Source organism: Haladaptatus salinisoli (assembly GCF_020614375.1).
In the GTDB taxonomy this organism is placed as follows: domain Archaea; phylum Halobacteriota; class Halobacteria; order Halobacteriales; family Haladaptataceae; genus Haladaptatus; species Haladaptatus salinisoli.
Genome location: NZ_CP085330.1, coordinates 54,178 through 109,779 on the forward strand (window position 1 = coordinate 54,178; position 55,602 = coordinate 109,779).

The following is a 55,602-nucleotide window of genomic DNA, read 5'->3' on the forward strand; positions in this document are numbered from 1 at the left end:
CGCCACGACTGGAAGTTGCTCGGAGCGACGGTGCTCTTCGTCGCCGTCAACCCCGTCCTCTTCCCGAAGCCCGACCCGGAGAGAGCGGGGGATAGCTGGATGTACAGGGGCGTCCTCGGCGAGCGACTCTGGATGGAACGCGGCGACAAGCGCGGTTATCCGAACGTCTTGAACGCGCTCAACGTTCCGATCTTCCTCTGCGGACTGTACGCGGCTTATCGCCGAAAACCCCGAGCGACCGCCCTCTGCACGCTCCTCTCCGCCGGGCTCAAATTCTGGTTCGTCGGCGAGATGGTGCGCTACTACGAGGCGCACCGCGAGGAATTCGACTCCCCGTCAGCGTCGGATTAGTCCAGTTTCGCCAACTCGTCGTCGGAGAGGTCGATGGTCGACGCTTCGACGTTCGAGCGGAGGTGGTCGACGCTCGACGTGCCGGGAATCGGAAGCACGACGGGCGAGCGGTGGAGGAGCCACGCGAGCGCGATCTGGCGGCGCGACGCGTCGTGCGCCTCCGCGACCTCGTCCAGCGCGTCGGCCTCGTCGTCGAGGTCGCCCGCGCCGATGGGATACCACGGGATGAATCCGATTCCCGCGTCCTCGCAGGCTTCGAGGACGTCCTCGTGCTCGCGGTCGGCGACGTTGTACCGGTTCTGGACGGTGGCGACGTCGACGATGTCGCGGGCGGCGTCGAGTTGTTCCACGTCCACGTTGCTCAGCCCGACGTGTTCTATCTTCCCCTCGTCTTTCAGCTCCGCCAGCGCGTGGACGGAGTCCTCGAACGGCACGTCGGGGTCGGGACGGTGGTGTTGGTAGAGGTCGATGCTGTCGGTGCGGAGGCGGTCGAGGCTCCCCATGATGGCGTTTCTTAGGTAGTTCGGGTCGCCGTTCGGAATCCAGTCCCCGTCGTCGTTTCGGAGCAGACCGCCCTTCGTCGCCACGACGAGTTTGTCGGGGTAGGGGTGGAGCGCCTCCCCGATGAGTCGCTCGCTGACGCAGGGTCCGTAGGAGTCCGCCGTGTCGATCAGATCCACGCCGAGCGAGACGGCCTCGTGGAGCACGCGGTGCGCCTCCGCCTCGTCGTCCGGTCGGCCGATGATATCCTCGCCGGTCAAGCGCATCGCTCCGAAGCCCAGTCGGTGAACGGTCGTCTCCCCGCCGATGTCGAAGGTGTCGCTCTCGTTCTCGAGCGCCATGGGGGACGATGGTGCGACAGCGAGTAACCTCTTTTGGCGCCTCGAACCCCGGCTACCGAGCGGTTCGCGTAGAATCGACGATTCGCGGCGTCAGCGCCGCTGGTCGTCTAGTTATCCGTTTTCGGGTCGGAACGACCCGATTTCGACGGATTCGATGAGCGAGTTTCCTCTCCCCTGACCCGACGCATTACGCGGTGGAAACGAACAAGCCAATCCGTTCTGCCATCGAACGTAATGCGCCAACCGTGGCTCGTTCGTCGTCTCGTCTCGTTACGTCACGGCCAGAGCCCGCGGGCCGTTTTCGCCTCCCCGACTCGGTTGAGGGCGACGATGTACGCCGCGTCGCGCCAACTCGTGTCGCCCGCTTCGACCTCCTGCCGGACGTCGTTCCACGCGGACAGCATCTCCGTCTCCAGTTCGTTATTGACCCGCTCCAACGACCACTGGCGGCGGTTGATATCCTGCAGCCACTCGAAGTACGAGACCGTCACCCCGCCCGCGTTGGCCAAGATATCCGGAATCACCGGGATTCCCCGCTCCTCGAAGATGGCGTCGGCGGCGAAGGTCGTCGGACCGTTGGCCCCTTCGACGATGATGTCAGCCCGAACGTCGTTCGCGTTCTCCTCGGTGAGGACGTTTCCGACCGCGGCCGGAATCACGACGTCGACGTCGAGTTCGAGCAACTCCTCGTTCGTGAGCGTGTTCGGAGCGCCGTGCCGCATCACCGCCTCCGGTTGCTCGTCGTGCGTCGCGATGGCGTGCGTATCGAGGCCGTTCGTATCGTAGACGGCTCCGTTGACGTCGCTGACGGCGACGACGGTCGCGCCCCAATCGTCCAGCAGGCGGGCGGCGTTCGCGCCGACGCTGCCGAATCCCTGGACGGCTATCGTCGTCTCTTCGATGTCCTTGTCGTAGTGTCGGATCGCCTCGCGGGCGATGATGGCGACGCTCCGTCCGGGCGCTTCTTCGCGTCCGTGGCTTCCGCCGATGACGGGGGGTTTGCCGGTGACGACGCCGGGGGTCGTCTCGCCTTCCTGCATCGAGTAGGCGTCCATGAACCACGCCATCGTCTGCGCGTCGGTGCCCATGTCCGGTGCGGGGATGTCGCGTTTCGGCCCGATGGTGTCGCGGATTTCCTCCGCGAATCGCCGCGTCAGTCGTTCCTTCTCGGCGGTGCTGAGGTCTTTCGGATTGACGACGATTCCCCCTTTCGCGCCGCCGAACGGGAGGTCCATCACCGCGCACTTCCACGTCATCCACATCGAGAGGCCGATGCACTCTTCCGCCGTGACGCCGGGGTGATACCGCAGTCCGCCCTTGTACGGACCGCGAACGTCGTCGTGTTGCGCGCGGATGCCGGTGAACACTTCGACGGTTCCGTCGTCGCGCTTGAGCGGAACCGCGACCTCGACGACCCGCGTCGGGTGTTTGAGCCGCTCGATGATACCGTCGTCCACGTTGATGTGCGCGGCGGCCTCGGTTAGCTGTCGCCGAGCCGTTTCGAGCGCCGATTCCGATTCGGTTCCTCCGTCGGAGTTCAGACCATCGAGCATGTTGATCGCCATAGATGTATACCGAGATTCTCGACCGAAGTCATTCGTAGGGCATTCGACGATTTCGCATCGACGTCCCGCAGTCCGGGCAGCTACCGGGGGCGCTGGTGGCACGAAGCGTTTTGCCACACTCGAGACACTCGTAGTCGGATTCGGAGCCCGCCTCGTAGTCCACGTCTTTCGGTGCCATATTCGACACCGGGTACTATGCCGTCCCCGGGCCATAGCAGAACGGGGTTAATAGTACACCCCGAAAGGGAGTGACAGGGTTTACTATTCAACCGTGCGCGACTGAACCGACCGTTCGACGAGCGAGGCGAACAGTTTCCGCTGTATCCGACGAACGTGGTCGTAGAACGCCGTGTGCGAGATGCCGAGCATCGACGCCACGTCGCGGCCGGTCACGTCGCGGGACGAGTCGAAGTACCCGCTGTGATACGCGACCGTTGCGACCTCCAACTGCCGCTCCGTTAACTCGCCGTCGAACGAGCCGGGCCTCTCCGTCCGGTCCGCGGCCTGCGAGTGCGTCCGTTGTGCCGTCAGTTCCGCCGAATCGTACGAGTTCGAAACGACCTCGTCGATCTCCCGCGTCGTGATGGAGTCGGGGACGTCCACCACCAGTCGGATGCCGTCCGGCGTCGCTCGCAGTTTTCGGAAGACCGCGCCGTGGTCGGTCAGCGCGGACGCGATGAAGTGACCGTTGACCTGCAGGTTCACCAGTCCGCCGTCCGCGGTTTCCCGAATCGCTTTGGCGCTCGTGATTCCGACGAACTCGTCCACCTTGTCGACGACGTCCCGCGGGGACGTCCCTTCGACGGTCGCGAAAACGAGGGTCGTTCCTTCGTCCTTCGCTACCTCCCCTTCGACCTCTATCGTGCAGCCCGCCGCCTCGGCGAGTCGGTACAGGACGGCGCTCGAATCCGTGATTCGATACTCGAGTTCGACGGCGGAGTCGCTTCGCAGCGCCTCCTTCCGTTGGACGGCGTTGATAGCCGACGCGACGGTTTCGCCGAGTTCGCGGAGAACCGACCGGACCATCTCGTCGAACGCGTCCGGATGGTCCGCGTACACGCTCAGCGTCCCCAGTTGCACGTCGTCGTAGACGAGCGGAATCGCCAACACCGACTGAAAATCGCGCGAGACAGCCTGTTTGCACCACGCGTCGGTGCGGAGGTGGTCCGCGACGTTCGAGACGCGCGTCGTTTTCCCTTCCCGCGCGGTTCGGATGGTCGGTTCGACGGCCGTCCCCTCCGCGTCGAGGTTCAGGCGAACGCCGTCCAGATAGCCCCGTTCGTTCCCCGCCCACGCTCGCGGGTGGAGCGTCCGGTTCAGCGCCCTGGTCTCGGCGATCCAAGCGAACGAGAACCGGTCGTTCGCGGTCAATCGCTCGCACACCGCCTGCTCGATGTCCGTGCGCGTGTCCGCCCGAACCAGGGCCTGGTCGATCTCGCGGATGATCTCGTTCACTTGATTGACCTGCGAGAGCTGCTGATTTCGACGCTGGAGTTCCTTGTCGCGTTCGTGAAGGTCGCCGTCTCGCTCGACGCGGTCGAACGCCGCCTCGGCGGTCGCCGCCAGCAACTCCGCGACCTCCTCGCTGACGGCGTCGAAGGCGGCGCTGTCCACGGCCGCGAGCAAGAAGATACCGTGCCCGCCGAGGGGTACGACGATGTAGTCCTCGACGCCGGACGACGACGCTCCCCAGAGCGGGGACCGCGCGTTCTCGTCTACCAACGTCTCGTCCTCGACGAACGACCGACTGATAACGCTACTCTGGTCGAGGCTGAGTTCCGGAAGGTCGCCGATAGCCCTCGTGAGTTCGTCGCCCGCGGCGGTCGGATACAGGACGTTTTGCTCGCGGTCGAACAGGTACACCGCCGAGGTCGCCGGCGGAAGCACCGAGGCGGTGTCCGTTACGACCTGCTCGGCGATTTCCGGTTTCGTTTCCGCGTAGAGGAGGCTCCGAGTCGTCTGGTGCAGTTGCGTCAGCGCCTCCTCGCGTTGTTTCCGCTTCGTGATGTCGCGGCAACTGTACAGCCTCGTTCCGCCCTGAATAGACACGTTCCGAACGTTGACGAGCAGCGTGTGTTCCGTCCCGGACTGGTCCACGGCGGTGCACTCGATGTTCGTGAGCACGTTCTTCGCTTCGAGTCGGTCGGGGTCGAAGAGGTCGTCGCCGAGAAGCGCGTCTATCGTCTCGAACTCGTAGATGTCCTCCGCGGTGTACCCGAAGATGAAGTGGACGTTGGGGCAGACGTACGTGAACTTCCCGTCGTCGTCGGTGATGAGAATCGTGTCGGTCATGTTGTTCAGCGTAACCCGATGGAGTTCCTCCGACCGCTCGAGTTCCTCCTCGAGTCGAGCGCGCTCTTCGACTTCGGTTCCCTCGACGACGAGTCGACCGACGTCGCCGCCGTCGTCGGTCACGGGGTGGACGGAGAACTCGATTCTCGTCTCGACGCTCGAATCCGCGAACTCCGCCTCGAACTCGGTGTGCTCCCCCCGTTTTCCCCGCCGCACCGCGCTCTGAACTTCCCGGCGGGCCGCCTCCCCTTCGAACAACGGAAGGGCCCACAATCGCCTCCCCGCGATATCGCGTTCGTCGAGATCCAATCGATGAAGCGCCGTCCGGTTCGGACGAACGACGGTTCCGTCGGCGTCGAGGACGAACGCGAGACGGCCCGGGTCGGAAAAGAGCGCGTCGAACTGCCTCGAACGAGTCCGCGCTCGGCGGTTTCGAACCGCTCGCCGGAGACACCGCTCGAGAGCCCCGCCCCGCTCGTCGGCGGACAGCGGTACGTACTCGGCGACGTCGGCCGAGACCGCGCGTCTCGCGAGCGACTCGCTGCCGTCTACGGGAGCCAGGACGAACGGGACGGAGCCGTCGCACGAGCGCACTTCGTCCGCCAGTTCCAACCCGTCGCAATCGGCGAGGCGGAACGCGCCGACGACGCAGTCCATCGAACCGGATTCCCGTACCAACGCGGTTCTCGCCCGTTCGCCGTTCGCGACGAACCGAGCCGATAGCGCGCCCGCCTCCTCGATCTCTTTTCGAACCAGTCGTTGCCACGACTCCGGCCCGACGAAGAGCGCGCGAATATCACGGGAGGTATCTTCGGACGACCGCGGCGTATTCATCGTCGAAGCGTTACGACTCGAGGGATAAAGCTTGATGCGACTCGTTTTTTTCGCCGCGAACGCCGGTCGGGGGTTCCGTCCTCGCCGGAAACGCCGAGATTTTCGCGCTTCGCACCGCAGTACATAAATCGTTCCCCCTCATTCGTGCTACTATGTCGCAGGAAGTCTCTCGGTTCGACGGTGAATCCGGTCTTCCGCCCGCCGTGTACCAAGCGCTGCAGACGTTCAAAGCGGGCGTGCTGAGCACCGGGCTGATGATGTTCATCCTCGTCGTCGCGGAGGCGGAGGCGCGCTTCGAACTCGGCGTTCCCGCCGCGGTCGCGGGGTTCGTCGGGATGCCCAACCGGTTGTACCTCGGATTCATCGCCTTCGTCCTCTTCGGTATCGTCGTCTGGCCGCTCCTGTTCGCGGCCGTCGAGGGGCGTATGACCTCGTTACCGGGGGGCGACGACATCGGCATCCGCGGAATCCTGTTCGCGTTGGTGCTCTGGGTCGCGTTCCTCGTTCTCGGGTCGGCGGGGCTCCACCTCGCCGGGCCGTTCCTCGTGCTCTACCTCGTCTTCTCCCTCATCGCCCACCTCGCGTACGGCTACTCGCTGGGCGTGTTGTACGGCCGATTCACGCGGTGATTACTCCATCCGCTCCTCCAACCACTGCCACTCGCGGGTGAAGAAGCCGTCCTCCTTCAGGTTCCACACGTCCGCGTCCGTGATGACCGGTCCCTTCCGGTAGGACTGGAGCATGTTCCACACCCAGGCGAGCGTCCCGAGCGCGATGAGAACCGCGCCGACGGTCGCGACCTGCTGGAGCGGTTCGAACCGCTCGGCGTACCTCGCGTACCGCCGCGGCAGGCCGAGCATCCCGAGCACGATGAGGGTGTTGAAGGCGACGTTCACGCCGATGAAGCTGAGCCAGAAGTGAACCTTCGCGAGCGTCTCGTTGAACATCCGCCCGGTGAAAAGCGGGTACCAGTAGTAGACGGCCGCGAACATGCCGAACGGAATCAGCCCCATGATGATGAGGTGGAAGTGGCCGACGACGTAGTAGGTGTCGTGGTAGATGAGGTCGACGGGAATCGACGCCAGAAAGACTCCCGTCACGCCGCCGATGATGAACGTCGCTATCCCGCCGACGCAGAACAGCATGGGAGCTTCGAGGCGAACTCGCCCGTTCCACATCGTCGATATCCAGTTGAACACCTTCACCGCGCTCGGCACCGCGATGGCGAGCGACACCGCCATGAAGCTCACTCGCAGGCGCGGGTCGAGGCCGGTCGTGAACATGTGGTGGGCCCAGACGCCGAACGAGAGGACGCCGATGGCGAGCGTCGAGTAGACGACGAACTTGAACCCGAACAGTTCCCTGCTCGCGAACTTGGGCAGGATGAGGCTGACGAGGCCCATCGGCGGGAGGACGAGGATGTACACCTCGGGGTGGCCGAAGAACCAGAAGAGGTGCTGCCACAGAATCGGCCCGCCGCCCTCCAACGCGAAGAACGAGGTGCCGAAGTTCCGGTCGAGCAGGAGCATGATGAGCGCGCTGCCCAGCAGCGGGAACGCGAACAGGATGAGACCGGCCTGCGTGAGGAGCGTCCACGAGAAGATGTCGAGGTCCGACCACTCGACGCCGTCTCCCCGTTGCGTGAACGTCGTGGCGATGATGTTGATCGCGCCGATGGTGGTGCTGACGCCCGAGAGGTGCAAGCCGAGGAGCATCAGATTGATGGTCGGATTCGGCTTTTCGGCCGAGAGAGGGGTGTATATCGTCCATCCCGTCTCCGGCGGTTTGAGCAGGAAGAACGGGCGGGCGGCCGCCTCGCCCAGGACCGGTTCGATGATGTGGCCGCCGATATCTGAGATGAGACCGAAGCGAACCAACAGGAACGCGGGAGGGAGGAGCCAGAAGCCGATGGCGTTCAGCCGCGGGAACGCCATGTCGTCGGCGTCGAGGAGCAGCGGGAGGAAGTAGTTGGCGAAGCCGAACAGCACGGGCGTGGCGAAGAAAAAGAGCATCGTGACGCCGTGCATCGTGAACAGGCCGTTGTACGTCTCCGCGTCCCAAACGTCGACGCTGGAGGTAAAGAGCTCCGTCCGTATCATCATCGCGTCCATCCCGCCCCAGAAGAACGCGACCGAGCCGAGGAGCAGGTAGAGCGCGCCGATGTCCTTGTGGTCGACCGTCGTGATCCATCTGACGAGTCCGGTCGGTTTGCCGTATCCGGTTTCGAAGCCGGTGACGTATCCTCCGTCGGCTTTGGCGTCGGGCGTGGTTTCCAAGTCTAACGAGCGAGCGATCCAGAGTGCGACCGCCACCAGCGCGAGTCCGAGCAGCGCACCGGCGGCGGCCTGACCGAAGCGGTTCATTGTGGCGTGTGGAACGAGTTATCGTCGAGTGCTGGCGATGGTTTAACGCGATACGGTTCGTACTGCCGAGTTGGAAGGGGCGTCCCTTAACCCTCGGGGCCATTCTCAGTATCTGAAAACGCGCTCGGGTTTCAGATGGACTTCTCGATGGGCACTCCGACCACCGGATGGCTCGTCTGCAGGAGCACCGACTGGGTGATGCTCCCGAACAACACCTTCTGGGCGGGGCTCCGCTTCTGGCTGAGGCCGATGACGATTTCGTCGGCGTCGAGGTCGTCCGCGAGCGTGAGCAGGTCGTGCGCCGGGTCGGTCGCGTCGGTGTTCTGCTCCGTCTCGACGGTGCACGTCTCGGCGAGTCGGTCCTCGAACACCCCGAGCGCCGCCCGCCCGTTCTCGACCTGCTCCTCGTCGTTCCCGCCGTGAAGCGAGTTCACCACGTACACGGTGTCGTCCTCGCCGAGTCGCGACCGAAGGTAGTCGCAGATTCGCTCGCTCGTCTCCGCGGCGTCGGTTCCGGCGACGATGTGGGCCATACGCGTGACAAGAACTGGCGGGGGTATAAACCGGACGGGAGAGGACGTGGCACATTCCTCGCTCGCTACAGGACTCGCGGGTGCCTCCGCGCGAGCGGTGCGTTCACCCTCGTTCGGCGGTCGCTCCTCGTTCCGTAGGATTACTACGTCTCCGACGCGCACCGTCTCGCATGGGCGCTGTCGCACGACTCGCGGAGTCCGTCCGCGAGGCCGACACGGTCGTCGCGCTGACCGGGGCCGGAACGAGCACCGCGTCGGGGGTCCCCGACTTCCGGAGCGATTCGGGCGTCTGGAACCGATTCGACCCCGAGGATTTCCACTACCGCCGATTCCGGACGGACCCGGCGGGATTCTGGGCCGACCGCGTCGAACTCCACGAGACGATGTTCGGCGGCGATATCGAACCGAACCCCGCCCACGACGCGCTCGCCGAACTCGCGGAGGCCGGCCACCTGCACGCGATTCTCACGCAGAACACCGACGGCCTGCACGACGGGACGACGCCGGCGGAACTGATCGAACTGCACGGCAACGCCCACCGGGTCGTCTGCGAGGACTGCGGTCGCCGGGTCGACGCCGCTTCCGTGCGGAAGCGCGTCGAATCGGGAGAGCGCCCGCCGCGCTGCGAGGACTGCGGCGGCGTCTTCAAGCCCGACGTGGTGTTGTTCGGCGAGCGACTGGACGAACGCGACATCCGACGCGCCCGCGAACTCGCGAAGCGAGCCGACGCGTTCCTCGCCGTCGGTTCGTCGCTCAGCGTCGAACCCGCGGCGTCGTTGCCGAGAATCGCCGCCCGCTCCGGCGCGGTGCTGGCGGTCGTCAACCTCGACGAGACGCCCGTGAGCCCGATGGCCGACTTCGACGTGCGCGGCGACGTGACCGAGGTGCTTCCGAAACTCGCGGAGCGCGTCGGAGACGCGTGAGCGTCTGCGCGGTTCGGCTCGTTTTCGGCTCCTACCGCTCGGTCCGCCGCTCGCGCTCTTCGTCGGCCCTCCGCTCGACGGTCACTTACCCAACATTTTTGGCAGATTACCGGATGAGGGGTAGTATGCCGGACGCGACGAAGCGACGAAAAGCCGTTCTCGACCGCTCTCCGGAGGAGCGAGAGCGTCGCGGACACTCGTCCGAGGACGTGCAGGCGGCGCTCCTCGACGTGATAGAACGCGGTAGCCGCGAGGAGAAGGTCTTCACCGACGTGGCGTTCCCCGAACTCGACCTCGACTACGCGGACATCGAGGGGGCGAACAAACATCCGGTCGTCTTCCGAAACTGCGCGTTCGAGGGGGTCCGCGCCGAGCACGCCGACGTGAAGGTGCCCGTCTCGTTCGAAGGCTGTACCGTCGACGGTCTCGACCTCGAAGGCGCACGATTCGAGTACGACGCGACGTTCGCGGGGACGACGTTCACGGACGAAGTGGCGACGTTCGAGGCGCGCTTCGACCGCGACGCGGATTTCACCGGCGCGACGTTTTCGGCCCCGGTTATCGCGGACGAGACGCGCTTCGAGGACGACGCGAGCTTCGCCGACGCGACGTTCGAATCGACGGCGTCGTTCCGCGGCGCGGAGTTCCACGGGAAGTCCAACGCGCTCGAGGACCACGCGTCGTTCGCCGGCGCGCGGTTCGAGGCGGAAGCGACGTTTCTCCAGTCCTCGTTCGAGTTCTCAACGTTCGCGGGCGCGAGATTCGCGGGTCCGGCGCGATTCCAGGAGGTCCGGTTCGACGGCGACGCAGACTTCTCGGAGGTCGCGTTCGAACGGGAAGCCGACTTCGACGAGGTGGACTTCGGACAGGACGCGACGTTCGAGGGAAGCGAGTTCCGCGGACTCGCCGTCTTCCGCGGCGCGGAGTTCGAAGGCGGCGCGCGCTCGCTGCAGGACGACGCCCGCTTCGTCGGCGTCGCGTTCCGCGACGACGCGGACTTCCGCGACACGCACTTCCGCGACGCGAACTTCGACGACGCGCGGTTCGACGGCACCGCCGTCTTCGAGGAGGCGTGGTTCGACGCGGACGTCGATTTCCGTCGGGTCGAGTTCGCCCGAGAGGCCGACTTCGACGAGGCGCGATTCGCCGGCGACGCCGACTTTTCGGAGTCGGAGTTCCGCGCGCCCGCCGTCTTCCGCGGCGCGGAGTTCGAGGGGGACGCGAACCACTTGGAGGACAACGCGACGTTCGCGGACGTCTGGTTCGCCGACGACGCGGACTTCGACAACGCGAAGTTCACGTCGGCGAACTTCCTGCGCACCCGGTTCGGCGGCGTCGTCGATTTCTTCGGCGCGACGTTCGACGACCGAATCGACTTCCTCGCGGAGGCCATCGACGACGATACCTACGTCGACTTCACCGACGCCAAAATCAAATCCGGCGTCGTCGAACAACCCGCGGACGAGTGGGTTCGCTACGATTTCACGCTCGCCAGCCTCGGCGACGTGACGCTCGACGCGGGCCACGACCGGGGCCACCGGAAACTGCTGGACTACTTCCGATTCTGCAAGACGGAGTTCAGCGAGTTCGACGGCTACGAGTTCGACTTCTCGGCGTACACCGAGTACCTCGACCGCAACGACTGGCGACTCCACACGTTCGACGAGAACGCCGCGGAGTACGAGTACGCCGCGGCGATGACGCCCGAAACCGTCGAAACGACGTATCTCAAGGCGAAGAACGCCGCGTCGGCGGGCGGTTACGTGAAGGCCGCCGGCGAGTTCCGCATCAAACGACAGCAGTACGCCCGCCGGAAACACGTCGCCATCGTGCGGGACGCGAGCGCCGACGTCGGGTCGCGGTTCCGCAATCTGAGTCGCGCCGCCGAGAACTACTTCCTCGACGTCTCGTGCGGGCACGGGATGCGGCTCACCCGAATCATGGTGGTGTTCTTCGTCGCGCCGCTCTTTCCCGCGCTTCTGTACGCGTTCGGCGGGTCGCCGTTCCTGACCGACGCCGGCCAACTCGATTCGCTCTCCCAACTGGCGACGCCCGAGGGCCAATCCATCGCGTACAAGAACCTCCACTTCAGCTACATCACCTACCTCACCATCGGCTACGGCGGCATCGGGCCGACCGGTGCGCTGGCGCGGCTGCTCGCCGGTCTCGAAGTGTACCTGAGCGTCATCCTCGGCGGGTTGTTCCTCTACGCGCTCGTGAAGCGCTCGGAGCTCTGACCGTCCGACGCTCGGACGAAGGTATAAATCCTCGTTTCTCGAACCGGTAGCCGGACGATGAAAAACGTTCTTTCGAGCATCGGAGTCGGGTCGGCGACGGTCGACACCGTCTTTCCCACCACGACCGTCGTCGCGGGCGAATCCATCGACGCGACCGTCGAAATCGAGGGCGGTTCCTCGGAGCAGCGGGTCGACGGCGTCTACTTCGCGCTGGTGACTCGCTACCGACAGAACGAGGGGAGTTCGAACGCCGTCGTCAGCGAGTTTCAGTTGACCGACGAGTTCACCGTCGAAGCCGGCGCGCACCGGACGATTCCGGTGACCGTCGAAATTCCGCCGGAGACCCCCGTCACGCTGGGCGACACCGACGTCTGGGTCGAAACGGGGCTGGACATCGACTGGGCGCTCGACCCGAGCGACGAGGACGAGTTGCGGGTCGAACCCGGGCCGCACCTCGCGGCGCTCCACGCGGCGCTGACCGACCTCGGTTTCGAGCGCCGTTCGGCCGAGACCATCACCGCCGAGTACACGCCGTTCGACCCGCCGCACGGGTTCGTTCAGCAGTTCGAGTACCGCCCGGTCGCCGGGGGGTACGCGGGACTGGACGAACTCGAACTCGTCTGTTCCCCGACCGACGGCCTGCAGGTGCTCGCGGAAGTCGACCGGCGAGGCGACCCGGTCACCGACTGGGCGCGGTCGGACGAGCGGTGCTCCCGGTTCGAAATCGAGACGACGGACGAAAACGCGATCGCCGAGACGGTAGACGACGTTATCGAACGGTTCGTCTGAGCCGGAATCGGTTCTCGAATCCCTCGTCGGACGAACGTTTATGCCGTTCGAAACGTAATTATAGAACGTTACATATGGCGTCGTCCGGTTACGTCGCGAGCGCCCTCGTGATGGGCTCCGTGCTGGTCGCGCTCGCGGTGGGGCTCATGCGCGGGCGAAACTGGAAGCGGTACCCGTTGGAGCGGCAAGAGCGCGATAGCGTCGCGGTTCTCCGAGGAGTCGCGTCGAACCCGACCGTCTGGGCGCTCGGGTTCGTCCTGTTCTCCCTCGTGGCCGGCGCGGGAGCCGTCCTCTTCGTCAGCGGCGCGTCGGTTCCGGCGTCGGTGCGACGGGCGGCGTGGCTTGCGGTCGTCGCCTCGGCGGTCGTGCTCGGCGGCGGCTACGTCCTCTGGGGGACGTACCAGTCGTCGCGCTATCGCGGACTGAACGGTGCGCAGGCGACCCTCGCGGCCCTCTGGGTCGGCGGCGCGCTGTTCGTTCTGGCCGTGATCTTCACGCTCGTGACGGCTTAGAGGATGGAGTAGGACGCCGCGAGCGTCAGCGCGAGCGCGGCGAGCAGCCCTCCGAGCACGACGAGCGCGACGGACCGCGGTTCGTACCTGAGGTGCTGGTAGTACCCCGCGACGAACAGCGCTTTCACGAACGACAGCGCGACGATGGCCGCGAAGCCGGTCCAGTACGCCACGTTCGCGAGTTCGACGAGCACCTGCGCCGTCGCCATCACGAACAGGATCACGTATATCGCCGCGTACAGTTTCGTCTTGGTCATGGTCACAGGATGTAGAACAGCGGGAAGAGGAACAGCCAGACGATGTCCACGAAGTGCCAGTACAGCCCGAAGTACTCGACCGGCCGCTCGTCGTCCAGGTACGCCCCGCGCCGCGCCCGCGCGAGGAGATACAGCACGATGAACAGGCCGACGACGACGTGCGCCGCGTGCAGTCCGGTCGTCAGATAGAACGTGGACGTTCGGACGTTCGCGGAGAGCGTCAACCCCTCGTGGAACAGTTCCTGCCATTCGAGCGCCTTGTTCGCGAGGAAGCCGACGCCGAGCAGGAAGGTGACGAGGAGGCTCGCCACGAGCCCCCGCCTGCTCCCCCGCTCCGCCGCCACGAGCGCCAGCACGACGCTGAAGCTACTCGTGAGCAGGAGGTAGGTGTTGACGAGTCCGGGGAGCGGGTCGTGCGGAACCGGATGCCACTCGACCCACCCGTGAGCCACGCGGATGAAGACGTACGACCCGATGAACGCGCCGAACAGCACCACGTCCGAGGCGAGGAAAATCCACATGCCGAGTTTCGTGTTCTCCACGCCGTCGAAGGGCCAACTCTCGCCGAACGGCCCCTCCGCGACGCGGAACCGCTCGCGGGCCATCGAGACCAGCGCGAACGTCCCGAGCGCGAATCCGCCGGCGAGCGCGACGAGGTAGGCGGTGCCCGCCAGTCCGCCGGCGAGTCGGCCCCGTTCGAAGCCGGACAGGCCGAAGAACGCGACGAACGCGGCAACGCCGACGACGAACGGCCAGACGCTCGCGTGGTCTTCGGCGTGACCGACGCCCGCCGTCCCCCCGTCCTCTCGGACTTCCGACGAGGTTCGGACGGCCGCGCTTTCGGTACCGCCGTCCGTCGCGCTCGGTTCGAACCGGAGCGACCCGCCGGAGAAACTCGGAACGCCCGGGAAGTTTTCGAGCGGCGGCGGCGAGGGAATCGCCCACTCCGTCGTGGTCGAGTACGCCCACGGGTTGTCGTCCGCGGTATCGCCGGCGACGAGGCTCTTCGAGAGGTTGTAGAACATCACGAGGAACGAGACGCCGAGGACGAACGCGCCCACGGTGGCGAGGCGGTGCCACGGGACGAAGGCGGCGTCGTAGACGAAGTCGCGGCGCGGCGTCTCCCACGCGACGAACATGGGGAAGTAGAGGAGGTTGAACCCGACGAAGTACAGCGCGAAGTGAACCTTCCCGAGGAACTCGTCGTACATCCGCCCGGACATCTTCGGGAACCAGTAGTACAACCCGCCGACGAGCGCGGTTACCCCGCCGACCATCACGTAGTGGAAGTGCGCGACCACCCAGTAGGTTCCCCGGAACTCGTAGTCCAGGACGACCGCACCGAGGAAGACGCCCGTGATGCCGCCGACGATGAACAGCAACAGCGCGCCGAACGAGAAGAGGAAGGGCGTGGTAAATCGCACTCGCCCCTTTATCATCGTGTAGACGAGCGCGAACACCATCAGATCGAAGGGAAGCGAGATACCGATGGTCGTCGCCATGAACAGCGTCTTTATCTGGAGGTTGATGCTCGTCAGAAACATGTGGTGCATCCAGACCGTGAAACTCTGGAGCGCCACGAGAATCATCGCCAGGATGAACCACTTGCGCCCGACCAGTCGACGCCCGGTGAACGTCTGGAACGTCTCGGCCATCACGCCGAGCGCCGGGAAGAAGACGATGTACACCTCGGGGTGGCCGAAGAACCAGAACAGGTGCGCCCAGAGTATCGACCCGCCGGCGTCCGCCGCGAAGTAGGTCGTCCCGACGAGGCGGTCGGAGGCCAGGATGAGCAGCGCCGCCAGCAGCGCGGCGAACGCGAAGAGCATCATCCAGACGGTGAGCAGAATCGTCCACGAGAACAGGGGCATCTTCCAGAGCGTCATCCCCTCGGCGCGCATTCGGTGCATCGTCGTCAGGAAGTTGACCGACGAGACGGTGACAGAGGCGACGAACAGGATCAGCGCGAGCACCGCCGTCGAGGCCCCGACGTCCGGCGTGTAGACGGGGAGGTTGAGCGGGGCGTACATCGTCCAGCCCCCCGCCAGACTTCCGCCTTGGAAGAACGAGACGCCGAGGAGGAGCCCGGAGAAGAGGTAGAGCCAGTACGACAGCGCGTTGAGTCGCGGAAACGCGAGGTCTCTCGCGCCGAGTTGGAGGGGAACGACGTAGTTCGCGAACCCGAACGCGAACGGCGAGAGGAACCAGAATATCATGATGAGACCGTGCGTCGAGACGGCCTGATTGTACGACAGCGACGAGAGGATGCCAGCGCCCGGCGTCCACAACTGGAGGCGCATCAGGAGCGCCAGCGCGCCGCCGAAGACGAGGAAGAACAGGGCGGTGATGGTGTACAGGATTCCCACGTCCTTGTGGTTCGTCGTGACGAGCCATCGTCGAACGGAACTCGTCGGCGGGAACGCGTCGTGGTCGTCTGTCATGGTATCGGGTTCGCGTTCGCGGCGGGCGCGGTGCTGTTCGCGTTACCGTCGGTCGTCGAATTGTTCGTGGTCGCGTACCACGCTCGGTACTCGTCCGGTTCCATCACGACGACTTCCGCCGTCATGTAGGAGTGGGCCGCCCCGCAGAGTTCGAAACAGCGCGCCTCGTGGGTTCCCGTCTCGTCCCCGACGAACCACGTGTCGGTCCGTTGCCCCGGAATCGCGTCGGTCTTCACCCGTAGCTCGGGGACGCCGAACGTGTGGAACACGTCGCTCGAGGTGACGGTGAGTTTCACCGGCCGGTCGCGCGGAACCCGGAGCGTATCGCTCTCGTGCCCGTTCGGGTAGACGAACGTCCAACTGAACTGGGAGCCGACGACTTTCACCTCCAGCGCGTTCTCCCGCGTCGCCGTCGAGTCGTCCTCGACGTAGAGGAGCGTCCCGTACGTCCAGAGGACGAGCGAGACGACGATGATGGCGGACAGCGAGAAGGAGTAGATCAGTTTTCGTCCGCCCTCGCTCTCGCTCGGAAGTTCGCCGAGTGCGGGCGGCGCGAACTCGTGCGACCCGTTGCCGTCTCGGTACTTGTACGCGGCGTAGCACGCGTAGCCGATGACGACTGCGCCCACGAGAACGCCGAGGAGGAGGAAGACGCCGAAAATCTGCTGGAACACCTCTGCCCGCGTTCCGCGCGGGATGAGACCGCTTCCCTTTCCGTGCAGGGGTAGAAGACGGACGTACCCCACCATCTCTTTATCCTTAATGATTTTCCATTTACTTAGCGGTTTCGGAAAAACTGGTCGGGAACGTTTTTGCCCCCTCACGTGGTAGAAATTGCCATGGCTGATAATGACACACAAACCGTCGTGGACGTCGACGTCGGTGAGGAGGCCGCGGAACCGGACTTCGATACCCTCACCGGTATCGTCGTGGACGGACTCATCGGTGCCGTCGGCGGGTTGGTCGGCACGGCGGCCATGACGGCGGTGCTCCTGGTCGCGGCGACCATCGGCGCGTTCGACCTCAACTCGTTCACCACGCTGGCCGAACTCACCGGCACGGACGTCCTCCTGCCCGGCAATCCGGCGGCGGTCGGCTACCTCATCTTCCTCGCGGGCGGGATGGTGACGTGGCCGCTCCTGTTCGCCTCCATCGGCTCCTATCTACCGGGCGAGAAGTACGCCACGAAGGGCGTGCCGTACGGATTCGTCCTCTGGACGGGCTTCTCGCTGGCGTTCTACGAGGGGTACGTCGGAACGTCGCTCGTGCTCTATCTCCTGCTCACGCTGCTCGGCCACTTCGCCTACGGCTTCGCGCTCGGAGCCGTGTTCGACTACCTCTCGAAGCGGCCGACGACCTTGGTCTGAGTCGTCCCCGCGCCCCCCGACTGACTCGCCCGCTAGCGGTCCGGCGGTTCCAGCGAGGTGGAGTACACGGACTCCGGATTCCGCTGGTGCTCCTTGAACTTCTCGACGAGCTCTTCTATGTCCTCCCCCGTTCGCATCTGGTACTCGGAAAGTATCGATACGAGTTGTCCGATTTCGTCGTCTGTGAGACTCACCGAGTTCGTCATACGCGTCGCTAGTGGACGACGACTCAAAGAAATCACGGCGAACGACGGCGTTCGGTCACTCCTCGTACGGCCACCGTCCCCCGATTTTCAGCTCCTCGACGTACCCCTCGTCGATTTCGTCCCTGATCTCCTCGCGCGATTTGTGCGGAATATCGCGCCCGTCCTCCGCGAGCGCGACCACGACGTTCGTCAGCAGGACGGCCAACTCGCGCAGGTCGCGAATATCGAGTTTGTCCAGCGTGTCGGCGTGCGTGTGGCCCCACCCGCGTCCGCTTCCCTCCGAGCGGGAGTAGGCCATGACCGCCGGAACGCCCTCCTGTACGAACGCCCACTGGTCGCCGTGCGGGCTGATTCCCTCGTGCGTCGAGAGCGGAACGCGCAGGTCGTCGGTCACCTCGGCGAACGCCTCGCCGAGTTCCTCGAACCCGTTCGTGCCGACGCCGAGGTTGCTGGAGTTCCCCGCCCCGTCGATGTTGACGACGCATCTCACCGAATCGAGGTCGTGCGTTTCGGCCCAGTGGTACGCTCCGTACAACCCGATCTCCTCCGACCCGAAGGTGACGAGACGGACGCGCGTATCGAGTTCGACTCGCCCGAGCAGCCGCCCGATTTCGGCGACGAGCGCGCTTCCCGCCCCGTTGTCGTTCGCCCCCTCGCTGACGTCGTGGGCGTCCACGTGGGCGGTGACCAGCACCTCCTCGTCGGTGTCCGGGCCGACGACCGCCTCGACGTTCCGCGAGTTCGCGGGTTCGTTCCGACAGTCGACCGAGAGGGTCGCCGACTCGCCTTCGGACTCCCGGCGCAGGCGAGCGCCGACTTCCGCCGAGACGCCGACCGCCGGAATCGGCCCCGGACGGTTGTGGTAGCCGACTTCGCCGGTCGGCGGGAGGCAGCCCTCGACGTGGTTGCGGAAGACGAAGCCGACCGCCCCGGCGTCCGCCGCCCCGGCGTACTTCTCCATCCGGTGAATCCAGCGGTCGCGACTCTCGGGCGTCTCGCTGGACGCCATCGCTATCTTCCCGTCGAGGTCGCGCTGCTCGAAGTCCTCCGGGAGGCCGTAGCCCACGTCAACGAGTTCGCCGGTCACCTCCCCGCTCGGCGTCCCTGGGAGCGCGATGACCTCGTGGGTCGCTTCGAGCGTCTCGCCGCCGACGGCGAGCGACGACGAGCCGCGCCACCAGCCGGGAATCTCGAACTCGTTTATCTCGACTTCGCGCGCGCCCGCACGTTCGAAGGCGTCCGCGACGACCCTCGCGCCCTCGGCTTCGCCCTCCTGTCCCGCCATCCGGTTTCGAACCGCGACGAGCGATTCGAGCGTCTTCCACGACTCCGCACTCGTGTAGGCGTCCCCGACGACCGATTCGGGTATTCGTGACATGCCCTCCCCTCCCGTCGAGCCACCAAGAAACTCCGGAACCCGGCACGCCTTACGGCCAATCGATGCTTTTTCGAGACGGCTCGCGTGTCGTGGCACGTGTTCGATGATTTTCGCGGGTTTCCTCGCGCTCGAAACGCGCGTCTCGCCGCGCGCGAACGGACGGGCGGTCGCCGAGAGCTAGCCCCGCTTCGACCGGAGTAGGCGTCCCCAAATCGGTTTTCCTCCCCGTACTACGCGCGGAAAACGCCGCCTAAGTTCGCCGAAGGCGTCACATAACAATATAGGCGGTCGTGAACGTCTGAGCTATGCCCGGCGTAACCGGTGGTACTGTCAACAGTCGAGCGCTCGGCGAGATGTTCGACGCGATGGACGACGAGCCGTGGTACGAAACCGCCGAACTGTCGGCGGGAGAGTGCCGAATCGGCCTCGTCCACCACGGAGAGAGAGACCGAAACGGCTGGACGACGTGGCGCGACGACGGAACGGTCGGCGTGCTCCACGGCGTGGTGTCGAACCGCGCCGAACTGGGACTTTCGACCGCCGAAATCTTCGAACGAGTGCTCGACGACCCCGACCGAATCCTTCCGAAACTCAGCGGGCCGTTCCTCCTCGCGGCCGCCGACCGAACGTCCACCGTCGTCGCGTGCGACAAACTCGGGACGCGGCCCTGTTACTACTCGACCGTTCACGGCTTCCTGTTCGGAAGCGAACTCAAATCCCTCGTCACCCAACTCCCCGACCCGCGGCTGGACGAGCGGGCGATGAGCGACGTGCTGTTCATGGGCTACGTCTTCGGTCGAAAGACCCTCGTGAACGACATTCACTCGCTTCGTCCCGCGTCCTACCTTCGATTCGCGGACGGCAACGTCGAGACGCGTCGCTACTGGGAACCCGACTTCGGCATCGCCCCGCAGGAGGGGTACGTCGACGAGGCGGTTCGGCGCTACCGGCGGGTCGTCTCCAACGTCGCCGACACCATCGACGGCCGGGCAGGGGTGTGGCTCTCCGGCGGTCTCGACAGCAGGACGCTCGCCGCCGCCCTGAAGGAGGAACTCGGCTCCGTCCGGACGTTCACCTACGACAACTCGGCGACGCAGGAGGACCGAACCGGCGCGAAGCGCGTCGCCGAATCGCTCGATCTGCCGAACCAGTTCTGCGAGTACTCCGCCGAGGAGTTCGTGACCGCCATCGACCGCGGCGTGGACATCCTGGACGGGATGCTGCAGTGGTCGTTCTTCGTCAACCTCCCTGCGGCGCTGAACGACGTGTCCGGGCAGGTCGACGTGCTGCTCGAAGGCAGCAGTCAGGGCGAGTTTTTCGGCGACGTGATGTACCGCTCGCACCTGACGAGCAAACAGCCCGTCGACGCGCTGATCGCGCAGAAGGCCCAGCTATCCCCCGATGACGTGCAGTCCCTCCTCGGTTCCGACGCGATGCCGAAGCAGTCGCTGGCCCGCGTGGTCGAACGGAGCGCGCAACCCCGGCGAGAACACCGAACGCTGGACGCGCTCTGGGAGATTTTCGCGGACTCGCACTTCCGGTCGAACCGCCTCTACCGGAGCCAAGCCGGAACCCGCGTCCCCTTCGCCGACGGCGAGTTCATGGACCACGTCGCTCGAATGCCCTACCAGCGGTACCGCATCGGCTCGATTCCCGGCACGCGCGGCAAGATTCCGTCCGCCGTCGCCCCCCTCAAACTCGAAGTGGCCCGGCGGGTCACCGGCCCCGCGGCGAAGGTTCCGTACAATCGGACGAAACGGCCGCCGACCTCGCCGCTCGCCCTCCACGCGGCGGGGTTCGTCGCGGACAACGTGAAAAAGCGCATCGTCGGGTCGAACACCTGCCGGATGGGTCAGTGGTATCGAAACGACCGGACCATGCGGTCGTTCCTCGACGACCTGCTGGACGACGCCTGCGAGCGCGACCGCTTCGATTCGAACGCGGTGCGCGACCTCCAGCGCGACCACTTGGCCGGACGCGCCGACAACCTCCAGCCGATTTCGGCCGTCACGACGATCGAACTCTGGGCGCAGAAACACCTCGACGCGCTCCGCACCTCCACCGGTCAGCGCGTTCCCGTCCGATAGACGCGCGGAGGGACCCGAGGCGGTGTTTCGGCGTCAGAAGGACGGCTCGTCGAGGACCGATTCACCGTCCCGGCGCGGCGGACCTCGTGAGCGAGGCCAACCGATTCGCCGCCGAACAGAAAGCACTTGTTCGGGGGTGGTCGTCGTCCCCGCCGATGCCCCCCACCAGACGCGCTTTCCTCGGTGCGTCGGCGGCCGCTGTCGCTCGCGGGGTGCGTCGCTCGCTCCGCCCCCGTGACTCGGCGCGAACCCCCTGACGACTTTTCGTCGAGTGCGCCGACACCGCTGGTCGAGAGCGAAGCGACCCCGTTCGCCGTCGTGACGGTCGGTCGCGAACGCTCCGCCGACCCCCAACCGCGCCAGTTGTGGGTCTGGAACGACGGGTCGGCGCGAACCATCGCGCTCGAACTGACCCGACGTTCGAAATCGCTCCTCGGCGGGTCGGCGGAGTCGCTGTTCACCGACGGGACTCGGTACGCCGCCGACGCGATTTTCGCCATCGAACCGCGGGTGCCGGCGACGTACGTCCTCGCCGTCGAGGTCGAAGGGGAGCGCGAAACGTCGGTTCGCGTTCCGCGTTCGCGGTTCGACTGTAACCGCGCGTCCACCGCCGTCGCTACCGTCCGCGTGTCGACGCGACTGTCGGAACGAACCGCGACGGCGGGCTGTCCGAACGAACTTTTTTTTAACTCTCGACGCTCCGTGATTTCCTCACCCGATGCTTTTTCGGCTATCGAGTGTAAATTTTTACTTCCTTCGTCCCGTCTGACGAACGCTTATAACCGTGGGGGAGACAAAGGCGATACAGACTGATTCGGAGTGGTTCGACAAGTGAACGACGAAACGACGAACGAAACCATCGTAAATCGCCGGGTAGCGCTCGTCCTTCCGATACTGGGAATCTGCTGGCTGGCATTTCTCGCGTACTCGGAACTCGGCGACGGAGCGAACGTCGATCTGGTCGCCATGACGCTCGGTGCCGGACTGATGATCGCCGGCGTGGCGCAGTTCCTTCGCGCTCCCGACGAAGCGGACGAGTAACCGAAAGACCGAGGCCGATGCGGCACCAAGCGCTAGCCATGGCGTCCCTCGACGCGTTTCTTCTCGTCCAACTCCTCGTTACGGTCGCGCTGCTGTCGGTCGGCGGCGTCCTCGTCTACCGGTGTCTCGCCTCCGACGAGTGGACGCCGCGGGGGTTATCGGACGCGGAGAGCGACGCCGGAATCGACGAGGAGTGGCGTTAGTCCCGCCACTGGGCGTGCAGTTCGCTGTGTTGCGCCCGCTCGTCGGGGTCGGTGACGACCGAAATCATCCCCTCCCGGTCGAGCGCGTACCGCCGCGCCTCGTCGCGCGCGACGAACGACCGCTTTTTGAGCTCCGAGAGGAGGCTTTGAATCTGCTCGACGGACGCCGTCACCTCGTCCGCGATGTCGTGGACCGTCATCGGGCCGTTCGACGCGAGGGCGGCGATGATGTCCCACGTGTGGTCCTCGTTGCAGAGGGACTCCCGGCGCGCGGCGGCGATTCGAACCACGACCGGCCCGGCGTTCGCCAGCTCCGCGAGCGACGCCGATTCGGGTATCGGCTCCCCGGAGACGGCGTTTCCGAGTTCGTACCCTCGCCGTCGGAGTCGCCGCTGGTAGGCCTCGACGGGGTCCTCCGCTTCGAGTACGTCTTCGCGTTCCGTTTCGCCCTCCGAGTCCGCCGCCTCCCCGTCCGCAGACTCCTCGGCGTCGCGTCGGTCCTCGGGTTCGACCGTTTCCTCCGTCTCGTCGCCGCCCTCCTCCCCGCTCGCTTCGAACGAGGCCAAATCGGTCTGGTCGTTCGCCAGTTCCGACACCCGGCTTTCGAGTTCGCGGATTCGTTCGTTCTTCTCGCGGAGTCGCCGTTCGAAGTCCTCCGGCCCGCCCACGTCGCCGTGCGCGAGCGCGTTCGCCATCTTCCGCGCGGCGGCGGACACGTCGCGCGCCGTCTGGAGTTCGTTCTCCAGTTCCGCGATTCGCTCCTGCTTGCGCTCCAATTGGCTCTCGAGTTGGGCGACCCGGTCGTGCTCCTGTTCCTGTAGCTCCGTTATCTCCTCCAAGTCGCCCATCAGCGCGTCGCTCACCGACTTGAGTTCCGGGCGCTCGAAGTCGTCCAGTCCCGGCGTCGCGCCCGCGTCGAAGGTTCGCTTGCGGTCGAATTGCACCCGACGGATTCCGCCGTCAGTCCAGTCCGTCTGGACGAACCCCTCGCCCGCGTTCAGGTCGGGCACGGCCTCGCCGTACTCGTCGCCGACGATGCGGCTGACGACCTTCGTGTCGTTCTCCCACGTGAGGCGATGCCAGACCAGCCAGTTCGCCTGCGTGATGAAGTCCTTCTTCACGTCGGCGGGGCGCTGACTGATGCCCATGACGCCCAGTCCGTGTTTCCGCCCGCGCTTACCGACCTTGATGAGCATCTTCCCGGTCTCGCCCATCCCGCCGCCTTCCGGGATGTACTCGTGGCACTCCTCGACCACCAGCAGGAAGGGCTTCTTCAGCTTCTTCTCCTTGGCGAACAGGTGGCGCGCCGTCTCGCGGATGAGTTCGTCGGCCTCGTCGTCGTCCAGATAGCCCGACACGTCCACGATGACCGGGACGTTCTGTTCGAGCGCGAGCGACGCCACCTTCTCGGCGTGTTCGGCCCCGACCTGAATGTCGCACTCCTCGTCCGCGCCGACGTGCAGGAGTTCGAACTCCTCTTTCAGACCGTAGTACTCGCCGTCCGCGTCGATGATGGCGACCGGGTAGCCCGCGTCTAAAAGCTGCTCCACGATGACGGACGCGGTGTTCGACTTGCCCGACCCCGATTTTCCGGTGACGAACCCGCGCCCCGTCAGGATTTCGACCACCGGAATCCGAACCTCGGATTCGTCGGAGACGAAGTGGCCGACCGATAGCTTTTGTTCGTTGTCCATTTTCTTGCATACTGCTATCGACAGATGTTCCTTCAACTTTTGCATCCTCGTGGGTCCCTGCCGAACGCGAATGCCGACGCGAGGTTCTCCGCCGGGCCGAAGAACTGACCTCCGATTCGCCGGGGGACGGTGTCGCCTCGAATTAGTCCTCCGGATCCCGACAGTTGGCGCGAAACCGAGCGATCAGGGCCGGGGAGAGGACGCCTCCGACGCTCTCCGGCTTCGATTCGTCTCCGACGAGGTGAACCGCACCATAAGAGCGATAACCGTCGGGTGCCCACCATGCGTCTCAGAAAACCTCGAAAGGAAAACGTACCATGCACCGACATTCCCAGCGAGTCGTCGCGGCGTTCTTCGTCTTCCTCGTCGTCGCTACCGTGCCCCTCGCGTTCGTGCACCCCGCCAGCGCGAACGCGCCCGCACGACAGGCGACGCCGGTAGACGGTGCGAGCACCGAACCCAGAACCATCGACGTCCCGGACGATGCTCGAATGCGGCTTTCCTATCCCGGGTCGCTGGTGGAGTCGCTGGAGTACGCCGAAATGGACGCGTCCTCGAGTTCGACCGGCGTCCGAAGCTACAGTCGGTACGACGGTTCGAATCCGCTCGACAACGTGACGCGGTCGGCGGTACACGACGCCATCATCGACGACCCCGGTCTCTCGCTGTCGGCGCTCAGCGACCGGACCGCGATACCCCGCTCGACGGTCCGGTATCACGTTCGAATCCTCGAAGAAGAGCGACTGGTCGAGACGGCGAGGGTTCGCGGGAAGCGCCGCGCGTATCCCGCCGATGACGACGATCCCGAACTAGCCGCGTCGCTATCCGACGATTCGACGGCCGCGCTGCTCGAAACCGTCGCCCGAGACGGACCGGCGAGCGTCTCGGAACTCGCCGTCGCGCTCGACCGAACCCCGGGCACCGTCTCCTACCACTTGGAACGCCTCGCGGACGACGGACTCGTGGAGCGAGAGCGCGCGGGTAACGCCGTGGTCACGACGCTTCCCGACCGCGTGCGCGACGCTATCGACGCCGACTGAGCGGTTTCGAGGAACTGGTCAGAATCTCCTTTTTTCCGTCCGGTGTATCGAACGAACGGGGAGCGACGTCGGGACCCTCCCCGAGGACCGTTACGTTCGACACGCCGCGGCGAACGAACACCGTTCCCGTGGTTCGCACGCCGCGCGTCGAACGCGGAGACCACCAACGCTTCGGCCCTCCCGAACGATTCCGTCGCGTCGATTTTCTGCCGACGGGTCGACCGACAGACGAAAATAGTCGCCCAGGAGACTGATCGACCATCATCATGTATCGCCGACGCATCCTCGCGGGCGCGCTCTGCGGCTCGCTCGGGGGTCTCTCGGGTTGCAACGTCTTCGCCGAATCGAAACCGGAGGTGAACTTGAAGTCCGTCGTCGTCCGGAACCTCGACGACGAACCGCACGCGGTCGACGTTGAAGTGATCCGCGACGGCGAGACGATGGTGAGAAAGACGCCGTCCGTCGAACAGGCGGGAACCGGCGACGATTCGCTCGCGGTCGTCGCGGACGGTGTCGACCGCGAACCCGCCGCGTACGAACTGCGGATGAAGCTCGCGGACGACGAGGAGTGGGAAGACGCGCTTTTGACCCCCGTTGACGGGGGCGATTGTCTCGCCGGCGAGGTTCGCATCACGAAGTCGGGCGACCTCTCGGTCTGGAAGGCCGGCATCTCCGACTGTTAATCGGCCGATTTCGGTCACGGCTCCGAGTCGGCTTCGGCCTCGAAGCGGCGCTCCGCGCGCTCCGAGAGCGCCCGGTTCATCGCCTCGTACCCCCGTCGCGCGTCGTCGGGGACGACGACGGGGACGAGCAGCCCCGAGAGGCGCTCGCGGTTGACGAACCGGGTTCGGTCTTCGCCGAGCGGTTCCAGTTCGAACGCGTGTTGTCCTTCGAATAGCCGCGAGGAGAGCACCCGTCCGACCCACTCGAGCCGTCGCTCCGGCGTCACCTCGGTGACGGTGACGGGAATCGTCCGGCTCCGCGACAGCCCCGACCGAACCCGAATCTCGACGGTCGCCCCCTCGCGGAGGTCGCCCCTCGCGTCCGTGACGTGCGGATTCCACTCCCGGTACGCCCGGAGGTCGGCGAGCACCTCCCAGACGGTTCGCGGCGGCGCGTCGACCTCCGTCTCGACCAGAATCTCCCTCACCTCTTCCCGTTCGGGAGCCCGCCCGATGAAGCCGCCGGCCGCGGCGATACTCGAAGCGATACCGGCCCGCTACGCGCGGTGCAGTCGCCAGCGTTCGTAGAAGCAGTTCACGCCGGAATCGCTCTCCTCGAAGGTGACGGTTCGTCGCTCGCCGGAGGGCAGGAGCGCGTGGAACTCGCCGTTCTCGATGGTCTCCGTCGCGGGAATCAGCGTCACCCCCGACCCCGCGTGCGGCCCCTCGAACGCGAGTCGGAGCACCTCGCCGTCGCGGGAGACGGTCGCCCGCTTGACGCCGCGGTAGGCCTCGTACTCGCCGGTCAGTCGGTCGAGGCGCTTCCGGCGGGCGAAGAAGGGCGTCGGCTCCTCGGGGTCCCCGCCGAGCAGGAGCGCCAACACGCCCTCGCCGAGCGCCGAGAGTCCGTGGTCCGGCGCGGTGTTCGCGGCGAGCGCGACCCCGTACTCGCCGTCCGCGAGGAAGCCGACGTAGGACGAGGAGACCCCGAGCGAACCGCTGTGGCCGACGACGGTTCGGTCGCGGAGCTCCCGTCGCCGCCAACCGTAGCCGTACGGGCCGGCGTCGGTGTCGACGCGTCCCGCGTGCATCGCGTCGAGCGAATCCCGCGAGACGGGGCTCGCGCCCTCGAACTCGCCGCGCATCTGGAAGCGAAGGTAGTTCGTCAACTCGCGCACCGAACTCAGCAGTCCGCCCGGCGCGTGGCTGAGTTCTCGGACGGGCAGCGGGGTGGGTTCGGGCGTCCCGTCGTCCAGCACGTAGGGCGTCATCGCGTCGTCTTCCGATTCGAACTCGTCGGCGTCGAACGTCGAGCGCGCCATCTCGAGCGGTTCGAGTATCTCGTCCGCGGCGTACTCGTCGAACGACCGCCCCGAGCGCGCTTCGACGATTTCGCCGAGGAGCATGTAGCCGCTGTTCGAGTAGAAGAACCGCTCGCCGGGGTCCGCGGCGACTTCGTCCGCCGCGTTCCGGACGTGGTAGTGGAAATCGCCCCGGTCGGCCATCGGAATCCCGACCTCCTCCAACCCCGCCCGCCGCGAGATGAGCGCCTCGCTGACGCCGAGCGAGGGCATCCCCGAGGAGTGGGTCAGCAGGTCGCGTATCGTCGCGCCGTTCACGTCGACCGGGAGGTGGTCGGCGACGGGGTCGGTCACGCTGAGGTCGCCGGACTCCTGCAATCGCATGATAGCCAGCGCGACGAACGACTTCGTGACGGACGCGACCCCGTACAGCGTGTCCGGCGTCGCCGGTTCGTTCGACGCCAGGTCGCGCGACCCGTACCCGTCGGCGAAGACGACCTCGTCGCCGCGCACGACCGCGACGCTGACGCCCGGTACGCGATAGTCGGTCTGCCACTCGAGGAGGAGCGACTCCAGCGCCCGCTCGTCCGCTTCCGAAAGCTTCGAACTGTCCATGGACGGGCGGTTCGAACCGTCGGACGATAAATCCAACCGGGGATTTCACTTTCACTCCACTCTGGTGAGTTATTTGGTCCTCTCGTTCGAAGCGCGGGGCATGGGACTGCTGCGACGACTCGGAGTGTCCTCGGAACGGGAGACTCCCTACGAGTGCATGGGATGCGGTGCTACGTTCAGGGTACGGTATCAGGTCTGTCCCGAGTGCGGCGGTTACACCATCGAACGGGACGACTGGGGCTGACGAACCGCGAGTTCGTCGCCCGGTTCGACGCCGCCCGCCACGCCCGCCCGAAACTCGAAGACGCGGTCACCCCTCCCCCGCTCGAACCCTCTCCAGGCGTCCAGTCGGGCGACGCGCGTCACTCGCCCCTCCGTCGTCCAGACGACGTCGAGCGAGAGCGGCGTCAACAGCGTCGAAGCGCGTCGCTCGCCCTCCGACTCGAACGAAAACAGGAGCGCGTGTTCGTCGCGTCGCGCCAGTCGAACGAGTCCCGCCACCCGCGACCGGAGCGTGTCGACCGATTCGACCCGCGGGACGAGCGTGCGTTCGGTTTCGTTCCGTCGATGGACGACGCGCATCGTCGGCGGTTCGTTCCCCGACCACTCGTACGTTCGGGTCGACGCCCTCGACGAGGCCCCGACCGATTATTAGCACATTAGTGACAGAAATAAAGTTTTTATAATCTCGAATAAATGAAGCGGTGTGAAAGGTAATACCAACAGTAACTTCCCCGAACCGGAACTCGGTCGCCGCGAATTCGCGCAGTCCGTGGCGGGGGCCGCCGCCGTGGCCGCCGTCGGCCCCGTCGACGCGGACGAGCGGGCCGACGCGCGAGGACTCGAACCCATCGCCGAGTCGTTCACGCCGACCGACTGGGACGTGGTCGGCCCGTTTCAGTACCAGCGACGCGGCGTCGAGACCGGTTGGCTCGTTCCGAACGGCGGCGAACCGGCGTACGCGGCCGGAAAATCTCCCGACGAGGGGCAGCGATTTCAGTCCGCGTTCGCCGGCGGGTCGACCGTCACGTGGCGCTCCGAAACCGTCCCGTCCGGCGAAACGACGGTTTCCCTCGACTTCACCGACCGAATCGACCCGACGGGCGGCGACCTGACGCCCCTGTCCGGCGAATCGGGCACGTTCGACGACTTCCAGGATTGGTTCGGCGTCGGCGGCGTCCTCTACGCGAAGGGCTACGCGGTCGCGTCCTTCGAGGTCGAAACGCGCCGACGCGCCGTCTTGGAGACGGACGCCTCCGTCGCGTGGCTGAACGGAAACCGCTACGAGGAACCGCCCGTCGGCGTCGTCTTGCGGGAGGGGACGAACCACCTCCTCCTGAAGAACACCCTCGTTCTCGGCGGCGGGTCGGTTTCCGTCTCGTTCCGCCCGCCGCGCGCGCCGGTCGAGGTGAACCCGCTGGCGTCGTTCCGCGGAACCCCGCAGAACGCCGTCCTCCCCGACCTGCGCGAAGGCCGGGAGACGGACCGTCCCGCGTCGGTTCGCGTGACGAACACGACCGGCGAGGAACTCGCGCCGACGCTCACCTTCGCCCCGGACAGCGACCTCGTGGAGACGCGGACGGTGACCGTGACACCGCCGCTCGCGCCCTTCGAAACGCGGCGAATCAACACCCGCGTCGTGACGACGGGGAGGGTCCCGAAACAGGGCGCGAGCGCGGCGAGCGCCGCGGAGGAGCGCGTTCCCGGCCTCGCCATGACCAGCACCGACACCGCCGACCTCGCCGACAGCGACCGAGCGGCGGGCACGGGCGGCGGGACGTTCGAAGTCGAAGCGGCCTCCTCGGGCGTCGCGGCGTCCGTTTCCGTCGGCGACGAATCGGACGAGCGGGCGATTCCGCTGCGGATTCGGCGCGCCGACGAGACGCGCTGGCAGACCACCTTCGTCTCGGAGCACGACGAGAGCGTGCAGGAGTTCTCCGTCCGCGAACCGACGAACCCCGACTCCGGGGGTTCGTTCGAACTCGTCGTCTCGCTGCACGGGGCGAACGTTCCGTCCATCAACCAGGCGGGAGCGAACGTTCAGCGAGACGGTGCCTACGTCCTCGCACCGGGCGCTCGCGGGCCGGTGAACTACGACCACGAGGACCTCGGACGGCTGGACGACCTCGAAGCGATCCGGGTGATGAAAGACCGCTACGACATCGACGAGGACGCGGTCTACCTGACCGGGCACTCGATGGGCGGCCACGGCACGTGGCACGTCGGGCTGACGAACTCCGACCGGTTCGCCGGACTCGCGCCGTCCGCGGGGTGGACCGACCACGAGACCTACTTCACGGTCACGTTCGACCGGGACAAACTCCACACGTTCCCGCGGATCAAGGCGGTCTGCGAGACGGCGCTCCAGAAGAATCTCGCGCTTCCGAAGACGGAGAACGCGGCCGACGGCACCCTTCCCGTCTTCGCGCTTCACGGCGGGGAGGACGCGTCCGTCCCGACGCTGCACCCGCGGACGTACCTCCGGGCGCTGGCGAACCGCGGCCTCTCGGTGCGGGGTGAGGTGGGAGAGCGCCACTCGACGCCCGACTCGGACGCCGTCGACGCGGCGTACCTCGAAGTTCCCGGCCAACCGCACTGGTGGGACGCCGGAATCGGCGAGGGGACCGACTGCGTGAACCACCCCGACCTGCGAACCTTCCTGCGCTCGACGCGGCGCGACCCCTACCCCGAGCACGTCCGCTTTTTCACGACCAACCTGCGCGTCGAACACCGGAAGTTCTGGGTCGCGGTGCACGAACAGGAGACCGTCCACGCCCCGACGCGGGTGGACGCCCGCGCGACCGCGGACGGACTGGAAATCGAAACGGAGAACGTCGCGCTCCTCGCGATCGACCCGCGTATCTTCCGCGAGTCGTCCATCCGGGGGCGACCGACCGCGACGGTCGACGGCGAGTCCGTTCGGCTTCCGGGGGCGGGCGGACGCCGGCCCATCTATCTCGACCTGCGGGGCGACGTCTCCGCGTCCCGGCGAAAACCCCGCCGTCGAGGGCTCCGAAAGTCGCCGGAGCAGTACGGACCGCTGAAGGAGATTCACCACCGTCCGTACCGACTCGTCTACGGGACGCGGGGCGACGGCGCCGAAACCGCCGTCAACCGAAATCTCGCCAACCTGCGCTCGCAGCACCTCGTCGCCCGGGCGCGCGCGCCGGCGACCGTGATTCCCGATACGGCGGTCGACGGCGAGACGGCGCGCGAGTACAACCTCGTGTTGTTCGGCCGACCGTCCTCGAACGCCGTCTATCGGCGGTTCGCGGACGAGTTCCCGGTCGCCGTCTCGGACGGTCGCGCGGCGGTCGCAGACCGCGAGTACGAGGGCGACTTCGGCGTCGAGTTCGTCTACCCGAACCCCGCGAACGCGGACCGACTGGTGCAGGTCGAAACAGGCACGTCGCTCGCGGGACTCCAACTCACGCGGGTTCGAAACTGGATACCGACGCAGAAAGCGACGCCGGACTACGGAATCTACGACGACTCCATCCGCTGGCAGGGATGGAACGCCTGTCGCGCCGTCGGATTCTTCGACGCGCGCTGGGAGGTGTCGCCCGAACTGGGCTACCTGCGGTCGACGTAGCTCACGCCTTTTCGCGCCGGTGGTTCCGTCCGAGAAAGAGCGTGAGCACGTGGAGGGCGACCAGTCCGACGAACACCGTCAGGATGCTTCCGCGCAACCCTTCGAACAGGAGCGGAACGTAGAGCACGGGGAGGGCGATGGAGAGCCAGAAACTGATGACCTGTATCGGTGCGGCGACGAACTGGTGGTTCAGCACGGAGAGGATGTCGACCAGCGACATACCGAAGTATACGGGAAACGATACGAATACTATTAACAAGTTAATCGACACTAACCGGTTGTTAATCCGCCGTCGGACGCCCGGCGTCGAACCCTTCGACGGCGCGTACGGTCGAAACGAAGCACCGTTCCGACGTTTCGCGCTCGCTCGTCCAGACGACCTCCGAAGCGAAACCGCAGGACCGCGGTCCGTAAGACACCCTTCGCGGAGGGACGGATACCCCGTCTTGCTGTTTTCCGCCCGACCGTATGACTTCCACCCATCTATCGTCTGACAGGGCTTTATGATTTTTCAGGTGTTACGTGAGACGTACACGAGTTGTGTCCCACGGAGGCCATCCCAATGAGTAAGTCAGAAAACAACACGTGGACGGGAACGTACCGAGCGACCTACCACACGAAGCACGACTGGGCCCAATCCGAACCGCTCAGCACGACGGTGATGACGGCTGTCGCCGAGGCGATGGACGAAGACCCGGCCGATATCGGCCCGCTGTACGAGCGGTTCGACCCCGACGCCCTCGACGGACTGTTCAGTCCGCGACCCGGCGGACTACCCCGAACGGGCGGTCACGTCGCGTTCACGTTCGAGGGGTACCACGTCTTCATCCAGAGCGACGGCCACATCGCGGTTCATCCGCCGGAAGAAGGAACATAACTTTTTGTTCCTCCCGTTCTCACGGGACGACAGACCCGATGATTCAGCTACCGATACGGCGGTGTTCGAACTGCGGCTACATCGGCCCCGTCGGGCGGTTCAAGGCGGACGAGCGGGAACTGACGTGTCCCCGGTGCGGGAACGAACTCGCCGGGACGTTCGACCCTCGACTCGCATGACGGGGACGACGCTCGCCGACGCGATGGAGGAGTACCTCGTCAGCATCGAGGGCGGGAACTACCGCGCAAACACCGAGTCCGTGCTCCGCCAGTGGGTCGATTGGCTCGCGCGGGAGCGCGGCGTCGCGCGCCTCGACGACGTGGAAGTCATCGACTGTCGTCGGTACGCCCGTCACCTCAAGCGACGAGTGCGCGAGGACGACCTGAAAGCGTCCACGGCGCACACCTACTACGCCTACGTTCGGGCGTTTCTCGGCTTCTGCGAGGCGGACGAACTCATCGCACAGAACCCGGCCGCCGTCTCGCGCGCGCAGGCGGAACTGCCGGAGGACAACGCCGACACCGACCGCCAGTTCTGGTCCGAACGCGACCGGAAGGCCATCCTCGCGTTCATGGATAGACGAGTCGAGCGGGCGCTCGACGGCGACGGCGTCTCGCGCGAACGGGCGTACCGCGACCGCGCGCTCGTCCGCCTGCTTGCGCTCTCGGGCGTGCGCGGCGCGGAGGTGTTCCGCGATCCCGGCGACGAGAAGCGAACCGGCATCGAGTGGCGGGACGTGGACGTCGAGGGCGGCGCTGTTCGCGTCTTCGGCAAGTCGCGGGAGTACGAGTACGCCCAATTACCCCGCAAAGCCGCCGAGGCGTTGGAGCGATACCGCCGCGTGTCGGAGCCGCCGACACCACGATTTCCGGTGTTTCCGACCGACCACGCGCCCTCGAAGTATCGCGCCGCCCGCGAGCAGTTGGGCGAGGAGCACTCCGATGAACGCGTCGAGCGCATCCTCGACGCGAACGACATCGACGACGTAGTGCGCGAACACGGGGTCGTCATCCCCGCCATCTCGACCCGCGGGGCCCGGAACCTGATGAAACGACTCTGCGAGGAGGCCGGACTGGACATCGACGGCGAGTACCTGAAACCCCACGGCGCGAGGCGCGGACTGGGCCACCAGTTGTACAGCGAGGGTCACGCCGAACTCGCCCAGTCGGCGCTCCGCCACGCCTCCATCACGACCACCCACGAGAGCTACTCGAACATCCGGGCGACCGAGACGGCGGAGCGCGTGGACGACGTGCTGGAGGATTGAACGCGCCGCCGGTCGCGTCGCGGACGGTTACCGGCTACGGCGGGCCGCCGTAGCCCTCCCAACTGAACTGCCCTTCGACCTCGTAGCGGTCGAGGAGTTCCTCGGCGAACTCCTCGTACGTCTCGTCCCCCTCGCGGTGGCGGTCGAGTCGCTCGACCATCTCCTCGCTGAGGTCTATTTTGGGACTCATTGGGGTCGGCTTCTTCCCTCACGCTAGTAACCTGTCGGCGGTCCGTCGAACGACGAATTCCCGCCGGAGAAGCGTCCGAAGTATAGCATACGACAGTATTGAGTAGGTGTAGCGACTAGAGAGAACGACCGTCACAGGTGATAGTAGAATGACAACATTCACCGTCAAAACGACGTGCGGAACCGAGAAATCGTTCGACAGTCTTCGCCGAGCAAAGGAGGGGAAAGAGACGCACGCCACCCTCTGCGAGGAGTGCGAGGCGGACGACATTTCCATCGAACAATCGACGCGGACGGAGACCGCGAAGTCGCGGTCGAAGCCCGACGCCGCCCCGCTCGTGACGGACGGCAGCAGCGACCTCGAACCGAGACCGCTGCCGAACGAGATGCCGGACACGGTGCAGATGGACCCGCTCGACATCGTCCCCGACTACATGATCGACGAGGTGGACGGCCAACCGACCATCAACAAGCGGGGGTACGCGGTCATCGCCCGCCAGTTCGACATCATCGTCTCCTCAGAAGCCATCACGACGGCCGGGGAGACCGACCACCAGTTCGCGGAGTTCAAAGCCAGCGCGTGGAAGAAAGAGGACGGGCCGGAACACGCGTACACGGGCCACGGCACGGCGCTCGCGTCCGAGAACAGGACCGGAATCGAGAACAACCTGAACGAGATGGCCGAGACCCGCGCCATGAAACGGGCGGTCGCGTGGGCCTCCGGCATCGGAATCCTCGCGTGGGAGGAGATGCGAAACCACCTCGACGAGTAACCCGGTCGGCGGACGGTTCGTCGATTCGAGGGACGGACCAACAGCCACATCTTTTCGTAGCTCCGAGACTCGGCAATGAGGTCGCGACGGTCGCTGGCGCTCGCCCTGCTCGCGCTCCCGCTCTCGGCGGGCGTGGCGTCGGCCCACGGCGTCACGACGCGCTTCGACGCGCCGATTCCGCTCTCGCTTTTGTTCGGCGGCGCGGGAGCGACCGTCGCGCTCACGGCGCTCTTTCTCACCACCACGGTCGACCGCGCGCCGACCGAGACGCGCCGAACGCCGCTCGTCTCGCCGCTCACCGCCGACGCGCTCCGACTCGCCGCGCGGGTGCTTTTTCTCGCCGCCTTCGCGTTCGTCCTCGCGGCCGGGGCGCTCGGCTCGCCGAACCCGAGGGAGAACCCCGCGACCCTGTTCGCGTGGTCGGTCTGGCTGAAAGGCGTCGGCCTGCTGGCGGTGCTGTTCGGCAGTCCGTGGCGGACGCTCGCGCCGTGGCGAACGCTCCACGACGGACTCTCGGCGCTGGAGGGCGAGGAACTCGCCCTCCGCGACTACCCCGAGTGGCTCGGCGACTGGCCCGCGCTCGTCGGATTCCTCGCCCTCGTCGGCGTCGCGGAGAACCTGACGGCGATTCCCGACTCGCCGCGCTCGACCGCCGCGCTGCTCGCGGGCTACGCCCTCGTCATGCTCCTCGGCGGCGTCCTCTTCGGTCGAGCGTGGTTCCGACGCGCCGACCCCCTCGCGGTGCTCTACCGCCTGTTCGGTCGGGTCGCGCCGTTCCGAATCTCGGGCGACGAGGTCGACCTCCGTCCGCCGTGGCGCGGTTGCCTGCCCCCGGTGCGCTCGCCGGCGCTCGCGGCGTTCGTCGTGGCGAGCGTCTACACGGTCAGCTTCGACGGATTCACAGAGACGCCGGAGTACCAGACGCTTCTCTTCGCCGCCCGGGACGCGACGGGGCTCGGCCAGGTCGTCTCCGTCCCGCTCTACCTCGGCGGATTCCTCGCGTTCCTCGCCGTCTTCGCGCTCGTCGCGGCGCTCACCCGTCGCGTCGCCGGCGCGGACGAGTCGCGGCGCGAGACGGCCCGCGCGCTCGCGCCGACCGTCGTTCCCATCGCGGTCGCCTACGAGGTGGCGCACAACTACCCCTTCGTGCTCCAGCAGGCGGGCCGACTGCTGGCGGTGCTCGGCGGGCCGGAACTCGACCCGCTCTGGTGGCTCTCGCTTCCGGCGTTCTGGGCGTCGCAGGTCCTGCTCGTCGTCGCGGGGCACCTCGTCGCGGTCGTCGCGACCCACTACGTCGGGGTGGAACGGTTCGACCGCGTCGGCCGGGCGCAGCTCCCGATGACCGCGCTGATGGTCGGCTACACCGTGCTCTCGCTGTGGATAATCTCGCGCCCGGTGGCGACGTGACGGATTTCGACGGGCGTACCAGAACCCCTTTTCTCGCGTGGTCGCTAGCGTTCGGGTGATGAGCGAATCGACGCGCGGAGTTCCCCGACGCGAGTTTATGAAAGCCGCCGTCGCCATCGGCGGGTCGGCGGCGCTGTCTGCGTGCCTCGACAGGGGTGGGATGCCCGACGTTCCGAAGGGTCCGTCGGACCTCTCGAAACTCCCCGAGCGCCAGCACGCGTGGAATCGGTTCCTCGAAACCGACGATCACGGCAACAACGTGGCCGCCCGCCACCAGGTGCTCCTCTACCTGAACTACGCCGGGAACGGCACGCCGAGCGAGTCGGACCGGAAATCGGTCGAGAAGGCGCTCCGGAGCCTCGAACGCGCCTACCGCCGGAGCAACGACGGACTGCTGTTCTCGGTCGGCTACTCGCCGTCGTACTTCGGGCGGTTCGGCGCGGACGACGTGCTCCCGAAGCCGAAGGCTCTCGCGCCCTTCGAGGACCCGAAACTGGACGAACAGGACGCCGTCGTCCACCTCGCCAGCGACCACGCGCAACTCGTGTTGGCGGCGGAGGAGGCGCTGTTCGGCGAGCGCGACGAACTGAACGGCGTGAGCGTGACCGGTCTCTCCGGCGCGTTCGAGAGGGTGGACCGCCGGACCGGGTTCGTCGGCGACGGCCTGCCGGCGGACCATCAGGACGTGTCCGGGATTCCGGACTCGAAGCCGGTTCCCGAGGAGTCCCCGCTCTACATGGGGTTCAAATCGGGGTTCAAGAAGAATCAGGCGTCGGAGGACCGCGTGACGATTCGGGAGGGCCCGTTCGCGGGCGGGACGACCCAGCACGTCTCGCGGATTCAACTCCACCTGGACCAGTGGTACGAACAGGACAGCCGCGACCAGCGCGTCGCCAAGATGTTCTGTCCGGTGCACGCCGCGGAAAACCGCGTCGAGGGCGCGGGCGACAACCTCGGCGACTCAAGCGGGATGGGCGACGAGTGCGTCGGCCGCGCCGAGGAACACGCCCGGGAGCGAGGGATGGTCGGCCACTCCCAGAAGTCCGCCGCGGCGCGCGAGGACGACTCGCCGCTCATCCTCCGCCGGGACTTCGATTCGACCGACGGCGGCGAGGCCGGTCTCCACTTCGTCGCCGTCCAGCGCGACGTCGCCGACTTCGAGAAGACGCGCGAGGCCATGAACGGAACCGACCTCGCGGGCAACTCGTCGGTCGGCCAGCGGGTCAACAACGGAATCCTGCAGTACATGACCGTGGAGCGTCGCGGAAACTTCCTCGTCCCGCCGCGCTCGCTGCGGTCGCTTCCCACGCCGAACCCGTAGCTGTCGACGCTTCTCACGCAGCCACAACGATTATCGAAATTCGCCGCCGACTCCAGTCGGGGTGAGGGAAATGGAAGTGAATTCGCTACGAGACCTGTTCGTGTACGAACTGCGGGGGATGTACGACGTGGAGAACAAACTCGTCCAGACGCTGGATAACCTGTCGGTCGAGACGACCAACGAGGACATCAGTCAGGCGTTCGCGGAACACCGGAACGAGACCGAAACGCACGTCGAGCGACTCGAAGACGTCTTCCGCGCGCTCGGCGAGGGGCCGGAGCGCCGGGACAACAAGGTCGTCGACGGACTGGTGGAGGAACACGACCGGTTCGACGGCGTCGCGGCGAACGACGACGTGCGCGACATGTTCGCGCTCGGCGCCGGGATGAAGTCCGAGCGGGTGGAGATAACCGCTTACGAGGGGCTGCTCATGCTCGCGGACCAACTCGACTTCGGCAACGACGTGACCGACCCGATGGAGGCGAACGTGTCCGACGAGAAGCAGGCGCTGAGCGACCTGCAGGAACTGGCCGGCGGTTCGAAGCTCAAGTCGCTCGTGAGCAGGATTACCGGCTAAACAGCCGTCACTTTTCGACGCGCCCGCGGCGTCTACTTCGAATCACGATTCGAGTCGTTTCGGGGGATGTCCGACCACGTCGACGCCCGGACTGTAGTAGCATATCGGCTCGGAGTCCGGTTCCTCGATGTTGTTCGCCTTGAACGCCTCGTTCGTTTCGATGGTCGCCTCCGCCGGGGAGAGCGACCAGCGCGGATGCTCCACGTCGAGGTACCGCACCGACCCGTCGCCGAGCATCGCGTAGAGGCGACGCCGCTCCGCGAGGAACTCCGCCCTCGTCCCCGGTCTCGGCCGGAACCGCTCCCCGCTCGGTTCGTACCGCGCCGAGAAGCGGAGCGGCGGGGCACCGCGGTGCGTGCGTTCGCTCGCGAATCGGACCCGGCCGTCCGACTCGTCCATCCGAATGTTCGCGCTGAAGTACGGCAGATCGAACGCGAGGCGAGCGCCGAGGACGCCCGGCAGACCGTCGGCGTCGAGGTTGTAAAATAGGATTCCGGGGCGCTCGTGGCCGGGCGCGGTGACGTACGTCCGGAGGTTGAGTTCCGGGAGGTCGTAGCCCACCGACTTCGGCACCCCCCGCGGACGGAGACCGACGTTCCTGAACGCGACGACGGAGAGCCACGCCCGTCCGTCGTACGTGTCGACCGACAGCGCGTCGGGGAGATATCGGGCGACCACCTCCGGTTCGACCGACCAGTTGGCGAACAGGAGGTTCCGCCACCCCATCTCGAAGTCGACCATACGGTGCACGACGTACTCGACCGTAAGAATGGTTGTGCCCGATTCGGGACGCCCTCAGACCGGGTCCAGCCCGTTCTCCTCGCGGAGCACGTCGATGTACTTCCGGAACCCGCTCTCCAGGTCGTAGCGCGGTTCGTAGCCCAACTCGTCCTGAATCGCGGTCATATCGAGCTTCTGGGTCCACGGCAGTTCGCCCTCGTCGGACACCTCCAGTTCGGCGTCGGGCACGAGCCTCTCGACCGTCTCGGCGGCCTCCCGAATGGTCGCCACGGTTCCGCGGACGTTGTAGACGCGTCGGTTCAGGTCGTCGTCCGGCGCGAACGCGGCGAGGCCGAACGCCTGCGCGATGTCCTCGACGTGCTGCCAGTCGATGACCTGATCGCCGTACTCCACGCTGAACGACTCGCCGAGCGCGGGCTTCTCGACGATGTTCGCGAGGAACGCCGACCCGCCGGTCTCGCGGTAGGGTCCGTAGGCGACGGTCGGGCGCAGGGCGACGTGCGAGAGGTCGTGGTCTTCGAAGTACACCTTCGCCTGGTGCTCGTTGAACTCCTTGGTCGCGCCGTAGAGGGTGTCGGGGTAGACGAGGTCGTCCTCGGTGACCCATCCGTGGTCGTAGTTCGCGGGCGGGGCGAAGACGGCGGCGCTCGACGCCCACGCCACGCGCTCGACCTGATCGTCGAGGGTGCGCGCCGCCTCGAAGACGTTGTTCGTCCCCTGCACGTTCACGTCGATGGCGAGGCGCGGGTTCTCGCGCGCCGTGGTCGTGAGGAGCGCCGCGAGGTGGACGATTCGCGTCGCGCCCGTCTCCCGCACCGCCCGGAACACGTCCGTCGGGTCGGTGATGTCGCCGCGTCGAACCGCCACGTCGTCGGCGACCCCGAGTTTCTCCAGGATGCGCGTGTCCGTCGAGAGGTCGTAGGCCACCACGTCGTGCCCCCGTTCGAGGAGTTCCTGCGCCGTGTACGACCCGATGAAGCCTGTCCCGCCAGTGACGAGCACCGTCTCGCTCTGTGCCATGCGTCTGCAGTCTCGGGACGACGGGAAAAGGTTTTCTTCCGGCCGGCCGGTCGACTCGAACCGGGCGCGGTCGAGCGGTTACGCCTCGGTTCCCGCGCCGAAGGAGTTCGCTTCCGCGCTCTCGACCGAGGGGAACTCGCGGACGCCGACGGTTCGCTCCCGTTCACGGTGCTCCGGAAACGAGTCGGTATCCGCGATGCGGGCACGGTCAACTACCACCTGACGAAGCGCTGCGAGTACTTCGTCCGCCGGATCGAGGCGGGCTACGAACTGGATCACGCCGGAACGCGCGTCGTCGCTGCGGCGGATCCGACCGCGACGGTCGACGAGGACGACGCGAGCGAAGCGGAAGCGTGTCCGGTCTGCGGTGACGAGAACTGCGAGAGACTCTTTCACGTCCATCTCGCACCGTCGTGGGCCTGACATCCCCTTTCTGCCGCTCCGAACTCCTCGCCCTCGCTTTCGTCGATCGAGGGAGACATCGGAAAATCACAACCAATTTAACATACCTGAATAAATACCAATCAGCGACGATAAGTCGCCCTCCACCATGAAATCGAAGACGCTTGCCACCCTGGCGGTTCTCGCGGTACTCGCGAGTGCCGTCGGCGCGGTCACGGCACAGGGGAACGACGCGGAGGTCACCATCGACCGCGACGGTGAGACGGTGACCGTCGAACGAGCGACGAACCAGACCATAAGCGGCGAGACGACGCTCGACCCCGGCACCGAAGTGGTCGTCGTGGCCTCGTCACCCGGCACCTTCTACAAGACCAAACAGGTCAACGTCACGGAGAACGGCACCTTCGACGCCACCTTCGACTTCGAGCGGTTCGACGACGGAACCGAGTTCGAGGTCGTGGTCAAACGCGACGGCGTCAGCCTCGCCAGCGTCGACGGCGTCGTCGGCGAACAGGCGACGACCACGACGGCGTCGACGACCGCGCTGTCGTCCTCCACCACGGAGACGACCGACACGACGACCGGGACGACCGAGACGACCAGTCAGAACGGTCAACCCGGCTTCGGTCTCGGCGTCGCGCTGGCCGCCCTCGCGGGCGTCGCGCTGCTCGCTCGACGCGCGTAGCGACCGGGTTCCGACCGCCGAACGTCGACCGCCGTTTTTCGGACGCGATTTTCCGCGAACGCATGATTCATCCCTTCGGTCGAATCAGTTGCAAGGGAGCCATCCGTGAATCGACCGTCGTTCTCCATCCCCAGCGTCTCGCGGGAAACCGCGCTCGTCGTCGGTCTCGTCGGCGGCGCGGAGTTCGTCAACCACACGTACCTCGTCCTCTTTCCGCCGATCCTCGGAATTCTCGCCGCCGAGTTCGACGTCTCCCTCGCCATGCTCGGCGTCGCCATGGGCGTCCAGGGGTTCACGAACGCCCTCTTCCAACTTCCGTTCGGCTACCTCTCGGACAACTACGACCGCCGCATCGCCCTCGGACTCTCGCTCGCGCTCAGCACGGGAAGCGTGTTTCTCGTCGCGTTCGCGCCCACCTTCGAAGTCCTCCTCCTCGGGCAAGCGTTGTTAGGAATCGGCATCGCCGGTCACCATCCGACCCACTTTCCCCTGCTCGCCGACGCCACGCCCGAACACCTCCGCGCCCGAGCGTTCAGCGTCCGGGGGTTCCTCGGCAGCCTCGGGTTCGCCGCTCCGCCGGTCTTCTTCGCGGCCACGCTCTCGCTTCCCGGCGTGACGTGGCGACGCGCCGTCGCGCTCATCGGCCTCTTCGGTGCCGTCTACGCGGCGGTCACGATGGCGACGTTCCGGCGGTACGTCGGTCCGGGCGTGACCGCTCCGGAACCGGAGCGGGGCGGACCCGACGAATCGGTTCCGCTCCGCGAGTCGGTCCGCCGCGAACTCCGGGCCATCGTCGCTTCGCCGACCATCCTCGCGCTCGCCGTCCTCGCGCTGGTCGCCTCGACCGCGAGTTGGGGGCTCACGACCTACGCGGTCGTCCTCCTCCGCGACGGCTACGGTCTCGCGCTCGACGCCGCCAACCTGACGCTCTCGGCGATGTTCGCGGTCGGCGCGGGGATGGTGCTCGTCGGCGGCGACCTCTCCGACCGGTTCTCGCCCGGGCCGCTCATCGTCGGCAGTTACGCCGCCGTCGTCCTGTTCGTGGGTCTGCTCGCGACGCTGGCGATTCCGGCGACGGTCGCGGTCGGCAGCCTCCTCGTCGTCGGCGGAATCCGGTCGCTCGCCGGTCCCGCTCGGTCGAAACTCGCCGACCGCCTCTCGACGCGGGCGGACCTCGGTCGCAACTTCGCGCTCATCACGGTCGGCACGATGACCGGCAGCGCGCTCGCCCCGCCGTTGTTCGGCGCGCTCATCTCGCGGGCCGGACTACGGACCGCGTTCTCCCTCATCGCCGGAATCTCCGTCGCGGCGGTGCTGGTCACCCTGTTCGTGTTGTACCGCCGCGACGCGAGCGGTTCGGCGGCGGGCGCGGCGGAAACGGAGTGACCCCACCGGCGGCTATTCGGCCGGCCTGTGAGCCCGCAGGGAGAAGGTCAGCGGGTAGTCCTCGCCGGGAATCTCCCAGTGTCCGTCCGCGCGCTTCCGCATTCGACCCGGAAACTGCTCGAAGGAAGCAAAGGGATGCTCTCGGAGCTCGTCGACCGTCAGTCCGGCGTCGACGAGCGCGGTGACGATTTCACCGAGCGAGTGCGACCACTCGTGGGTGACGGTGTGTTCGACGCTCGCCTCGAAATCGGCGTACGTCCCGTCCTCGTCGAAGGTCAGCGGTTCGTCGGAGAAGTACGGCCAGTCCGACCGGACGGTGTCGTCCTCGTCGACCCGCAGATCCATGAAGACGTGGCTTATCGGGTGGAGTTCGGCGATGAAGAATCGTCCCCCGGGCTTCAAGAAGCGGGCGACGACGTCCGCCCACGCTTCGACGTCCGGCAGCCAGTTCAACACGCCGTACGAGGTGAACACCACGTCGAACTCCTCGTCGAGGGCGTCGTCGAGCGCGTACAGGTTCGATTCGACGAACGTCGCGCGGTCGCCGAGGTCGATCCGTCCGGCGAGGTCGCGGGCGGTTTCGATGGCCGTCGCCGAGAAGTCCGCTCCGACGACCTCGGCCGCCCCCTCGCGCAGCCACGACAGCGTATCCAGTCCGAAGTGGCACTGGAGGTGCAGCAGCGTCCGTCCCGCGACGTCTCCGACGCCTTCGAGTTCGAGCCGGTCGAGCGACGACTCACCGTCGAGGAACCCCTCGACGTCGTAGTAGTCGGTGTCCGGATGAAGTTCGGCGAGTTCGTCCCAGTGAGAGCGATTTCTGTCGAGTCGCTCCTCGTCGGTCATACTTTCGGCTCGGAGCGGACGCGGATAACTGTTGGCGAACCGTCTCCGCGATCCGGGTCCGTCCCGCGCGTCGTTTCGCTCGAAGCGAACGGTTCGGACGATGACGCCCTCGTCACTCGTGTAGTCCGCCGACTTCCGCGTAGAACGACGACTGCAACTGCTCGGCCATGTCCTCCTCGCGGTCGATTCGAACGTCGACGACGAGGGGGCGGTCGCTCGTCTTCCCCTCGCGGAGCGCGATGCCGAGTTCGTCCGGCGTCGTCGCTCGCACTCCTTCGGCCCCGAAGCCCTCGGCGACGCGCACGAAATCGGTGTCGTGGAACTCGACGCCGGCGATGTCGCCGTCCTCTTCCTGCATCTGGCGCACCATGCCGAGGCTCGTGTCGTTCAGCACGACGAAGGTCGGCGCGACGCCGTGCTCGACGGCGACCTCGACGCTGGTCATCGTCATGGCGAACCCGCCGTCGCCCGCGACGCCGACGACGTCCTTGTCGGTCGAGATGGCGGCGCTCACGGCGGCGGGGGCGGACCAGCCCATACCGCCGACGCCGCCGCTGCCGAAGTATGTCCGGACGGCGGGCGTCTGCAGGTAGTTCAACAGCCAGAACCGGTTGTTGCCCGAGTCCGCGGTGACGATGGTGTCCTCGTCCACCACCGCCTCGATTTCCTTCACCGCGCGCTGTGGTTTGATGGGCGAGGCGTCGCTCTCGCACTTCTCGGCGACGAAGGATTCGCGCGCCGCCTCGGCGCGCTCTCGCGCCCAGTCGTTCTCGGCGCTTCCGGCGTCGACCAACGCCCGGAGGCTCTCCTTTGCGTCCCCGACGAGTCCCACGTCGGCGGGGTAGACCCACCCCGCGTTCCGGGTGTCGACGTCGGCGTGGACGATGGTCTGCTCGTCCGGGCGGATGAACGACGGCGCTTGCCAGTTCGTGTCCATCGGATTCATTCGACAGCCGACGACGAGGAGCGTGTCCGCCTCGCTGACGACTCGATTCGCCCCCTCGTGCCCGAACGAGCCGATGACCCCCGCCGCGAGGTCGTGGGTCTCCGGAATCGTCGATTTACCGAGATAGGAGGTGGCGACCGCCGCGTCGTAAGCTTCGGCGACCGCTCGCAGTTCGTCGTAGGCCCCCGCCGAGTGAACCCCGTTTCCGGCGACGATGACGGGGCGCTCCGCCGATTCGAGGGCGTCCCTCGCCGCCGCCACGTCGCGGTCGGTCGGCTTCGAGTCCCAGTTTCGGACCTGCTCCTCGCTGTCCCAGATCGGGGGCGTCGGGTCGTCCGGCACGTCGTCGGTTATCGCGTTCCCGTCGAGGATGACCGCGGTCGGTCCCGAACGCCCCGCCGTCGCGTGTTTGAACGCCAGTTGGACGCTCCGCAGGGTCTCGGTCGGCGTTCGCGGGAACCAGTGTTCTTTCGTCACGCCGTCCAGTATCTTGGGCAGTGAGAGGCCGCCGTAATCGCCCCGCGACTGCTGGTACGGCGCGAGCGTCGAGTAGTCGCCGCGCTCGCTCGCCTCCGTCAGGACGACCATCGGCGAGGACGCGAGGCGGGCCTCCATCTGTCCGATGGTTCCCAGACTCCCTATCCACGGGCCCTGCCCGGCGAGCACTGCGGGCTTGCCGTGGAGCCGACCGTACATCTCCGCCATCACGCTCCCCTCGCGCTCGTCGCGCGGTCGGACCACGTCCACGCTCGACTCGGGGAGGTCGTCCAGCAGTTCGATGACGCGTCCGCCGGGGTAGCCGAACACGTACTCGACGCCCAGCGATTCGAGCACGGAAACCAGCGCCTCGCTGGTGGTCGTCATGCGTCCCCTCCGGTGTCGCCATCGCCTGTCATGCTAACCGAAGCCACCCACCGTGCTCTCTTTGTTCTGTCGGTTCTCCCGATTTCGACTCCCCGCCGAATACCCCGATTCGATTCGGCCGACCTTTTATAATAGATACCGAACCAAGGAATCACCAGTGAATAGAAACGACCGAACCATCGTCGGACTCGCCATGCTGGCGCACGCGATGGTTCACACCTACGAACTCTCGTTCCCCATCTTCATCAGCGTGTGGCTATCGGAGTTCAATACGTCGACGGCGACGCTCGGCGTCGTCGTCTCGATCGGCTACGCGCTGTTTGGACTCGGAGCGCTGCCCGGCGGCATCCTCTCCGACGCGTACGGCTCGCGCCGCCTCATCGTCGCCTGTCTGCTCGGCATGGGCGGATCGTTCCTCGTTCTCAGCGTCGCGCCGTCGCTTCCGGTCGTCGCGCTGGCGCTCCTGTTGTGGGGCGCCGCGGCGAGCGTCTACCACCCCTCCGGCCTCGCGCTCCTCAGCAAGGGCGTCAGCGAGCGCGGAAGCGCCTTCGCCTACCACGGGATGGCGGGGAACTTCGGCATCGCCTTCGGACCGCTCGCGACGACGCTGCTCCTCCTCGCGTTCGACTGGCGAACCGTCGTCGGCCTGCTCGCCGTCCCGGCGCTCGTCGCCGCGGTGCTCGCGTTCCGAACCGACATCGACGAAGCGGCGGCGGTCGAGGGTCACGGTGACGCTCGCTCGGACGCCCGCGCCGACGGCGGCGTCTCCTCCTTCTCGGATTTCCTCCGCGACTCGCGGACGCTCTTCGCGGGCTGGTTCGTCGCCGTGTTCGGCGTCGTCATGATGTCCGGCCTCTACTACCGCGGCGTGCTGACCTTCCTCCCGGACCTGCTCGGGGGGTTGGAACTGTTCTCCCCGGTCGAGGTCGCGGGCGAGTCGCTGAAACCCGCCCGCTACCTCTACGCCGGACTCCTCACCGTCGGGATGGCCGGACAGTACGTCGGCGGAAAGCTGACCGACAGGGTGGAGAACGCCCGCGCCATCGCCGTCGCCTTCGGGACGCTGGCGGTCATCGCGCTCGCGTTCATCCCCGCCGCGAACGCCGGCCTCGCGCCGCTGCTCGTCGTCAGCTTCGTCCTCGGTTTCTGCCTGTTCGTCGTGCAACCGCTCTATCAGGCGACGGTCGCGGAGTACACGCCGGCCGGGGCGCGCGGCCTCTCGTACGGTTACACCTACCTCGGCGTGTTCGGCGTCGGCGCGCTCGGCGCGGCCATCGCGGGCTTCGTCCTCGATTACTTTTCGCCGAGCGCGCTGTTCGCCGTCCTCGCGGGGTTCGCGGTCGTCGCGTCCCTGCTCGGCGCGCTGCTATCGGTTCGAGGAGCGGACGCCGGTTGAGGAGAAGTGCTTTCCGACCTCGTCCATCACCTTCGCCTCCGCGCGGGCGAGGTGTTCCCACGCCGTCGTGGAGGCGATTCCGACCTCGGCGGCGATGTCCTCGATGCTCGTCTCCTTCTTCGGTCGGTAGTAGCCGAGTTCGATGGCCGTCCCGAGCACCTCGCGCTGACGGCGCGTGAGTTCGTGGAGGACGCGGGAGAACTCCAGTTGCTCCTGCTCGGATAGCTCTCCGAGTTCGACGTTCCGGACGAGGTCGGCGTCGTTGCCGGCGCGTTCGAGCGAGGCGACTATCTCGTTCAAATCGTCCGAGTCGTCGAGGTACACCGTCCAGCGTTCCCAGCCCGCGGTTATCGTCGTCCCGGTGCGGTAGTGGACGCCCATGTCGGTCAATCGCTGCGAAATGCTGTCCCACCGGTAGCTGTCGTAGGTGATGGCGACCAGCACGCGAGCGACGTCGAGCGGCGTCAGCGGGTCGACGTCCAGTACCGCGTCGGCCGCCGCGAAGTCCTCGAGGAACGCTTCGATGGACGACTCCGGGCCGGTAATCTCGATGATGCGCTTTCGCTCGGCGGCGCTCCCCGTCATCGAGGAGACGGAGCGGAGCGTTATCGAGGGGTGCGCCGCGCTGATGTCGCTCTCGGGTTCGCCGTGGTGGCGAATCCGGAGCGTCACTTCTCGCATGGCCGTGGGTGAGGTACCCAACGAAGTTGAAACTTCGCATCGTATACGTTGAAATTCGGGACTTTCATAGAAATAATTATAAGAATAAGAGACATGACGGCTACGAAATCCGAATATAGCCGGTGGTATAGCAAAGTGTTCGTGTTACTGTGGACAAAGGTAGCATGGGAAACGGTGACAGAATTTCGGACACGGACCTAAGCGGCCCGGTGGTCGACCGGCGAACGACGATGAAACTGCTCGGCGCGGCGGGGATGACGAGTTTGGCCGGCTGCTCCGGCGGCGGCGGTGGCGGTGGCGGTGGTGGCGGAACGACCGGCGACGGCGGAACGACCGGCGTCCCCTCGAAGAACCAGCGCGGCGGCCGACTGAAGGCCGGGTGGTTCACCGGGAGCATCGACGTTCTCGACCCCCCGTTCATCAGCGTCGGACAGTACTTTCAGGTGGCCGCGAACGTGTTCAGCGGTCTCGTCACGCTGAAGAAGGACCTCACGATTCGGGGCGACTTGGCGAAAGACTGGCAGGTCCGCGACGGCGGCAAGAAGTTCACGTTCGACCTCCGGAAGGGCGTGAAGTTCCACAACGGGACGGCGTTCACGGCGGACGACGTGAAGTACACCATCAATCGAACCATCTCCGAGGAGGCTCCCGCCGCCTCTAAGCTGGAATCGCTCAAGGCGGTCGACGACGGCGGCGTCGTCGTCAAGGACGACCACACCGTCGAACTCAACTTCAAGGAGCCGATGGCCCCCGCGCTCGTCTACCTCACGCGCGGCCCGGGACGCGCGGCGACCATCGTCAACAAGGAGGCGATCGAGAAGATGGGCGCGAAGAAGTACAAGGTGACGCCCGTCGGCACCGGTCCGTTCCAAGTGAAGTCGCACAAGATCGGATCGGGAATCACGCTCGAAGCGTTCGACGACTACTTCGAGACGGACAGCGAGGGCAACGCCTTACCGTACTTGGACGGCATCGACATCAAGCCGATTCCGGAACCCGCGACGCTCGTGAACGCGCTCCGGAGCGGCGACATCGACTTCGCCAACCTCGTTCCGTTACAGAACGTGAAGAAGGTGGAGTCGGCCAGCGGGGTCTCGAAGCTCGAAGCGCCGGGCATCAACTGGTACGGCTTCGCCATGAACCAGCGCCGGAAGCCGTTCGATTCGAAGAAAGCTCGCCTCGGCATCGCCAAGTCCATCGACAATCAGGCGTTCGTCGACGCGGCGTACTTCGGCAACGCCCTACCCGACACCGGCCCCATCAACAAGGCGACCAACTGGGTGTGGCGCGACGACAAACCGAAAGACCAGAAGTACGACCCGGAGAAGGGGAAGCAGCTCATCGAGGAGGCGGGTGCCAAGGGCGCGTCGTTCCACATCCTGACGACCTCGAGCAGCCTCCGCGGGGCGAAGGCGATGCGCCAGCAGTTGAACCAAGCGGGGTTCAACGTCAGCATCGAACAGGTGACGAGTTCGACTTACTGGGAGCGGTACGAGAAGGGCAACTACGACACCACCATCAGCGGAAGCGTCGGCGACCCCGACCCCGACCAGTCGCTGTGGAACTTCTACCGCAAACCGGACGACGGCGGCGTCTGGAACTGGGTGAACTACACGGACGACAAGACGCACAACCTGCTGGCGAAACAGCGCACGGCGCTCGACAGAAACCAGCGCAAGAAGGTGCTCCAGCAGTTGGAAGACCACCTCATCGCGGAGGTGCCCCACGCGTACCTGATGCACCAGAACGACATCGCCGCGAAACGGTCGAGCGTGAAGGGATTCACCCACATCCCCTTCATGCGGAACTTCCACAGCACGTGGGTCGAGAAATAGATGCGCCGGTACGTCGCAAAACGGTTCGCGCACGCCGCGTTCATCATGTGGTTGGTGGCGACCACGGTGTTCTTCGGTCTCCGACTGATTCCGGGCGGGCCGGTTCGCACAATGCTCGGACAGGAGGCGACTCCAAAAGCGGTGGCGGCGCTCCGCGCGAAACTGGGCCTGAACAGGCCGCTTTACGTCCAGTACGTCGACTGGCTGACGGACATGCTCACGCTGAACTTCGGCGACAGCCTCAGCACGGGCCAGTCCGTCACCACGCTCGTCGGACAGGCCGCGCCGCGAACGCTCTCCATCGCCGTCATCGCCATCGTCGTCGGCCTCGGCATCGCCGTTCCGACGGGAATCGTCAGCGCGACGCGCAAGGGCGAGGGCGTCGACTACGTGGCGACCGTCGCGGCGTTCCTCGGCGTCTCGATGCCGGCCTTCTTCGTCGGCATCCTGCTGGCGCTCGTGTTCGGCGTCTGGCTGAGCGTGCTTCCGGTGTACGCGTACGTCCCCCTGAGCGAGGGGGTGGTGCCGTGGTTCAAACACGTCATCCTCCCCGGCGTCGCGGTCGGCCTCCCGTACGCCGCCGTCGTGATGCGGATGATGCGCTCCTCGTTGTTGGAGGTGCTGAACAAGCCGTACATGCGCACCGCCCGCGCGAAGGGCGTCGGCGGTCGCGTGATGCTGTACAAGCACGCGCTCCAGAACGCGCTCATCCCCGTCGTCACCGTCGCGGGCATTCAACTAGCGCTGGTGCTCGTCGGCAGCGTCACGGTCGAAATCGTCTTCGGCATCCAGGGCCTCGGTCGGCTGCTCGTGGATTCGATGCTCGACAGGAACTACCCGGTGACGCAGGCGGTCATCCTCATCGTCGCCGCCGTGATGGTGTTCACGAACCTCGCGGTGGACCTGGTCTACACGGTCATCGACCCGCGCATCGGCTACGGGGGTGAACGATGACGGAACACGGCGAACCCGGCGTCGGGCCGAACACGCCCGCCGAACCGGGACCGAGCGACGTGCCGCCGGAGTACCGGGAAGAAGAGCGCTACGAGGAGCACAAATCGACCCGCCAGCGACTCGTGGAGGGCATTCTGCGCGACCGGATGGCGCTGTTCGGGGCCGTCGTGGTCGTCCTGTTCGTCCTCACGGCGACGTTCGCGCCGATCGTCGCGCCCCACGACCCCGACGCGACGTTCGGCTTTATGAAGGAACCGAACACGTACTCGGAGGGCAACTACGACCGAGACCCGGGAACCGAGCGCGTCTGGCACCCCCTCGGGACGGATTCGTTCGGCCACGACATCCTCTCGCGCATCATCTACGGCGCGCGCGTCTCGCTGCTGGTCTCGCTGGCGACAGTCGCGGTGGCGTTCTCGCTCGGCACGTCCATCGGCCTGCTCGCCGGCTTCTACGGCGGGTGGATAGACAGCGTGCTGATGCGCTACGTGGACTTCCAGTGGGCGTTTCCCGAACTCATCCTCGGGGTCGGCATCATCGCCATCTCCGGCGGGTTGGGCGTCACGAACGTCGTCATCGCCATCGGAATCGCGTACATCGACGACTTCGCCCGACTGGTCAGGGGCGAGGTGCTCTCGCTCCGCGAGGAGGAGTACGTCACGGCCGCCCGCGCCATCGGGATGACCAACCGGCGCATCATGACCCGCGAGATACTGCCGAACGCCGTCGCACCGCTCATCGTGCAGGCGACGCTGATGATTCCGCTCGCCATCCTCGCGGAGGCGGGCCTGTCGTTCCTCGGGTTGGGCGTCAAGCCGACGACGCCGACGTGGGGTCTCCTACTGTCCGACGGGCGGCAGTTCATCGGCGAGGCGTGGTGGATAAGCGTGATGCCGGGTCTCGCCATCATGATGACGGTGCTCGCGTTCAACATGCTCGGCGACGGCCTGCGCGACAGCTTCGACGTGAGCGAAGGGGAGGTCGAGAGCAGATGACCCTGCTCGAAGTCGACGGTCTCCACACCAGATTCCCGACGCCGAGGGGCACGGTCGACGCGGTGAACGAGGTGGACCTGCGAATCGAGTCGGGCGAAATCGTCGGACTCGTCGGCGAGTCCGGGTCGGGCAAGAGCGTCCTCGCCGAGAGCGTCATGGGCATCGTCGAAGAACCGGGCGAAATCGCGGGGGGCGACATCCGACTCCACGGCGAGTCGCTGCTCGACCTGCCCGAGTCTGAACGCCGCGAGATTCGGGGCGGCACCGTATCGATGGTGTTCCAAGACCCGATGAACAGTCTCAATCCGACGCTGACGGTCGGCGAGCAGATCGCCGAGATGGTTCGGCTCCACCAACCGGTCGGCGAGTCGGTGAGCCTCCCCGCGGAGATAAAGCGAAAAATCGTCGGCGCGGCGAAGAACGGCGAGGCGTGGCGCAAGGCCATCGAGATGCTGGAGAGCGTCGAGATTCCGGAACCCGAGAGCCGGGCGACCGACTACCCCCACGAGTTCTCGGGCGGGATGCGCCAGCGGGCGATGATCGCGATGGCGCTCGCGGCCGAACCCGACCTGCTCATCGCCGACGAGCCGACGACCGCGCTCGACGTGACCATCCAGGCCCAGATTCTGGACGAACTCCGCGACCTGCAGGACGCCTTCGATACGGCCATCCTGCTCATCACGCACGACCTCGCGGTCGTCGCGGAGGTGTGCGACCGCGTGAACGTGATGTACGCCGGGGAGATAGTCGAACGCGCGGAGGCGGACGCGCTGTTCCGCGACCCCCAGCACCCCTACACGCAGGGACTCATCGCCAGCACGCCCCGACTCGACGCGCCCACGGACGAACTCGAGCCCATCGAGGGCAACGTCCCCGACCTCATCGACATTCCCTACGCCTGCCACTTCGCGCCGCGGTGTCCCGAGGCGAAGCGCGAGTGCTACGAGGTTCACCCCGACTTCCGACCGGTTGGGGACTCGGCCCGGTATCCGAACCGACCGCGCGGAGGCGAATCGAACGAGGACCACGTCGCGGCGTGTCTGCGCCGCGGCCCCGAGGAGGAGCGGTTATGAGCATGCAGAAGACGAGACCCGACCGACGCACAGACGAGAAACCGCTGCTCGACGTGCGAGGGCTGAAAAAGCACTTCGACCAGTCGGGGGGCGTCTTCGACAGACTCGTCGGCGACGCGGCCAGCGTCCGTGCCGTCGACGGCGTGAACCTCACCGTCCGCGAGGGCGAGACGCTCGCCGTCGTCGGCGAGTCGGGGTGCGGCAAGAGCACGCTCGGCCGGACGATACTCAACCTGCACGACGCGACGGCGGGGTCGGTGCGCTACCGCGGCGAGGACATCACGGAGCTATCCCAGAAGGAGATGCGGCCCTACCGGCGAAAGCTCCAGATGATATTCCAAGACCCGCTGGCGTCGCTGAACCCGCGACAGACGGTCGGCGAAATCGTCACCGCGCCGATGGAGGTTCACGACGTCGGCGCGGACGACGAGGAACGCCTCGAGCGGGCGAAGGACCTGCTCCGGCGCGTCGGGCTGAAACCGGGGCACGTCGAACGCTACCCCAACCAGTTCTCCGGCGGCCAACAGCAGCGCGTCGGCATCGCGCGGGCGCTCGCGCTGGAACCCGAACTCGTCATCGCCGACGAACCGGTGTCGGCGTTGGACGTGTCCGTGCAGGCCCAGATTCTCAATCTACTCGGCGACCTGCAGGACGAGTTCGGTCTCTCGCTGGTGTTCATCGCCCACAACCTGAGCGTCGTGCGCCACGTCGCCGACCGCGTCGCGGTGATGTACCTCGGCGAAATCGTCGAAACCGCGCCGGTGGAACGGTTGTTCGACGACCCACAGCATCCGTACACCCAGTCGCTGCTCTCGGCGGTTCCGCGCATCGACCCGAGCGACAGGGACGAGCGCATCATCCTCGAAGGGACGGTTCCCTCGCCGATGAATCCGCCCTCGGGCTGCCGGTTTCACACCCGGTGTCCCGTCGTGATTCCGCCCGACGGATGGCTCGGGACGGAGGACGAGTTCCGCGCCGCGTTCGCGTTCCGGAACCGCGTCCTGTCGGGCGAACTCGACCCCGACGCGGCGAGAAATCGACTGCGGGCGGAGGGCCGCGGAACCGACGACGAGAGCGTCGCGTCCTACCTCGTCGAACAGTTGCTTCCGCGCGACCCGGTGGAACTCCCGCCGAACGCCGCCGACGCCGTCCGCGAGGCCGCCGACGCGCTCGCGGCCGAGAACCGGGAGCGGGCGGCGGAGGTGGTCTCGGAGGCGTTCCCGTCCCCCTGCGAGCGCGAAACGCCGCCGGACGTGGAAGCGGCGGACGGCCACGTCGCCGCCTGTCACCGGGTCGAACCGGGCGAATCGGCGTGAGCGATTCGTCAAAACCGCCCGACGTCGTCGGTTCGATGACGTCCCCGGTCGGGGGTGTTACGGCGACAGCGTTCGTCCCCACCCCGTTTTTCAGCACGGGCGGGTATCGCGCTCGGTAACGACCGTTTTACGCCGGGGCGACGAGAGCCACTAAGCCTCATCCTTATCAGCACACGGCGTGTGCGTAGCAGTATGTGTACTTTCCTTTTCGCCTGGCAAGTTTTCTCCGATGCCCCGATCGTCGTCGCAGCCAATCGCGACGAGCGCCTCGACCGTCCGTCGAACCCGCCGAGCATCATCGACGAAGACCCCCGGGTGATCGCGCCACGGGACGTCGAAGCCGGCGGTACGTGGATCGGCTACAACGAACACCGCGTGCTCGTCGCTGTTCTCAATCGATGGACGGACGCCAATCTGCGCGGTGAGCGCTCGCGGGGACTCCTCGTCGCGGACGCCCTCGACTGCGAGTCGACCGAGGAAGCGGCTGCAACCGTCGAACAGTCCACCGACGAATACGAGTACGAAGGATTCAACCTCGTCGTCGCCGACGCGGAGGACTCGCTCCTCTACGAGTGGGACGGAGAGTTGCGAAAGACCGTCTTTAATCCCGGCGTCCACGTCGTAGTGAATATCGGCGGCGATGAGCGTTTCGATATTCCCGAATCACGCCCCGAACTCGGACGCGCGCAGGCAGATAACACTCAACGAGCACGCAACGATCTTCAGCCCGAGACGGACGAGACCGCGGAGGCGTGGCGCGAACGTGCCGCCACGGTGTTGCGGGATCACGACTACGGTTTCTGCGTCCACCACGGACAGTTCGGAACGCGCTCGTCTTCGCTCATCTCGATCTACGACGACGGTACCGTGGACGAGTCGTTCGCCGACGGACCGCCGTGTGAAACCGACTACGAAACCGTAGATGTCTCGCTCTAAGCGCGTCGCCGCGGGCATATTTGACCGGAATCGCTGCCGACGACGAGCGAACCCGTATGCTCGGGGGTGTACCAACCGGTTCGTAGTACATCTCCGGAAACCTCACTCCGATACCTCGACGAGGCGTTGAGCTACTCCGTCCGCCGTCGGTAGTCACGTACGTTCTTCTAACGCGGCAGCTTTTACATTCCGAGTCCGTAGTGAGGCGTATGGGCGACTCAAGTGTCGAGGGAGAGTTTCAGCGGAAAGAGACCAAATTCCGCAACCGGATTCGCGACGCGCCGGAAGCGGAATTCCCGCCCGAAGCCGACCGCTACCACCTCTATATCGCACGACCGTGCCCGTGGGCACACGGCGCTGTCCTCGTGCGCGCGTTGCTCGGCCTCGAGGACGTAATCTCGATGGACGTTCTGGACCCGTACCGGGAGGAGGAAGGGTGGCAATTCTCACCGGACCGCGAGGGCTGCACGCCCGACACGGTGAACGGCGCGGACTATCTCTCGGAAATATATCGGGCGGCTGACTCCTCGTTCTCCGGCCACGTCTCGGTCCCCGTCCTCTGGGACAAACGGCGGGATACTATCGTCAACAACGAGTCTGTCGAGATCATGAAGATGCTCACCGACGCCTTCGAGGAGTATCGAGACCGGTCCGTCGACCTCTATCCCGCGGAACTTCGCGACGAGATCGACCAAGTGGTGGAGGATATCTACGAACCCATCAACAACGGCGTGTACAAGGCGGGCTTCGCTCGGTCACAGGAAGCGTACGACCGCGCGGTCGACGATCTCTTCGAGGCGCTCGACCACTGGGAGAGCGTTCTGGACGAGCGGCGGTATCTCGCAGGGGAGCGGCTTACGCTCGCCGATCTTCGGTTGTTCGCGACGCTCGTCCGTTTCGATCACGTTTACCACACGCACTTCAAGTGTAACGTGAAGCGAGTCGTCGACTACGACAACCTCTGGGGATTCACCCGAGAACTGTACCAACTTCGAGGGGTCCCCGAGACGGTCAACATGGATCACATCAAGGAGCACTACTACACCACGCACACGGACATAAACCCGACACGAATCATCGCGCGCGGTCCCGATCTCGATTTCACCGCACCGCACGACCGCGGCCGTCTGCCCGGCGGACCGCCCGACGCTCTCCGGTGACGGACGCGAGAACTTCGATCGCTCCGAAAAGAACGGCGGGTCGGAGATCGAACGGCACGGTGAAAACCGACTCCGGTCGCTCGATGGGCGCAGGGAGTCCGTTCCGGCACGACGAGCGAACGCTCGCGGGAGTCACCGTTACTGCACGGGAGAACGTTGTTGGTCGCGTTTCTCGCCGACCCCGACGCATCCCTCGCTCGTGGGGAACGTTCGCGCGCTAAACCGGGAACGACCGAAACAGGGGACGCCGTCGGTCACACTGCGTACGAATTTTGCCCCTCGATTCGCGATTTTCCGCGCCGCTATACTTTATCCTTGGCACATGGTATCACACCTCTGGGATTCGGCAATGACATTTGCAGCACATCGCCCGGTCGACGAAAGAGCGGTGGAAGAACTCAAGACCGGATTTCGGGGGGAGGTACTCCAACCGGACGACGACGGCTACGACGAAGCCCGGTCGATTTGGAACGCGATGATCGACCGCCGACCGGCGGTAATCGCGCGGCCAACGGGCTGATACCGGACGCTCGCTCCTCAGTCCGGTCCTTCGAACCGTTCTACTATCGGCGATCGCCAACGGGACTGTTACTCGGCGGGCATCACGCTGTTGAGAGCCGCGGTAAACGGACACTCCGTACCTCGCGTCACCTTTGACGGATAGTTTGTAGAGCCGCTAGGTAGAGTCGCGTATCGGCCACTAGTCAGTCGTCATCTGGGAGCGGTTAGGAGTGATAGATACGGGTGCTTACGTGACGAGCAGTCATCGAATCCTGAACTATCGTCACGTCCCATCGACAGTACGGGAGAAATTCCTACCGTTGATTTTACTT

55 protein-coding genes (1 of these 55 only partly in view) are annotated in these 55,602 nt (G+C 66.1%); 33 read left to right on the top strand and 22 right to left on the bottom strand.

Features of this window, described 5'->3' with window-relative positions; genetic code table 11:
* A protein-coding gene (locus tag LIX00_RS20745; protein WP_227356942.1) for a DUF6653 family protein crosses the window boundary here: on the top strand, positions 1-351 show its 3' portion. Its footprint begins 135 nt before the window's first position; only the last 351 of its 486 coding nucleotides appear in the window; its start codon lies off the left edge, out of view; it ends in the stop codon at positions 349-351.
* Here LIX00_RS20745 and LIX00_RS20750 read toward each other — a convergent pair.
* From LIX00_RS20750 to LIX00_RS20765, 4 genes are all read right to left on the bottom strand, one after another.
* On the bottom strand, positions 348-1,193 hold the full coding sequence (locus LIX00_RS20750; protein ID WP_227356943.1) for an aldo/keto reductase: 846 nt from the start codon (positions 1,191-1,193) through the stop codon (positions 348-350). The two genes, LIX00_RS20745 and LIX00_RS20750, sit on opposite strands and share 4 nt — an antisense overlap.
* 275 nt (positions 1,194-1,468) lie before the next feature.
* Positions 1,469-2,758: a glutamate dehydrogenase GdhB gene (gdhB, locus tag LIX00_RS20755; protein ID WP_227356944.1), complete on the bottom strand. Its 1,290-nt coding sequence runs from the start codon at positions 2,756-2,758 to the stop codon at positions 1,469-1,471.
* 28 nt (positions 2,759-2,786) lie between these two features.
* Positions 2,787-2,936, bottom strand: coding sequence for a rubrerythrin-like domain-containing protein (locus LIX00_RS20760; RefSeq protein ID WP_227356945.1), 150 nt, complete (start codon positions 2,934-2,936; stop codon positions 2,787-2,789).
* Positions 2,937-3,019: 83 nt separating this feature from the next.
* Entirely contained in the window at positions 3,020-5,884 is a 2,865-nt protein-coding gene (locus tag LIX00_RS20765; RefSeq protein ID WP_227356946.1) for a bacterio-opsin activator domain-containing protein, read from the bottom strand.
* Positions 5,885-6,036: 152 nt separating this feature from the next.
* Here LIX00_RS20765 and LIX00_RS20770 point away from each other — a divergent pair, with 152 nt between their 5' ends.
* On the top strand, positions 6,037-6,513 hold the full coding sequence (locus LIX00_RS20770) for a DUF6789 family protein (RefSeq protein ID WP_227356947.1): 477 nt from the start codon (positions 6,037-6,039) through the stop codon (positions 6,511-6,513).
* On the opposite strand, the gene LIX00_RS20775 is transcribed toward LIX00_RS20770, so the two are convergent.
* Together LIX00_RS20775 and LIX00_RS20780 are read right to left on the bottom strand one after the other, a co-directional pair.
* Positions 6,514-8,247, bottom strand: a complete 1,734-nt coding sequence (locus LIX00_RS20775) for a cbb3-type cytochrome c oxidase subunit I (protein ID WP_227356948.1) — start codon at positions 8,245-8,247, stop codon at positions 6,514-6,516. It abuts the gene before it with no gap.
* 131 nt (positions 8,248-8,378) lie between these two features.
* A complete protein-coding gene (locus LIX00_RS20780; protein ID WP_227356949.1) occupies positions 8,379-8,780 on the bottom strand; it encodes a universal stress protein in 402 nt (133 codons plus the stop codon).
* A 170-nt stretch (positions 8,781-8,950) separates the two neighbouring features.
* Between LIX00_RS20780 and LIX00_RS20785 the strand changes: the two genes are divergently transcribed.
* From LIX00_RS20785 to LIX00_RS20800, 4 genes are all read left to right on the top strand, one after another.
* A complete protein-coding gene (locus LIX00_RS20785) occupies positions 8,951-9,703 on the top strand; it encodes an NAD-dependent deacylase (RefSeq protein WP_227356950.1) in 753 nt (250 codons plus the stop codon).
* 125 nt (positions 9,704-9,828) lie between these two features.
* A complete protein-coding gene (locus tag LIX00_RS20790; protein ID WP_227356951.1) occupies positions 9,829-11,940 on the top strand; it encodes a pentapeptide repeat-containing protein in 2,112 nt (703 codons plus the stop codon).
* 57 nt (positions 11,941-11,997) lie between these two features.
* Positions 11,998-12,729: a sporulation protein gene (locus LIX00_RS20795; RefSeq protein ID WP_227356952.1), complete on the top strand. Its 732-nt coding sequence runs from the start codon at positions 11,998-12,000 to the stop codon at positions 12,727-12,729.
* A gap of 74 nt (positions 12,730-12,803) precedes the next feature.
* Complete coding sequence (locus LIX00_RS20800; RefSeq protein WP_227356953.1) at positions 12,804-13,241, top strand: hypothetical protein; 438 nt, start codon at positions 12,804-12,806, stop codon at positions 13,239-13,241.
* On the opposite strand, the gene LIX00_RS20805 is transcribed toward LIX00_RS20800, so the two are convergent.
* Genes LIX00_RS20805 through coxB form a run of 3 tightly spaced genes read right to left on the bottom strand, consistent with a single transcriptional unit; the run spans position 13,238 to position 16,688 of the window.
* Positions 13,238-13,498 (bottom strand): cytochrome C oxidase subunit IV family protein, encoded by a 261-nt coding sequence (locus LIX00_RS20805; RefSeq protein WP_227356954.1) that lies wholly within the window; start codon positions 13,496-13,498, stop codon positions 13,238-13,240. The genes LIX00_RS20800 and LIX00_RS20805 overlap by 4 nt on opposite strands.
* Positions 13,499-13,500: 2 nt before the next feature.
* Positions 13,501-15,939: a cbb3-type cytochrome c oxidase subunit I gene (locus tag LIX00_RS20810; RefSeq protein ID WP_227356955.1), complete on the bottom strand. Its 2,439-nt coding sequence runs from the start codon at positions 15,937-15,939 to the stop codon at positions 13,501-13,503.
* Entirely contained in the window at positions 15,936-16,688 is a 753-nt protein-coding gene (gene coxB, locus LIX00_RS20815) for a cytochrome c oxidase subunit II (protein WP_227356956.1), read from the bottom strand. The genes LIX00_RS20810 and coxB overlap by 4 nt, the downstream gene beginning before the upstream one ends.
* 90 nt (positions 16,689-16,778) lie before the next feature.
* On the opposite strand from coxB, the gene LIX00_RS20820 reads away from it, so the two are divergent.
* Positions 16,779-17,306 carry a DUF6789 family protein gene (locus LIX00_RS20820; RefSeq protein WP_227356957.1) on the top strand — a complete coding sequence of 176 codons (528 nt, stop codon included), beginning with the start codon at positions 16,779-16,781 and terminating at the stop codon, positions 17,304-17,306.
* A gap of 32 nt (positions 17,307-17,338) precedes the next feature.
* On the opposite strand, the gene LIX00_RS20825 is transcribed toward LIX00_RS20820, so the two are convergent.
* Together LIX00_RS20825 and LIX00_RS20830 are read right to left on the bottom strand one after the other, a co-directional pair.
* The gene (locus tag LIX00_RS20825) at positions 17,339-17,512 is read right to left on the bottom strand and encodes a hypothetical protein (protein ID WP_227356958.1); all 174 of its coding nucleotides are present in this window, start codon (positions 17,510-17,512) and stop codon (positions 17,339-17,341) included.
* Positions 17,513-17,567: 55 nt separating this feature from the next.
* Positions 17,568-18,890 carry a M28 family peptidase gene (locus LIX00_RS20830; protein WP_227356959.1) on the bottom strand — a complete coding sequence of 441 codons (1,323 nt, stop codon included), beginning with the start codon at positions 18,888-18,890 and terminating at the stop codon, positions 17,568-17,570.
* 305 nt (positions 18,891-19,195) lie between these two features.
* Here LIX00_RS20830 and LIX00_RS20835 point away from each other — a divergent pair, with 305 nt between their 5' ends.
* From LIX00_RS20835 to LIX00_RS20850, 4 genes are all read left to right on the top strand, one after another.
* Complete coding sequence (locus LIX00_RS20835) at positions 19,196-20,977, top strand: asparagine synthase-related protein (protein WP_227356960.1); 1,782 nt, start codon at positions 19,196-19,198, stop codon at positions 20,975-20,977.
* Between the two features lie 183 nt (positions 20,978-21,160).
* The gene (locus tag LIX00_RS20840; protein WP_227356961.1) at positions 21,161-21,790 is read left to right on the top strand and encodes a hypothetical protein; all 630 of its coding nucleotides are present in this window, start codon (positions 21,161-21,163) and stop codon (positions 21,788-21,790) included.
* An 18-nt stretch (positions 21,791-21,808) separates the two neighbouring features.
* Entirely contained in the window at positions 21,809-22,018 is a 210-nt protein-coding gene (locus LIX00_RS20845) for a hypothetical protein (RefSeq protein ID WP_227356962.1), read from the top strand.
* 38 nt (positions 22,019-22,056) lie between these two features.
* Positions 22,057-22,221: a hypothetical protein gene (locus LIX00_RS20850; RefSeq protein WP_227356963.1), complete on the top strand. Its 165-nt coding sequence runs from the start codon at positions 22,057-22,059 to the stop codon at positions 22,219-22,221.
* Here the strand turns inward: LIX00_RS20850 and LIX00_RS20855 are convergent.
* The gene (locus LIX00_RS20855) at positions 22,218-23,915 is read right to left on the bottom strand and encodes a helicase HerA domain-containing protein (protein ID WP_227356964.1); all 1,698 of its coding nucleotides are present in this window, start codon (positions 23,913-23,915) and stop codon (positions 22,218-22,220) included. The genes LIX00_RS20850 and LIX00_RS20855 overlap by 4 nt on opposite strands.
* A gap of 317 nt (positions 23,916-24,232) precedes the next feature.
* Here LIX00_RS20855 and LIX00_RS20860 point away from each other — a divergent pair, with 317 nt between their 5' ends.
* Positions 24,233-24,955, top strand: a complete 723-nt coding sequence (locus tag LIX00_RS20860) for a winged helix-turn-helix transcriptional regulator (protein WP_227356965.1) — start codon at positions 24,233-24,235, stop codon at positions 24,953-24,955.
* Positions 24,956-25,221: 266 nt separating this feature from the next.
* Positions 25,222-25,638, top strand: a complete 417-nt coding sequence (locus LIX00_RS20865) for a hypothetical protein (RefSeq protein ID WP_227356966.1) — start codon at positions 25,222-25,224, stop codon at positions 25,636-25,638.
* Positions 25,639-25,652: 14 nt separating this feature from the next.
* Here LIX00_RS20865 and LIX00_RS20870 read toward each other — a convergent pair whose 3' ends face one another.
* From LIX00_RS20870 to LIX00_RS20880, 3 genes are all read right to left on the bottom strand, one after another.
* Positions 25,653-26,105 (bottom strand): SRPBCC domain-containing protein, encoded by a 453-nt coding sequence (locus LIX00_RS20870; RefSeq protein ID WP_227356967.1) that lies wholly within the window; start codon positions 26,103-26,105, stop codon positions 25,653-25,655.
* Positions 26,106-26,174: 69 nt separating this feature from the next.
* Positions 26,175-27,533, bottom strand: coding sequence for a serine hydrolase domain-containing protein (locus LIX00_RS20875; RefSeq protein ID WP_227356968.1), 1,359 nt, complete (start codon positions 27,531-27,533; stop codon positions 26,175-26,177).
* A gap of 213 nt (positions 27,534-27,746) precedes the next feature.
* Complete coding sequence (locus LIX00_RS20880) at positions 27,747-28,115, bottom strand: DUF192 domain-containing protein (RefSeq protein WP_227356969.1); 369 nt, start codon at positions 28,113-28,115, stop codon at positions 27,747-27,749.
* A gap of 124 nt (positions 28,116-28,239) precedes the next feature.
* Here LIX00_RS20880 and LIX00_RS20885 point away from each other — a divergent pair, with 124 nt between their 5' ends.
* Positions 28,240-31,125, top strand: a complete 2,886-nt coding sequence (locus LIX00_RS20885) for a prolyl oligopeptidase family serine peptidase (RefSeq protein ID WP_227356970.1) — start codon at positions 28,240-28,242, stop codon at positions 31,123-31,125.
* 1 nt (position 31,126) lies between these two features.
* Here LIX00_RS20885 and LIX00_RS20890 read toward each other — a convergent pair whose 3' ends face one another.
* Positions 31,127-31,345 (bottom strand): DUF8028 family protein, encoded by a 219-nt coding sequence (locus tag LIX00_RS20890; protein ID WP_227356971.1) that lies wholly within the window; start codon positions 31,343-31,345, stop codon positions 31,127-31,129.
* 342 nt (positions 31,346-31,687) lie between these two features.
* On the opposite strand from LIX00_RS20890, the gene ddfA reads away from it, so the two are divergent.
* The 3 genes from ddfA to LIX00_RS20905 are packed head-to-tail and all read left to right on the top strand — an operon-like array spanning position 31,688 to position 33,269.
* Entirely contained in the window at positions 31,688-32,002 is a 315-nt protein-coding gene (ddfA, locus tag LIX00_RS20895; RefSeq protein WP_227356972.1) for a DdfA family disk-determining factor, read from the top strand.
* 38 nt (positions 32,003-32,040) lie between these two features.
* Positions 32,041-32,181, top strand: a complete 141-nt coding sequence (locus LIX00_RS20900) for a hypothetical protein (RefSeq protein ID WP_227356973.1) — start codon at positions 32,041-32,043, stop codon at positions 32,179-32,181.
* Positions 32,178-33,269: a tyrosine-type recombinase/integrase gene (locus LIX00_RS20905; protein WP_227356974.1), complete on the top strand. Its 1,092-nt coding sequence runs from the start codon at positions 32,178-32,180 to the stop codon at positions 33,267-33,269. The genes LIX00_RS20900 and LIX00_RS20905 overlap by 4 nt, the downstream gene beginning before the upstream one ends.
* A gap of 34 nt (positions 33,270-33,303) precedes the next feature.
* On the opposite strand, the gene LIX00_RS20910 is transcribed toward LIX00_RS20905, so the two are convergent.
* Complete coding sequence (locus LIX00_RS20910) at positions 33,304-33,459, bottom strand: DUF7557 family protein (RefSeq protein ID WP_227356975.1); 156 nt, start codon at positions 33,457-33,459, stop codon at positions 33,304-33,306.
* 148 nt (positions 33,460-33,607) lie between these two features.
* Between LIX00_RS20910 and LIX00_RS20915 the strand changes: the two genes are divergently transcribed.
* The 4 genes from LIX00_RS20915 to LIX00_RS20930 all read left to right on the top strand — a co-directional run bounded on the left by LIX00_RS20915 (position 33,608) and on the right by LIX00_RS20930 (position 37,536).
* Positions 33,608-34,231, top strand: a complete 624-nt coding sequence (locus tag LIX00_RS20915; protein ID WP_227356976.1) for a hypothetical protein — start codon at positions 33,608-33,610, stop codon at positions 34,229-34,231.
* A gap of 75 nt (positions 34,232-34,306) precedes the next feature.
* Positions 34,307-35,638, top strand: a complete 1,332-nt coding sequence (locus LIX00_RS20920) for a hypothetical protein (RefSeq protein WP_227356977.1) — start codon at positions 34,307-34,309, stop codon at positions 35,636-35,638.
* 58 nt (positions 35,639-35,696) lie between these two features.
* Positions 35,697-36,959, top strand: a complete 1,263-nt coding sequence (locus LIX00_RS20925) for a DUF7405 family protein (RefSeq protein ID WP_227356978.1) — start codon at positions 35,697-35,699, stop codon at positions 36,957-36,959.
* A 70-nt stretch (positions 36,960-37,029) separates the two neighbouring features.
* A complete protein-coding gene (locus LIX00_RS20930) occupies positions 37,030-37,536 on the top strand; it encodes a YciE/YciF ferroxidase family protein (RefSeq protein WP_227356979.1) in 507 nt (168 codons plus the stop codon).
* 42 nt (positions 37,537-37,578) lie between these two features.
* Here the strand turns inward: LIX00_RS20930 and LIX00_RS20935 are convergent, their stop codons facing one another.
* Positions 37,579-38,277 carry a YqjF family protein gene (locus LIX00_RS20935; RefSeq protein WP_227356980.1) on the bottom strand — a complete coding sequence of 233 codons (699 nt, stop codon included), beginning with the start codon at positions 38,275-38,277 and terminating at the stop codon, positions 37,579-37,581.
* Positions 38,278-38,331: 54 nt separating this feature from the next.
* The gene (locus tag LIX00_RS20940) at positions 38,332-39,297 is read right to left on the bottom strand and encodes an NAD-dependent epimerase/dehydratase family protein (protein ID WP_227356981.1); all 966 of its coding nucleotides are present in this window, start codon (positions 39,295-39,297) and stop codon (positions 38,332-38,334) included.
* On the opposite strand from LIX00_RS20940, the gene LIX00_RS26390 reads away from it, so the two are divergent.
* The 3 genes from LIX00_RS26390 to LIX00_RS20955 all read left to right on the top strand — a co-directional run bounded on the left by LIX00_RS26390 (position 39,211) and on the right by LIX00_RS20955 (position 41,770).
* Entirely contained in the window at positions 39,211-39,720 is a 510-nt protein-coding gene (locus LIX00_RS26390; protein WP_438267113.1) for a DUF7347 domain-containing protein, read from the top strand. The two genes, LIX00_RS20940 and LIX00_RS26390, sit on opposite strands and share 87 nt — an antisense overlap.
* 127 nt (positions 39,721-39,847) lie before the next feature.
* Positions 39,848-40,384: a BGTF surface domain-containing protein gene (locus LIX00_RS20950; protein ID WP_227356983.1), complete on the top strand. Its 537-nt coding sequence runs from the start codon at positions 39,848-39,850 to the stop codon at positions 40,382-40,384.
* A 105-nt stretch (positions 40,385-40,489) separates the two neighbouring features.
* Positions 40,490-41,770 carry an MFS transporter gene (locus LIX00_RS20955; protein ID WP_227356984.1) on the top strand — a complete coding sequence of 427 codons (1,281 nt, stop codon included), beginning with the start codon at positions 40,490-40,492 and terminating at the stop codon, positions 41,768-41,770.
* 12 nt (positions 41,771-41,782) lie between these two features.
* Here LIX00_RS20955 and LIX00_RS20960 read toward each other — a convergent pair whose 3' ends face one another.
* Positions 41,783-42,613, bottom strand: a complete 831-nt coding sequence (locus tag LIX00_RS20960; RefSeq protein ID WP_227356985.1) for a class I SAM-dependent methyltransferase — start codon at positions 42,611-42,613, stop codon at positions 41,783-41,785.
* A 112-nt stretch (positions 42,614-42,725) separates the two neighbouring features.
* Positions 42,726-44,423 (bottom strand): thiamine pyrophosphate-binding protein, encoded by a 1,698-nt coding sequence (locus tag LIX00_RS20965; RefSeq protein WP_227356986.1) that lies wholly within the window; start codon positions 44,421-44,423, stop codon positions 42,726-42,728.
* Positions 44,424-44,580: 157 nt separating this feature from the next.
* On the opposite strand from LIX00_RS20965, the gene LIX00_RS20970 reads away from it, so the two are divergent.
* The gene (locus tag LIX00_RS20970; RefSeq protein ID WP_227356987.1) at positions 44,581-45,819 is read left to right on the top strand and encodes an MFS transporter; all 1,239 of its coding nucleotides are present in this window, start codon (positions 44,581-44,583) and stop codon (positions 45,817-45,819) included.
* On the opposite strand, the gene LIX00_RS20975 is transcribed toward LIX00_RS20970, so the two are convergent.
* Positions 45,790-46,500 carry a helix-turn-helix domain-containing protein gene (locus LIX00_RS20975; RefSeq protein ID WP_227356988.1) on the bottom strand — a complete coding sequence of 237 codons (711 nt, stop codon included), beginning with the start codon at positions 46,498-46,500 and terminating at the stop codon, positions 45,790-45,792. The two genes, LIX00_RS20970 and LIX00_RS20975, sit on opposite strands and share 30 nt — an antisense overlap.
* Before the next feature lie 164 nt (positions 46,501-46,664).
* Here LIX00_RS20975 and LIX00_RS20980 point away from each other — a divergent pair, with 164 nt between their 5' ends.
* The 8 genes from LIX00_RS20980 to LIX00_RS21015 all read left to right on the top strand — a co-directional run bounded on the left by LIX00_RS20980 (position 46,665) and on the right by LIX00_RS21015 (position 55,289).
* Positions 46,665-48,335, top strand: coding sequence for an ABC transporter substrate-binding protein (locus tag LIX00_RS20980; RefSeq protein WP_227356989.1), 1,671 nt, complete (start codon positions 46,665-46,667; stop codon positions 48,333-48,335).
* Positions 48,336-49,289, top strand: coding sequence for an ABC transporter permease (locus LIX00_RS20985; RefSeq protein WP_227356990.1), 954 nt, complete (start codon positions 48,336-48,338; stop codon positions 49,287-49,289).
* Positions 49,286-50,284, top strand: coding sequence for an ABC transporter permease (locus LIX00_RS20990; protein ID WP_227356991.1), 999 nt, complete (start codon positions 49,286-49,288; stop codon positions 50,282-50,284). The genes LIX00_RS20985 and LIX00_RS20990 overlap by 4 nt, the downstream gene beginning before the upstream one ends.
* Positions 50,281-51,357, top strand: a complete 1,077-nt coding sequence (locus LIX00_RS20995; protein ID WP_227356992.1) for an ABC transporter ATP-binding protein — start codon at positions 50,281-50,283, stop codon at positions 51,355-51,357. Before LIX00_RS20990 ends, LIX00_RS20995 begins: the two co-directional genes overlap by 4 nt.
* Positions 51,354-52,673 (top strand): ABC transporter ATP-binding protein, encoded by a 1,320-nt coding sequence (locus LIX00_RS21000; protein WP_227356993.1) that lies wholly within the window; start codon positions 51,354-51,356, stop codon positions 52,671-52,673. Before LIX00_RS20995 ends, LIX00_RS21000 begins: the two co-directional genes overlap by 4 nt.
* Positions 52,674-52,865: 192 nt before the next feature.
* Positions 52,866-53,609, top strand: a complete 744-nt coding sequence (locus tag LIX00_RS21005; RefSeq protein WP_227356994.1) for an NRDE family protein — start codon at positions 52,866-52,868, stop codon at positions 53,607-53,609.
* A gap of 209 nt (positions 53,610-53,818) precedes the next feature.
* Positions 53,819-54,769: a glutathione S-transferase family protein gene (locus tag LIX00_RS21010; RefSeq protein WP_227356995.1), complete on the top strand. Its 951-nt coding sequence runs from the start codon at positions 53,819-53,821 to the stop codon at positions 54,767-54,769.
* Between the two features lie 388 nt (positions 54,770-55,157).
* Positions 55,158-55,289 (top strand): hypothetical protein, encoded by a 132-nt coding sequence (locus LIX00_RS21015; RefSeq protein ID WP_368410786.1) that lies wholly within the window; start codon positions 55,158-55,160, stop codon positions 55,287-55,289.
* The last annotated feature ends 313 nt before the right edge of the window (positions 55,290-55,602 follow it).

Bases quoted from the DNA above. Each gene is read 5' to 3' on its own strand.
- LIX00_RS20750 (WP_227356943.1), bottom strand. From the start codon at position 1,193: ATGGCGCTCGAGAACGAGAGCGACACCTTCGACATCGGCGGGGAGACG.
- gdhB (WP_227356944.1), bottom strand. From the start codon at position 2,758: ATGGCGATCAACATGCTCGATGGTCTGAACTCCGACGGAGGAACCGAA.
- LIX00_RS20760 (WP_227356945.1), bottom strand. From the start codon at position 2,936: ATGGCACCGAAAGACGTGGACTACGAGGCGGGCTCCGAATCCGACTAC.
- LIX00_RS20765 (WP_227356946.1), bottom strand. From the start codon at position 5,884: ATGAATACGCCGCGGTCGTCCGAAGATACCTCCCGTGATATTCGCGCG.
- LIX00_RS20770 (WP_227356947.1), top strand. From the start codon at position 6,037: ATGTCGCAGGAAGTCTCTCGGTTCGACGGTGAATCCGGTCTTCCGCCC.
- LIX00_RS20775 (WP_227356948.1), bottom strand. From the start codon at position 8,247: ATGAACCGCTTCGGTCAGGCCGCCGCCGGTGCGCTGCTCGGACTCGCG.
- LIX00_RS20780 (WP_227356949.1), bottom strand. From the start codon at position 8,780: ATGGCCCACATCGTCGCCGGAACCGACGCCGCGGAGACGAGCGAGCGA.
- LIX00_RS20785 (WP_227356950.1), top strand. From the start codon at position 8,951: ATGGGCGCTGTCGCACGACTCGCGGAGTCCGTCCGCGAGGCCGACACG.
- LIX00_RS20790 (WP_227356951.1), top strand. From the start codon at position 9,829: ATGCCGGACGCGACGAAGCGACGAAAAGCCGTTCTCGACCGCTCTCCG.
- LIX00_RS20795 (WP_227356952.1), top strand. From the start codon at position 11,998: ATGAAAAACGTTCTTTCGAGCATCGGAGTCGGGTCGGCGACGGTCGAC.
- LIX00_RS20800 (WP_227356953.1), top strand. From the start codon at position 12,804: ATGGCGTCGTCCGGTTACGTCGCGAGCGCCCTCGTGATGGGCTCCGTG.
- LIX00_RS20805 (WP_227356954.1), bottom strand. From the start codon at position 13,498: ATGACCAAGACGAAACTGTACGCGGCGATATACGTGATCCTGTTCGTG.
- LIX00_RS20810 (WP_227356955.1), bottom strand. From the start codon at position 15,939: ATGACAGACGACCACGACGCGTTCCCGCCGACGAGTTCCGTTCGACGA.
- coxB (WP_227356956.1), bottom strand. From the start codon at position 16,688: ATGGTGGGGTACGTCCGTCTTCTACCCCTGCACGGAAAGGGAAGCGGT.
- LIX00_RS20820 (WP_227356957.1), top strand. From the start codon at position 16,779: ATGGCTGATAATGACACACAAACCGTCGTGGACGTCGACGTCGGTGAG.
- LIX00_RS20825 (WP_227356958.1), bottom strand. From the start codon at position 17,512: ATGACGAACTCGGTGAGTCTCACAGACGACGAAATCGGACAACTCGTA.
- LIX00_RS20830 (WP_227356959.1), bottom strand. From the start codon at position 18,890: ATGTCACGAATACCCGAATCGGTCGTCGGGGACGCCTACACGAGTGCG.
- LIX00_RS20835 (WP_227356960.1), top strand. From the start codon at position 19,196: ATGCCCGGCGTAACCGGTGGTACTGTCAACAGTCGAGCGCTCGGCGAG.
- LIX00_RS20850 (WP_227356963.1), top strand. From the start codon at position 22,057: ATGGCGTCCCTCGACGCGTTTCTTCTCGTCCAACTCCTCGTTACGGTC.
- LIX00_RS20855 (WP_227356964.1), bottom strand. From the start codon at position 23,915: ATGGACAACGAACAAAAGCTATCGGTCGGCCACTTCGTCTCCGACGAA.
- LIX00_RS20860 (WP_227356965.1), top strand. From the start codon at position 24,233: ATGCACCGACATTCCCAGCGAGTCGTCGCGGCGTTCTTCGTCTTCCTC.
- LIX00_RS20865 (WP_227356966.1), top strand. From the start codon at position 25,222: ATGTATCGCCGACGCATCCTCGCGGGCGCGCTCTGCGGCTCGCTCGGG.
- LIX00_RS20875 (WP_227356968.1), bottom strand. From the start codon at position 27,533: ATGGACAGTTCGAAGCTTTCGGAAGCGGACGAGCGGGCGCTGGAGTCG.
- LIX00_RS20880 (WP_227356969.1), bottom strand. From the start codon at position 28,115: ATGCGCGTCGTCCATCGACGGAACGAAACCGAACGCACGCTCGTCCCG.
- LIX00_RS20890 (WP_227356971.1), bottom strand. From the start codon at position 31,345: ATGTCGCTGGTCGACATCCTCTCCGTGCTGAACCACCAGTTCGTCGCC.
- ddfA (WP_227356972.1), top strand. From the start codon at position 31,688: ATGAGTAAGTCAGAAAACAACACGTGGACGGGAACGTACCGAGCGACC.
- LIX00_RS20900 (WP_227356973.1), top strand. From the start codon at position 32,041: ATGATTCAGCTACCGATACGGCGGTGTTCGAACTGCGGCTACATCGGC.
- LIX00_RS20905 (WP_227356974.1), top strand. From the start codon at position 32,178: ATGACGGGGACGACGCTCGCCGACGCGATGGAGGAGTACCTCGTCAGC.
- LIX00_RS20910 (WP_227356975.1), bottom strand. From the start codon at position 33,459: ATGAGTCCCAAAATAGACCTCAGCGAGGAGATGGTCGAGCGACTCGAC.
- LIX00_RS20915 (WP_227356976.1), top strand. From the start codon at position 33,608: ATGACAACATTCACCGTCAAAACGACGTGCGGAACCGAGAAATCGTTC.
- LIX00_RS20920 (WP_227356977.1), top strand. From the start codon at position 34,307: ATGAGGTCGCGACGGTCGCTGGCGCTCGCCCTGCTCGCGCTCCCGCTC.
- LIX00_RS20925 (WP_227356978.1), top strand. From the start codon at position 35,697: ATGAGCGAATCGACGCGCGGAGTTCCCCGACGCGAGTTTATGAAAGCC.
- LIX00_RS20930 (WP_227356979.1), top strand. From the start codon at position 37,030: ATGGAAGTGAATTCGCTACGAGACCTGTTCGTGTACGAACTGCGGGGG.
- LIX00_RS20935 (WP_227356980.1), bottom strand. From the start codon at position 38,277: ATGGTCGACTTCGAGATGGGGTGGCGGAACCTCCTGTTCGCCAACTGG.
- LIX00_RS20940 (WP_227356981.1), bottom strand. From the start codon at position 39,297: ATGGCACAGAGCGAGACGGTGCTCGTCACTGGCGGGACAGGCTTCATC.
- LIX00_RS20950 (WP_227356983.1), top strand. From the start codon at position 39,848: ATGAAATCGAAGACGCTTGCCACCCTGGCGGTTCTCGCGGTACTCGCG.
- LIX00_RS20960 (WP_227356985.1), bottom strand. From the start codon at position 42,613: ATGACCGACGAGGAGCGACTCGACAGAAATCGCTCTCACTGGGACGAA.
- LIX00_RS20965 (WP_227356986.1), bottom strand. From the start codon at position 44,423: ATGACGACCACCAGCGAGGCGCTGGTTTCCGTGCTCGAATCGCTGGGC.
- LIX00_RS20975 (WP_227356988.1), bottom strand. From the start codon at position 46,500: ATGCGAGAAGTGACGCTCCGGATTCGCCACCACGGCGAACCCGAGAGC.
- LIX00_RS20980 (WP_227356989.1), top strand. From the start codon at position 46,665: ATGGGAAACGGTGACAGAATTTCGGACACGGACCTAAGCGGCCCGGTG.
- LIX00_RS20985 (WP_227356990.1), top strand. From the start codon at position 48,336: ATGCGCCGGTACGTCGCAAAACGGTTCGCGCACGCCGCGTTCATCATG.
- LIX00_RS20990 (WP_227356991.1), top strand. From the start codon at position 49,286: ATGACGGAACACGGCGAACCCGGCGTCGGGCCGAACACGCCCGCCGAA.
- LIX00_RS20995 (WP_227356992.1), top strand. From the start codon at position 50,281: ATGACCCTGCTCGAAGTCGACGGTCTCCACACCAGATTCCCGACGCCG.
- LIX00_RS21000 (WP_227356993.1), top strand. From the start codon at position 51,354: ATGAGCATGCAGAAGACGAGACCCGACCGACGCACAGACGAGAAACCG.
- LIX00_RS21005 (WP_227356994.1), top strand. From the start codon at position 52,866: ATGTGTACTTTCCTTTTCGCCTGGCAAGTTTTCTCCGATGCCCCGATC.
- LIX00_RS21010 (WP_227356995.1), top strand. From the start codon at position 53,819: ATGGGCGACTCAAGTGTCGAGGGAGAGTTTCAGCGGAAAGAGACCAAA.